53 protein-coding genes and 3 pseudogenes (2 of these 56 running past the window's edge) are annotated in these 57671 nt (G+C 36.9%); 22 read left to right on the plus strand and 34 right to left on the minus strand.

Annotated elements, in window-relative coordinates; genetic code table 11:
• Together B7E07_RS20410 and B7E07_RS20415 are read right to left on the minus strand one after the other, a co-directional pair.
• Positions 1-114, minus strand: the 5' end (the start) of a protein-coding gene (locus B7E07_RS20410; RefSeq protein WP_080848642.1) for an anti-sigma factor. It extends 369 nt beyond the left edge of the window; only the first 114 of its 483 coding nucleotides appear in the window; it begins with the start codon at positions 112-114; its stop codon lies beyond the left edge, outside the window.
• Positions 111-710, minus strand: coding sequence for an RNA polymerase sigma factor (locus B7E07_RS20415; protein ID WP_080848643.1), 600 nt, complete (start codon positions 708-710; stop codon positions 111-113). Before B7E07_RS20415 ends, B7E07_RS20410 begins: the two co-directional genes overlap by 4 nt.
• Before the next feature lie 90 nt (positions 711-800).
• Here B7E07_RS20415 and B7E07_RS20420 point away from each other — a divergent pair, with 90 nt between their 5' ends.
• Together B7E07_RS20420 and plsY are read left to right on the plus strand one after the other, a co-directional pair.
• Positions 801-1640 (plus strand): hypothetical protein, encoded by an 840-nt coding sequence (locus B7E07_RS20420; RefSeq protein WP_080848644.1) that lies wholly within the window; start codon positions 801-803, stop codon positions 1638-1640.
• Positions 1641-1701: 61 nt separating this feature from the next.
• Complete coding sequence (plsY, locus tag B7E07_RS20425) at positions 1702-2316, plus strand: glycerol-3-phosphate 1-O-acyltransferase PlsY (RefSeq protein ID WP_080848645.1); 615 nt, start codon at positions 1702-1704, stop codon at positions 2314-2316.
• 350 nt (positions 2317-2666) lie between these two features.
• Here the strand turns inward: plsY and B7E07_RS20430 are convergent, their stop codons facing one another.
• The 3 genes from B7E07_RS20430 to B7E07_RS20440 all read right to left on the minus strand — a co-directional run bounded on the left by B7E07_RS20430 (position 2667) and on the right by B7E07_RS20440 (position 4943).
• The gene (locus B7E07_RS20430) at positions 2667-3065 is read right to left on the minus strand and encodes a DUF2500 domain-containing protein (protein WP_080848646.1); all 399 of its coding nucleotides are present in this window, start codon (positions 3063-3065) and stop codon (positions 2667-2669) included.
• Between the two features lie 378 nt (positions 3066-3443).
• Positions 3444-4178: a class I SAM-dependent methyltransferase gene (locus B7E07_RS20435; RefSeq protein ID WP_080848647.1), complete on the minus strand. Its 735-nt coding sequence runs from the start codon at positions 4176-4178 to the stop codon at positions 3444-3446.
• A 12-nt stretch (positions 4179-4190) separates the two neighbouring features.
• A complete protein-coding gene (locus tag B7E07_RS20440) occupies positions 4191-4943 on the minus strand; it encodes a metallophosphoesterase family protein (protein ID WP_080848648.1) in 753 nt (250 codons plus the stop codon).
• A 148-nt stretch (positions 4944-5091) separates the two neighbouring features.
• Between B7E07_RS20440 and B7E07_RS20445 the strand changes: the two genes are divergently transcribed.
• Positions 5092-6024 (plus strand): manganese-dependent inorganic pyrophosphatase, encoded by a 933-nt coding sequence (locus tag B7E07_RS20445; protein ID WP_080848649.1) that lies wholly within the window; start codon positions 5092-5094, stop codon positions 6022-6024.
• Positions 6025-6106: 82 nt separating this feature from the next.
• Here B7E07_RS20445 and B7E07_RS20450 read toward each other — a convergent pair whose 3' ends face one another.
• The 8 genes from B7E07_RS20450 to gatC form a co-directional block, all read right to left on the minus strand.
• On the minus strand, positions 6107-7162 hold the full coding sequence (locus B7E07_RS20450) for an NAD(P)H-dependent flavin oxidoreductase (RefSeq protein WP_080848650.1): 1056 nt from the start codon (positions 7160-7162) through the stop codon (positions 6107-6109).
• Between the two features lie 74 nt (positions 7163-7236).
• The gene (locus B7E07_RS20455; protein ID WP_080848651.1) at positions 7237-7788 is read right to left on the minus strand and encodes a thioredoxin family protein; all 552 of its coding nucleotides are present in this window, start codon (positions 7786-7788) and stop codon (positions 7237-7239) included.
• Between the two features lie 78 nt (positions 7789-7866).
• A complete protein-coding gene (locus B7E07_RS20460) occupies positions 7867-8574 on the minus strand; it encodes an ABC transporter permease (RefSeq protein WP_080848652.1) in 708 nt (235 codons plus the stop codon).
• A complete protein-coding gene (locus tag B7E07_RS20465) occupies positions 8571-9419 on the minus strand; it encodes an ABC transporter ATP-binding protein (RefSeq protein ID WP_080848653.1) in 849 nt (282 codons plus the stop codon). Before B7E07_RS20465 ends, B7E07_RS20460 begins: the two co-directional genes overlap by 4 nt.
• A 124-nt stretch (positions 9420-9543) precedes the next feature.
• Complete coding sequence (locus tag B7E07_RS20470) at positions 9544-10575, minus strand: LytTR family transcriptional regulator DNA-binding domain-containing protein (RefSeq protein ID WP_080848654.1); 1032 nt, start codon at positions 10573-10575, stop codon at positions 9544-9546.
• A gap of 643 nt (positions 10576-11218) precedes the next feature.
• Complete coding sequence (gatB, locus tag B7E07_RS20475; protein ID WP_080848655.1) at positions 11219-12646, minus strand: Asp-tRNA(Asn)/Glu-tRNA(Gln) amidotransferase subunit GatB; 1428 nt, start codon at positions 12644-12646, stop codon at positions 11219-11221.
• Between the two features lie 13 nt (positions 12647-12659).
• Complete coding sequence (gene gatA, locus B7E07_RS20480; protein ID WP_080848656.1) at positions 12660-14120, minus strand: Asp-tRNA(Asn)/Glu-tRNA(Gln) amidotransferase subunit GatA; 1461 nt, start codon at positions 14118-14120, stop codon at positions 12660-12662.
• A 46-nt stretch (positions 14121-14166) separates the two neighbouring features.
• Positions 14167-14463: an Asp-tRNA(Asn)/Glu-tRNA(Gln) amidotransferase subunit GatC gene (gene gatC / locus B7E07_RS20485; protein ID WP_080848657.1), complete on the minus strand. Its 297-nt coding sequence runs from the start codon at positions 14461-14463 to the stop codon at positions 14167-14169.
• Between the two features lie 250 nt (positions 14464-14713).
• Here gatC and B7E07_RS20490 point away from each other — a divergent pair, with 250 nt between their 5' ends.
• The 3 genes from B7E07_RS20490 to fabF all read left to right on the plus strand — a co-directional run bounded on the left by B7E07_RS20490 (position 14714) and on the right by fabF (position 17057).
• Positions 14714-15292, plus strand: a complete 579-nt coding sequence (locus B7E07_RS20490) for a TetR/AcrR family transcriptional regulator (RefSeq protein ID WP_080848658.1) — start codon at positions 14714-14716, stop codon at positions 15290-15292.
• Positions 15293-15357: 65 nt separating this feature from the next.
• On the plus strand, positions 15358-15807 hold the full coding sequence (locus B7E07_RS20495) for a PaaI family thioesterase (protein ID WP_080848659.1): 450 nt from the start codon (positions 15358-15360) through the stop codon (positions 15805-15807).
• Positions 15808-15821: 14 nt separating this feature from the next.
• Positions 15822-17057 (plus strand): beta-ketoacyl-ACP synthase II, encoded by a 1236-nt coding sequence (fabF, locus tag B7E07_RS20500; protein ID WP_080848660.1) that lies wholly within the window; start codon positions 15822-15824, stop codon positions 17055-17057.
• 85 nt (positions 17058-17142) lie between these two features.
• Here the strand turns inward: fabF and B7E07_RS20505 are convergent, their stop codons facing one another.
• Together B7E07_RS20505 and B7E07_RS20510 are read right to left on the minus strand one after the other, a co-directional pair.
• On the minus strand, positions 17143-18489 hold the full coding sequence (locus tag B7E07_RS20505) for a sodium-dependent transporter (protein ID WP_080848661.1): 1347 nt from the start codon (positions 18487-18489) through the stop codon (positions 17143-17145).
• A 454-nt stretch (positions 18490-18943) separates the two neighbouring features.
• Positions 18944-19381: a YueI family protein gene (locus B7E07_RS20510; protein ID WP_080848662.1), complete on the minus strand. Its 438-nt coding sequence runs from the start codon at positions 19379-19381 to the stop codon at positions 18944-18946.
• Between the two features lie 611 nt (positions 19382-19992).
• On the opposite strand from B7E07_RS20510, the gene putP reads away from it, so the two are divergent.
• On the plus strand, positions 19993-21456 hold the full coding sequence (putP, locus tag B7E07_RS20515) for a sodium/proline symporter PutP (protein WP_080848663.1): 1464 nt from the start codon (positions 19993-19995) through the stop codon (positions 21454-21456).
• A gap of 177 nt (positions 21457-21633) precedes the next feature.
• Here the strand turns inward: putP and pruA are convergent, their stop codons facing one another.
• From pruA to ligA (B7E07_RS20530), 3 genes and pseudogenes are all read right to left on the minus strand, one after another.
• Positions 21634-23181 (minus strand): L-glutamate gamma-semialdehyde dehydrogenase, encoded by a 1548-nt coding sequence (gene pruA / locus B7E07_RS20520; RefSeq protein ID WP_080848664.1) that lies wholly within the window; start codon positions 23179-23181, stop codon positions 21634-21636.
• A 155-nt stretch (positions 23182-23336) separates the two neighbouring features.
• Positions 23337-24506 (minus strand): CamS family sex pheromone protein, encoded by a 1170-nt coding sequence (locus B7E07_RS20525; RefSeq protein ID WP_080848665.1) that lies wholly within the window; start codon positions 24504-24506, stop codon positions 23337-23339.
• A gap of 13 nt (positions 24507-24519) precedes the next feature.
• A pseudogene (gene ligA / locus B7E07_RS20530) lies at positions 24520-26112 on the minus strand (NAD-dependent DNA ligase LigA); the annotation flags it as partial.
• Positions 26113-26344: 232 nt separating this feature from the next.
• Here ligA (B7E07_RS20530) and B7E07_RS20535 point away from each other — a divergent pair.
• The 5 genes from B7E07_RS20535 to B7E07_RS20555 all read left to right on the plus strand — a co-directional run bounded on the left by B7E07_RS20535 (position 26345) and on the right by B7E07_RS20555 (position 32816).
• On the plus strand, positions 26345-27679 hold the full coding sequence (locus tag B7E07_RS20535; RefSeq protein ID WP_176215255.1) for a tyrosine-type recombinase/integrase: 1335 nt from the start codon (positions 26345-26347) through the stop codon (positions 27677-27679).
• Between the two features lie 20 nt (positions 27680-27699).
• Entirely contained in the window at positions 27700-29874 is a 2175-nt protein-coding gene (locus tag B7E07_RS20540; RefSeq protein ID WP_080848667.1) for a site-specific integrase, read from the plus strand.
• Positions 29871-31751, plus strand: a complete 1881-nt coding sequence (locus tag B7E07_RS20545) for a tyrosine-type recombinase/integrase (RefSeq protein WP_080848668.1) — start codon at positions 29871-29873, stop codon at positions 31749-31751. Before B7E07_RS20540 ends, B7E07_RS20545 begins: the two co-directional genes overlap by 4 nt.
• Positions 31739-32275: a hypothetical protein gene (locus tag B7E07_RS20550; RefSeq protein WP_139785677.1), complete on the plus strand. Its 537-nt coding sequence runs from the start codon at positions 31739-31741 to the stop codon at positions 32273-32275. Before B7E07_RS20545 ends, B7E07_RS20550 begins: the two co-directional genes overlap by 13 nt.
• A gap of 70 nt (positions 32276-32345) precedes the next feature.
• Entirely contained in the window at positions 32346-32816 is a 471-nt protein-coding gene (locus B7E07_RS20555; RefSeq protein ID WP_080848670.1) for a GNAT family N-acetyltransferase, read from the plus strand.
• Between the two features lie 130 nt (positions 32817-32946).
• On the opposite strand, the gene B7E07_RS20560 is transcribed toward B7E07_RS20555, so the two are convergent.
• The 4 genes from B7E07_RS20560 to B7E07_RS20575 form a co-directional block, all read right to left on the minus strand.
• Positions 32947-33750, minus strand: a complete 804-nt coding sequence (locus B7E07_RS20560) for a hypothetical protein (protein ID WP_080848671.1) — start codon at positions 33748-33750, stop codon at positions 32947-32949.
• Between the two features lie 115 nt (positions 33751-33865).
• Positions 33866-35263 (minus strand): SNIPE associated domain-containing protein, encoded by a 1398-nt coding sequence (locus tag B7E07_RS20565; RefSeq protein WP_218970442.1) that lies wholly within the window; start codon positions 35261-35263, stop codon positions 33866-33868.
• Between the two features lie 2 nt (positions 35264-35265).
• Positions 35266-35481: a hypothetical protein gene (locus tag B7E07_RS20570; protein ID WP_080848672.1), complete on the minus strand. Its 216-nt coding sequence runs from the start codon at positions 35479-35481 to the stop codon at positions 35266-35268.
• Positions 35482-35798: 317 nt separating this feature from the next.
• Positions 35799-36029 (minus strand): helix-turn-helix domain-containing protein, encoded by a 231-nt coding sequence (locus B7E07_RS20575; protein ID WP_176215256.1) that lies wholly within the window; start codon positions 36027-36029, stop codon positions 35799-35801.
• 256 nt (positions 36030-36285) lie between these two features.
• On the opposite strand from B7E07_RS20575, the gene B7E07_RS20580 reads away from it, so the two are divergent.
• The 3 genes from B7E07_RS20580 to B7E07_RS20590 are packed head-to-tail and all read left to right on the plus strand — an operon-like array spanning position 36286 to position 37552.
• Complete coding sequence (locus tag B7E07_RS20580; RefSeq protein ID WP_080848674.1) at positions 36286-36699, plus strand: hypothetical protein; 414 nt, start codon at positions 36286-36288, stop codon at positions 36697-36699.
• A 43-nt stretch (positions 36700-36742) separates the two neighbouring features.
• The gene (locus B7E07_RS20585) at positions 36743-37063 is read left to right on the plus strand and encodes a hypothetical protein (protein WP_080848675.1); all 321 of its coding nucleotides are present in this window, start codon (positions 36743-36745) and stop codon (positions 37061-37063) included.
• 12 nt (positions 37064-37075) lie between these two features.
• Positions 37076-37552 (plus strand): hypothetical protein, encoded by a 477-nt coding sequence (locus B7E07_RS20590; RefSeq protein WP_080848676.1) that lies wholly within the window; start codon positions 37076-37078, stop codon positions 37550-37552.
• A 449-nt stretch (positions 37553-38001) separates the two neighbouring features.
• Here B7E07_RS20590 and B7E07_RS20600 read toward each other — a convergent pair whose 3' ends face one another.
• The gene (locus B7E07_RS20600; protein WP_080848678.1) at positions 38002-39936 is read right to left on the minus strand and encodes an AAA family ATPase; all 1935 of its coding nucleotides are present in this window, start codon (positions 39934-39936) and stop codon (positions 38002-38004) included.
• A gap of 293 nt (positions 39937-40229) precedes the next feature.
• On the opposite strand from B7E07_RS20600, the gene B7E07_RS20605 reads away from it, so the two are divergent.
• From B7E07_RS20605 to B7E07_RS24565, 5 genes and pseudogenes are all read left to right on the plus strand, one after another.
• Entirely contained in the window at positions 40230-40646 is a 417-nt protein-coding gene (locus tag B7E07_RS20605; protein WP_080848679.1) for an NUDIX hydrolase, read from the plus strand.
• 159 nt (positions 40647-40805) lie between these two features.
• Positions 40806-41297, plus strand: a pseudogene (gene dfr, locus B7E07_RS24555) (DfrD/DfrG/DfrK family trimethoprim-resistant dihydrofolate reductase); the annotation flags it as partial.
• A gap of 15 nt (positions 41298-41312) precedes the next feature.
• Positions 41313-41666 (plus strand): nuclear transport factor 2 family protein, encoded by a 354-nt coding sequence (locus B7E07_RS24560; RefSeq protein WP_257391560.1) that lies wholly within the window; start codon positions 41313-41315, stop codon positions 41664-41666.
• 751 nt (positions 41667-42417) lie between these two features.
• Complete coding sequence (locus B7E07_RS20615) at positions 42418-42996, plus strand: lasso peptide biosynthesis protein (protein ID WP_218970443.1); 579 nt, start codon at positions 42418-42420, stop codon at positions 42994-42996.
• Positions 42996-43130: a hypothetical protein gene (locus tag B7E07_RS24565; RefSeq protein WP_257391511.1), complete on the plus strand. Its 135-nt coding sequence runs from the start codon at positions 42996-42998 to the stop codon at positions 43128-43130. Before B7E07_RS20615 ends, B7E07_RS24565 begins: the two co-directional genes overlap by 1 nt.
• Positions 43131-43211: 81 nt before the next feature.
• Here the strand turns inward: B7E07_RS24565 and ligA (B7E07_RS20620) are convergent, their stop codons facing one another.
• The 7 genes and pseudogenes from ligA (B7E07_RS20620) to B7E07_RS20655 all read right to left on the minus strand — a co-directional run bounded on the left by ligA (B7E07_RS20620) (position 43212) and on the right by B7E07_RS20655 (position 52791).
• Complete coding sequence (gene ligA / locus B7E07_RS20620) at positions 43212-45206, minus strand: NAD-dependent DNA ligase LigA (RefSeq protein WP_080848681.1); 1995 nt, start codon at positions 45204-45206, stop codon at positions 43212-43214.
• Positions 45207-45337: 131 nt separating this feature from the next.
• A pseudogene (ligA, locus tag B7E07_RS20625) lies at positions 45338-45814 on the minus strand (NAD-dependent DNA ligase LigA); the annotation flags it as partial.
• A 226-nt stretch (positions 45815-46040) separates the two neighbouring features.
• Positions 46041-48260, minus strand: coding sequence for a DNA helicase PcrA (pcrA, locus tag B7E07_RS20630; RefSeq protein ID WP_080848683.1), 2220 nt, complete (start codon positions 48258-48260; stop codon positions 46041-46043).
• A gap of 72 nt (positions 48261-48332) precedes the next feature.
• The gene (locus B7E07_RS20635; protein ID WP_080848684.1) at positions 48333-49016 is read right to left on the minus strand and encodes a heptaprenylglyceryl phosphate synthase; all 684 of its coding nucleotides are present in this window, start codon (positions 49014-49016) and stop codon (positions 48333-48335) included.
• A 460-nt stretch (positions 49017-49476) separates the two neighbouring features.
• Positions 49477-49788 (minus strand): YerC/YecD family TrpR-related protein, encoded by a 312-nt coding sequence (locus B7E07_RS20645; protein ID WP_080848686.1) that lies wholly within the window; start codon positions 49786-49788, stop codon positions 49477-49479.
• A gap of 30 nt (positions 49789-49818) precedes the next feature.
• Entirely contained in the window at positions 49819-50871 is a 1053-nt protein-coding gene (locus tag B7E07_RS20650) for a DUF3048 domain-containing protein (protein ID WP_080848687.1), read from the minus strand.
• Positions 50872-51048: 177 nt separating this feature from the next.
• Positions 51049-52791: an adenine deaminase C-terminal domain-containing protein gene (locus B7E07_RS20655; RefSeq protein WP_080848688.1), complete on the minus strand. Its 1743-nt coding sequence runs from the start codon at positions 52789-52791 to the stop codon at positions 51049-51051.
• A gap of 190 nt (positions 52792-52981) precedes the next feature.
• Between B7E07_RS20655 and B7E07_RS20660 the strand changes: the two genes are divergently transcribed.
• On the plus strand, positions 52982-53266 hold the full coding sequence (locus B7E07_RS20660) for a YgaP family membrane protein (RefSeq protein WP_080848689.1): 285 nt from the start codon (positions 52982-52984) through the stop codon (positions 53264-53266).
• A gap of 48 nt (positions 53267-53314) precedes the next feature.
• Positions 53315-53425, plus strand: a complete 111-nt coding sequence (locus B7E07_RS25285) for an EYxxD motif small membrane protein (RefSeq protein ID WP_373886062.1) — start codon at positions 53315-53317, stop codon at positions 53423-53425.
• On the opposite strand, the gene purD is transcribed toward B7E07_RS25285, so the two are convergent.
• The 4 genes in view from purD to purM are tightly spaced (at most 49 nt apart) and all read right to left on the minus strand, a layout consistent with a single transcriptional unit that may run on beyond the window.
• On the minus strand, positions 53406-54677 hold the full coding sequence (gene purD, locus B7E07_RS20665) for a phosphoribosylamine--glycine ligase (RefSeq protein WP_080848690.1): 1272 nt from the start codon (positions 54675-54677) through the stop codon (positions 53406-53408). The genes B7E07_RS25285 and purD overlap by 20 nt on opposite strands.
• Before the next feature lie 25 nt (positions 54678-54702).
• Positions 54703-56235: a bifunctional phosphoribosylaminoimidazolecarboxamide formyltransferase/IMP cyclohydrolase gene (gene purH, locus B7E07_RS20670; RefSeq protein WP_080848691.1), complete on the minus strand. Its 1533-nt coding sequence runs from the start codon at positions 56233-56235 to the stop codon at positions 54703-54705.
• 49 nt (positions 56236-56284) lie between these two features.
• A complete protein-coding gene (gene purN / locus B7E07_RS20675) occupies positions 56285-56866 on the minus strand; it encodes a phosphoribosylglycinamide formyltransferase (protein ID WP_080848692.1) in 582 nt (193 codons plus the stop codon).
• A 23-nt stretch (positions 56867-56889) separates the two neighbouring features.
• A protein-coding gene (gene purM / locus B7E07_RS20680) for a phosphoribosylformylglycinamidine cyclo-ligase (protein WP_080848693.1) crosses the window boundary here: on the minus strand, positions 56890-57671 show its 3' portion. Its footprint extends 244 nt past the window's final position; only the last 782 of its 1026 coding nucleotides appear in the window; the start codon falls outside the window, past its right edge — the gene reads right to left on this strand; its stop codon occupies positions 56890-56892.

The following is a 57671-nucleotide window of genomic DNA, read 5'->3' on the forward strand; positions in this document are numbered from 1 at the left end:
GAGATCGAGACATTGGTCGCAGCTGTATAGATGATCCTCAAACATCTCACGTGTGTCATCATCTACTTCGTTTTTCACATATTTCATCCATTCATCTAAAGAATAGTGCTTCATGAAAAATCGTCCTCCTTCCAATGCTTTTTCATCCAGATGCGGGCTCGGTAAAGCTTTGTTTCAATCGTTTTCACCTGTACATTTTGCTCCTTGGCCATTTGCTGATATGTTTTTTCCCGAATATAAAAATCATATATAACATGACGGTAATTGTCAGGAAGCTCGTCAAGCCTTTGAATGACTAACTTGCGCCGGGCTCGATTCATCACTTCTGTTTCCACTTGCTCCCTTTGACCTCCGTATAAATCATAGCCTGCAGATTCAATTGAATCCTCCTGCCTTTTGTCCTTCTTTCTTTTTACATCAATTGCATGGTTGACTGCAATTCTTTTCATCCATGTTTTAAAGCCTTGATCCTCATATTGGGAGAGAGAGGTATAAATCTTCATAAACACTTCTTGTGCAGCATCCTCCGCCTCTTTCTCATCTCTTAATACCGCATAGATAGTCCGGAACACGTCTTGGCGATATTTTTCAACAAGAAGACGAAACGCATGATCATTGCCGCTTTTTACTTTTTGGATAAGAACTTGGTCGCTAATCTCTCTCTCCCCCCTTCTGTCAGCTTCCACCTTAATAGACGAAGCTACACACATGTATCCCTACAAAAAAATGAAAACTTTTTTAACATTTAATCGTAATACTATGATAAAATGATTCATCCAATTTTATCCAAGGGGGTTCTTATGTATAAAAAGCTTACGACTCTAGGTTTACTTCTTCTTTTTTCAAGCAGCTGTTCACCGAAAGAAATAACCATACAAGAAGAAGAAACAGTTCCTGAGATTGTTTTTAACATCGAAAATGAAGCTAATTTGCCAGACAGTGATATAAAGATTGTTGAGACTCGTTTACAAAATGCATATAAAAAGATTACTTCTTCTATTAAAATTGATTATAAACATCCAACTGAGATTCATGTCATTTTAAAAGAAGGGAATCTTGCTTCTTCTGGATTTAAAGACACTATAAAATTATATGGAGATATGGATACCTACCCAATTGTACATGAACTAAGCCATATACTTCTTGGCTATGGGAAAAATTTTGATGCTAGTTCAGGGTTTATTACACAAGAAGGGATCGCGGAATATTTCCAGCAAAAATACGGCACAAATAACTTCTATCCTCACCATTCCCATATGAGATTTTTAAAACAGTTTAATAAAGTCTATCCTCTCAGCTTGCTCGCAAGTACGGAGAATAGCTTTGAACTCTTTCGTCCAAATATGTCGTCAGATGATGGTTATAAGATTCAGCAAATTGCCTATGTACAAGCAGGTTCCTTTATCAGCTATTTAATTGAAACCTATGGAATGGAAAAATTCGAGAGCATCTACAACGAACAGAATTTAACTGATACAATAGAAACTGTCTATGGAAAAAACTTACTGGAACTAGAAGAAGACTGGCTTTTGTTTCTCGAGAACCAACTGACACTATCAGAGCATGCACAAGATTATTTACAGAAAATGTATGGATCCTTTTTGGATAGTGATGGTCATATCTTCTTTCAAAAAAACTAGGCAATAAATGGGGACAAAGGCGAATATAATGAAGTCAATGGAAATCTAAAAGGAGGCGTCTATGAGTTTACTATTCACATTAGCAGCTTACTTAATTGGCTCTATTCCAACCGCTTTACTTGTAGGAAAGTATTTTTTCCAAATCGATATACGGGAGCATGGCAGTAATAACCCTGGTGCTACGAATTCAATCAGAGTGCTCGGCAAGAAGGCAGGCATCGCTGTGCTGCTGATTGATATCGCAAAAGGGGCTCTTGCAGCAGCATTGCCGATCCTTTTTAATGCCGATATTGAACCGCTTTATACAGGTCTTATTGCGGTTGTTGGACATTGCTTTCCTGTTTTTGCGGGATTTCGCGGAGGCAAGGCAATTGCCACTACAGCCGGCACCTTGCTAGTAGCTGATATTGAAATGTTCTTTATTGCCTATATTTCATTTATTGCAGTCATTTATTTTACTAAATATGTTTATTATGGTTCTCTTTCTGTGGGTCTATCACTATTAATCTATTCTTTCTTCACACCTGACAGAGAGCATGAACTTGTTTTCTCTATTTTCTTTTTACTTCTTATCTTTCTGCACCGCTCAAATATTCGGAATCACTTAAACAAGCGAGAGCCAAAAATCAATGACAAAAGCTTGAAAAACGATCGAATCCCGCCTAGAAAAATTTAGGCGGGTTTTTACAAAGATATGGGCCTGCGACAGTGCTTTAACTTCTATTTCTAAATACGAGAATCATAGGATCGGGTAACTGAAAAATAAGCCCGTTCCATTACGCTGCAGACAATCGCTTTCCGCGGGGAGGAAGCTGAGCCTCCTCGTCGCTAGCGCTCCTGCGGGGTCTCACCCTTTCCTCTATTGCCCGCAGGAGTCGATTGTCCTCCGCTCCATTTCACTCAATTTTAAAAAGTAAATTTTAAATTAATAATAAAAAACCAAATGATTAGAAAAGTTAATGCAGAATTAATGAAGTCCAAATATGGTCACTAAGACATTCCTTAGTGACCACGCTGTAAGATGATTTAAGTATTCTGTTCTAATCTATTTCTCTCAAATCCTAAATATCTTGTGCCTTGGAAGTCTAACACGCCACTATCTCCTTCAGACAACAATCCATATTCTTTTCCGGAAAGATGGAGTTCAGAACGATCTCCGCTCTCAAACTCAAATGTCACATAATATCTAGTCGATGAGCTGACATGGTGATGATGATCATGATGATTTGCATGTCTGGACACATCAGTACGTTTTGATTTCACGACCGCCGGCACACTCAGCCTTGGTGACTGTTCATTTTTTCGCCACTGCCCTATCCCGTTAAATATGTTAAATAATATACCGCCAATGACAATAACAAAAATAATCCCAATAATGATAGGAACTATTTGAAAAACAAGATCTCCTCCATAGAATGGGTCCATCAAATGATCACTCCTTTACATTCATATTCATTTATATACGTTTAAGAATTCAGAATGTTTCAAACACTAAAAAGATGTTATCTTTAATCAAGACAACACCTTTTGTTTGTATCTTTAATTAGTGACTTCAAAGCTAGCCAGTTATGACATAATAAGCAATGAATCCTGCTATTCCTCCAATACTGAGACCAAATATTCCGCCGATGATCGCCCATGTAACCTTTGCCATCGGTTGATTTTTATTCAATAGAATCCCCACCCGCTTAAGAATGTGTTACCGCTTAATACGCCAAAAAAGATCTAAAATAATCCACCTTATTAATCAGAGAACCTCTTGAAATAGTACAAAAAGGAGAATAACAGCAAAGTTTTATTTGATTATTTTACACAAGAAAACAGCAAAAACAGCGGAATCCTCATTCGTCTTTCATATTCAGCTTCTTCATCAAAATTCTCTTTAAGCGGACGTGCTTCACTCATTCCGTCGATCTTAAACCCAGCCTGCTGAAGAATAGAAAAATAGTCTTCTATAGTTCGATGATATTTGACCACATGTTCCCCGATCCAAGGTTCAACTCTTTTCCCAGTGTGATAGTAATCGTCAACAATCCAATCCGAACGCCGGCCACCGTCTTGCACACTTTTAGATGAGCTCGTTAGTAGCGGATGCTGCACACTAAAGATAAAGCGGCCGCCCTCCTTCAAACATGAAAAGATTTCGTTAACTGCACTCTGCAAATCTTCAATATAGTGAAGAGCAAGCTGTGATACAACAAGATCATAGACTTCCGTTTCAAAATCAAAGTCTTCTATGGACGATTGCAAAATGGTGCAGCCAGGATGATCCTCAAGTAACTCTCTTGCTTTCTGGCACATGCTTTCAGATCCATCCATACCTGTATATGTATTCCCCTTATTTTGAAGAAGCATTTCGCCAAGCGATGCATCCCCACAGCCTACATCTAAAATTTTTTGATTTTCGATGTTCCCCATCATGCTTAGAAGAGCAGGCAGTTCAATCACAATATTCGGACTCTCTTTACGATGGCGGCGTTTCATATAATTCTCAAAAAAACTCTTTTGATCATATACCGATGATCCTTTGAATTCCATATCGCTTCCCCCTTACTCTGATTTTGGTCTCCCTCGATATTTGCATTCACGCAGTTCAAGTTCGTATGCCTCTAACCCTGGCAGTCCCATCTCTTTTGCAATCAGCAATTCCTTTTCAATATCATATGGCAGCCGGACAAGCTCTATGGAAAATGGTGAGGCTTCTTTTGATTGATATACACCGTGCAGGATGCAATAGGTTGCTCCTTTCATATCAAGTGAGTTTCCAACACTTCCGGCATTGAAAAGCATTCGCTGCGGATAGATCGGCTGTATAAGTGCAGCATGAATATCTCCATAGCCGACAACATCAGGAACTGCACCGTCTTCCAGCGGAGCAATCCATTCTGTATTAGCAAACATATCCTGCAGTTCCTCGATTGATGCTCCCATTGGAAATACCCGATGGTAGACACTCTTAGCGGAGGCGTGAAACAGTCTTACATATTTCCCGCTCATATAAAAATCATAATGAAACGGCAAACTCCCTAAATACGCCATATCCCCTTCATCAAGCTGGTTCTGCTGCCAGACAATCTCCGAGGAGTCAATCGGCTTTCGAATAAAATCATCCCAGTTGCCAAGCACCACAACCTCACATTTTTCACGAATCAGCTCCAATACTTTTTTTGAATTCGGCCCTTTTCCAACTAGATCACCTAAGCATAGGACCCTCTGAATATCTCTTCTTTCAATATCCTCTAAAACTGCTTCAAGCGCCGTAAGATTACCGTGGATATCTGATATTACTGCAATTTTATCCATCGTGATCCCCCTTTTATCCATTTCATTCTCTATACAGGAAAGCTTTTCCTTTAATTTTAGCATGCTGATTTTGATTATAAAAAATATATGTTAAAATAACGGGTAGGGCAAGTGATGCCTGATTCTTTTAATATTAAGGAGAAGAGTTATGTCAAAAGTTCTTGTATTCGGACACAAAAACCCTGACACAGACACAATTTGTTCAGCGCTTGTATATGCAGAATTAAAAAACAAATTAGGCGTTAATGCCGAAGCAATCCGTTTAGGCGAAGTAAACGCAGAAACACAGTATGCCCTAAACTACTTCAACGTAGATGCTCCTAGACTAGTAACAGCTGTAGCATCTGAGGCAGAGGAAGTTATCCTTGTTGACCATAATGAGTTTCAGCAAAGTGCCAACGATATTAAAGATGTGAAAATCCTTGAGGTAATTGATCATCACCGTATCGCAAACTTTGAGACAAGCGATCCTCTATACTATCGTGCTGAGCCTGTTGGCTGTACTGCAACGATTTTGAAGAAAATCTACAAAGAAAACAGCATTGAAATCACAAAGGAAATGGCCGGTTTAATGCTATCAGCTATTATCTCAGATTCCCTGCTGTTTAAATCTCCAACATGCACAGACCAAGATGTGGCAGCAGCAAAAGAACTTGCTGAAATTGCTGGAGTTGATGCGGAAGCATATGGTCTTGAAATGTTAAAAGCTGGTGCAGACCTAAGCGATAAAACAATTGAAGACCTGCTGACAATTGATGCGAAAGAATTCCAAATGGGCAGCTATAAAACAGAAGTGGCGCAAGTAAACGCTGTTGATGTAAACGACGTCATCAGCCGCCAAGCTGAACTTGAAGAGGCCATTTCACTCATTGTAGAGTCTAAAAACCTGGACTTATTCCTTCTTGTTGTAACAGACATCTTAAACAATGATTCTGTTGCACTTGCACTCGGAAACCAAAGCCCTGCCGTTGCAGAAGCATTTGGCGTAAGTCTTGAGAACAATAAAGCTGTGTTAAAAGGTGTTGTTTCCCGTAAGAAGCAGATTGTACCACCTTTGACGAATGTATTGGCAGCGAAATAATAGTAGAAAAACATCCCGTTACATATTACGGGATGTTTTTTATGGACAACTATCCATTTTTCTATCACAGCTGTGGCTATATTCACTTTCCATCTATTTGATATACCAGCCTTTCCATTAACTCACTCACCGTCTGCCTCACAGCCATTCCATAGTTACTTCCGGCCCATAGTGACATAAACTGGGCATTCCCTTGCGCAGCCGCCTTTTTTCTTAACCCTCCGGTGAGTGTGTTCTGATAAGGAAATGGTAAGGTCGGCTTTTCATTCATTTCAGTGATAAATTGATTATGAATGCCCCGTGCCAGCTTACCTGAAAAAGCTCTCGTTAAAACAGTTTCTTCCTCTCCATTTATTAAAATCTCTTTATAAGCAGATGCTGCTCCACTTTCTTCGCATGTTAAAAATGCTGTTCCAAGCTGGACTCCCTGAGCACCTAAGTCCAATACTTCTTGAATGGATTCCCCATTCATCATTCCTCCAGCTGCAATGACTGGAATCCGAAGCTTCGGAACAACCTGTGCCACTAAATCATGAACTGGGATTAATTCATCTTGTTCTCCATGGAATGTTCCGCGGTGTCCTCCCGCTTCTTCTCCTTGAATAACGATTGCATCCATTCCACTAGCTTCTAGCCTTAATGCATCTTTTACAGTAGTTGCGGTCCCAATTAATACAGCAGCATTTTTCTTAAGCTCCCGAACGATCTCCTCCCCGGGTATCCCAAATGTAAAGCTAACGATCGGAACTTTTTCCTTAAGAACTTCTTCAACTTGATTTTCAAACACCCACTTGCTGTTCACTTCCATCTTTCTTAGTAACTGCTCCACATTTAGTTCCGACTCAATGGTTTCCAGTGCTTTCGCTGCCAATTCCATCTCTTCAAGGGAAGGCATTGGGAAATTCTCCATTACAAATAAATTCACAGCAAATGGTTTGGCTGTCCGTTCTCTAACCCTATTAATCATTAGAGTGATCTCTTCCGGCTGCATATACCCTGCACCGATTTGACCAAGACCGCCAAATTCAGAAACAGCGCCTACAAGGTGATCTGTCGTCACCCCTCCTGCCATTCCAGCCTGAAAAATGGGATAACGAATTTGGAGAAGTTCTGTCAATTGATTTCTATTCCAGCACATTTGAACAGCTCCTTTTTATCTAAACATTCAGTTAATTACAGCAAAAGAAAGACCGGGGGAATTCTCCCGCCAGTCTAGACTAACTTTTCTATAATACTGTCAGCCACTGTGTGCCAATGGTTCTCATCCTCTTGGTATGAAGCAGTTAAACGCTTATACATAGCCGCTTGCTCGTCCTTAAAGTGATCAGCATCAGCATCTGGCAGCTTGCTTCTTTCAGATATAACAAGCTCTTGAAGTTTGGGAGCTCGCGGTCCCCAAACAGCCACTTCTTCTCCTTCACTGTTAAGGAAAACGAAGATTGGAATGGCTCTTGATGTTCCGTTTGTTAAGTATTGATCCATTAATTCCAAGTTAGAATCTCGCAATAGGAAGCGAACTTCCATGCCGATTTCCTCTGCAATCTTTAGAAGGACTGGATTGTTGAGCATCGCATCTCCACACCAGTCCTCTGTTAGCACGATTACTTTAAGCCCTTTATCTTTAACAGGCTGCAGCTTTTCTTTTTCCTCTGAAGACAAAGTATATTTGCTGTAGATCCCCAGCATTTCATCTTTGTTCACAGTCATTCCGGCAATGTATTCTTCTTTTGTAAGTCCTTTATCAAACCACTCTTGTAAATTCATTTCCCTATCGCCCCTTTGTTTATTTCATACCTATATTTTATAAGCGACAGGGAAGAATTACAAATTGCACGATTTTTATCAATCCATCATTCGTTTCTTAAAAGTAACGTAGGATAAGATAAATACGGCAGCAATCCACACAGCAATAACAGCCAAATTGCTCCAAACATCTCCAAAACCTGCTCCTGCCTGAACCTCTTTTGCTAATTCAATCAATTGGCTGTTCGGCATATATTCAGCAGCCTTCAAAATTGGAAAACGCTCTGCAAAAAGAGCTGCATATGAACCAAAAGTGAAGATAAAGAAAAATGGCATAATCACAACAGATGCTTCCATAACAGATTTCGTTATTAAGCCTAAAATAGTTCCAAGACCGATGTAAAAAAGAGTAGATAAGGCGATAGCTGCACCAACAATAACTATATTTTCAGGCTGATAATCCATGAGCATAGCAGAAAATACTATAACAAGAAGAGTTGTTACAAATGTAAGCAAGCTTTTACCTGCCATAATTTCGAGTGTACTGGCAGGAGAAAGCATAAGCCCGCGCAAAGTATTTTTCTCTTTTTCTTCGGCAATCAATGAACATTGGATATACGCTCCAACTAGAGATAACGACATATTCATGACAGTATAAATAATGTCAATGCCCACTCCACCTTCCATATTATACAAAAACGCCATTACAAGCGGTACGATAACTGTAAATGAAACATACATATTTTTACTAACATCTTTATAATCTTTTTGAAAAATAGCTAAAGTGCGTTTTAATGAAAATGTCATGATAGCTTCCTCCCTGTAATTTCTACAAATATATCTCCAAGTGTTGGCTCGTTCGAGTTAACAGAAACAACTTTATTTTCAGACATTAGCTGGTACATGCGCTGTGCTCCCTTATCACCTTTCTCAAGCACCTCAATCTGCCCATTATCCAGTTCAACAGATATCGTATTATCTGCATACTGTTTGCGGAGCTGCTTAGGCGGTCCGATTAGCTGGATTTTTCCTTTATTTAAAAAAGCAACGCGATCACAAAGCAATTCTGCTTCATTCATATCATGAGTTGTTAAGAAAATTGTTGTACCATTTTCTTTCAATTGATCTAGCCCACGATAAATATGACGTGAATTGACTGGGTCAAGTGCAGATGTCGGTTCATCCAGAAAGAGCAGATCAGGTTTGTGTAAAAAAGCTCTTGCCAATGTGACACGCTGCGTCATTCCTTTTGAAAGCTTTGAAACAGGCTTCTTTCTCTCATCCTTTAAATTAACCATTTCTAATACTTCTTCAATTCTGGAATGCGGGACATCATATAATCCACAGTATAATTTTAAATTATCGTAGATTGATAACCTTTCATATAATCCGCTGTTATCCGTTAATACTCCTATTTTCCCCCGCTGCGCTGGATCCTTTAGAAGATGAGCTGGACGCCCAAAAACATATGCTTCACCATCTGTCTGAGCCATTTGTGCAGTCAATATTTTAATAGTAGTTGTTTTACCTGAACCACTTGGACCAAGGAAACCAAATGTTTCACCTTTCTTAATTTCGAATGAAACATCCTCAAGTGCTGTTTGATTCGCAAATAATTTTGCTAACGATTTTACCTCAATGATATTTTCCATTTTCATCCTCCTGCATTTGTTTTGCTGACCTCATCATATGACAGTCCACAGGTTCATGCAGTATATATATCATGAAAAGAGCAATATTGAGGTTGAATAGACCATATAATCGGTGAATGGAGCATTATTTAAGGCCAAGCATTTCCTTTAATTCAGCCATTTTCGTTTTCGAAAGCGGTATAGATGACTGATCATGCAGAACAAGGGAATAACTATTCCTTGTCCAGGTAATAACCTCCCGAACTTTCTGGAGATTAACAATGTACGAACGATGACAGCGGTAGAAACCGTATGGAAGAAGTCTTTGTTCAAGTTCATTTAATGTAAACATACTTTGATACATGTCGCCTTTTATGTATAACTGTGAGCTTCCCTCACTGCTTTCAATATAATCGATTTCAGGAGGGTCAAATAAAATGATTTTATCATTCACTTTAGTTGGAATTTTTTCAAAGCGAACCGGCTGTATAATCGGCTCTAGCTCTTCTTCGGCTGCTGCCTCCTTTTCAGTTTCCTGCTGCATTACGTCCAGCTTATGTAATCCAAGTTCATCCAGCCTATATATATTGTCTGTTACCGCTAGAGCACTTTCCATATTGCTCGTTAGCACAAGGACTGTTTTATTATTCTTCTGCAATTCTTGTATCATTTTCATTAATACACGCTTTGTTTCCAGATCAACATTTTGATCTGGTTCTTCCAATATATATATATCAGTTTTTTTTAAGAGCAGGTGCCCATAATGGACTCTTCTTTTCTCTGATGTGGTCAGTTTGCCAATTCTGATGTTCTTTTTGGTCTCTAGCTGTGTTTGCTGCAGAATTTGTTCCAGTGAGAAATCTGAATTAAATAGCTTTTGATAAAATAAGAAAGTTTCTTTCACCGTTAAGCGTTCATAAAGGCCATCTTCTAAAGAAAAAAAGCTGACTCTCTGAAAATACTCCCTTTTCATTAGATGTATACTTACTCCATCTATAGAAATAGCCTGTTCAGGAACAGGCAGCTTCCTGCTCATCATTTCTAAAAGAACTGTTCTGACATTAATGCTTGTAAGTAATCCAATAATTTCCCTGGATTCAATTGAAAGCTGAAAAGAGGGAAATACAATAGTATGGCCATCATGTTTCTCAATATTGTTAAATGATAAAATTGTCACGTTCCTACCGCCTTTTTCTGCTATATATCTAGTATCTTTGATCATTATACATGAATTTACCATGGGAAAACTTGTCTAATTTTGAGAATAATCATCTTTTCCTGGGAAATAAAAAGAAAACATGTCGAAATATACAGACAAGCTTGCGAAAAACAAAACTGCTACAAAACTAAAATATTCATATTATAATATGAAAAATCCTAGCATGAAATATGGTAATAAAAAAAACAAGCCCCCGTTACATTGCGCTGCGGACTCTCGCTTTCCACGGGGAGGAAGCTGAGCCTCCTCGTCGCTGCCGCTCCTGCGGGGTCTCAGCCTTTCCTCTATTTCCCGCCGGAGTCGAGTGTCCTCCGCTCCATTTCACTCAAGTGTTTGTATTTCAAAAGCAAAAAATCCGAATAATTAGAAAGGAATAATTTCTAATCATTCGGATGTATCACTGGTCTGAACACTTAAATCCAAACCCTATTTTCAACAAATAGCAGCTAGAAGGCAAGCCGCCTCCGCTTTTCTATTGTCTAGTTCCAGCGGCTAGCCGCTCGAGGTCATAAGTCAATCCGTTCAGAAGGTTAAAGAACAACCTTCCGCCCGGCTCGCCTTATGCTTGTCGCGGCTGGGCAAGCCGCCTCCACTTTTCTGTTTACCTTTTTTGTATTTCCTGCATTAATAGCTTGTTCAAAAGCTGTGGGTTTGCTTGTCCCTTTGTTGCCTTCATCATTTGGCCAACAAGGAAGCCTACTGCTTTTTGTTTTCCATTTTTAAAGTCCTCAATAGACTGCGGGTTATTGTCCAAAGTATCGGAAATAATCTTCAGCAGCGCAGATTCATCCGAAATTTGTACAAGACCTTTGTCTTTAACGATTTGCTGAGCCGTTCCGCCATTCTCGACCAATTCCTTAAATACAGTTTTTGCCATTTTAGAAGAAATTGTTCCATCTTCGATCAGCTTAATCATTCCAGCAAGACCTTCTGGTGAAAGCTTTGTCTCATGAAGTTCTTTCTGCTCTGCATTCAGATAAGCAGATAGTTCCCCCATCACCCAGTTAGATGCTTGTTTTGCCTCTGCACCCGCTTCTACAGCGCCTTCAAAGAAGTCTGCCGTTTCTTTCGTAACCGTTAAAACAGCTGCATCGTAAGCTGGTAAGCCAAATTGCTCCACATAACGCTTTTGTCTAGCATCCGGAAGTTCTGGAATTTCAGCTTTTATTCTTTCCTTCCACTCATCATCGATATGAATGTCTAAAAGATCAGGCTCTGGGAAATAGCGATAATCATCAGATCCTTCTTTTACACGCATCAGCAGTGTTGCACCTGTTGATTCATCGAACCTTCTTGTTTCCTGTTCAATTATACCGCCGCCGTTCAAAACCTCTGCCTGGCGTTTCTCTTCAAATTCAAGACCTTTACGAACAAAGTTAAACGAGTTTAAGTTCTTCAATTCAGTCTTTGTTCCAAACTCCTCCTGCCCGACTGGACGCAAGGAAATATTGGCATCACAGCGCAGAGATCCTTCTTCCATCTTACAATCAGATACGCCTGTGTATTGAATGATAGATTTTAATTTCTCTAAATACGCATATGCTTCGTTTGGCGTACGGATATCTGGTTCTGATACAATCTCAATTAGCGGTGTGCCTTGACGGTTATAGTCAACAAGCGAATATCCTTTTCCATGGGTGAGCTTCCCCGCATCTTCTTCTAAGTGAATCCGGGTAATTCCAATCTTCTTTTTATAGCCATCCACTTCAATTTCAATCCATCCATGCTCACCGATCGGTTTATCAAACTGAGAAATTTGATAGGCCTTCGGGTTATCTGGATAAAAATAGTTTTTGCGGTCAAATTTCGTGACAGGTGCAATCTCACAATTCAATGCCATTGCAGCCTTCATTCCATAATCGATAACCTTTTTGTTTACAACTGGCAGCACGCCAGGATATCCAAGGTCAATAACAGTCGTATTCGTGTTTGGGTCAGCTCCAAAGTGGTTCGGGCTTGATGAAAAAATCTTTGAGTCTGTTTTTAGTTCAACGTGTACCTCTAGTCCAATAACCGTTTCAAAGTTCATGTCTTTCCCCCCCTTACAATACCGGTTTTTGTTTATGATGATCTGTTTCCTGCTCAAACGCGTGAGCAACACGATAAATGGTACTCTCATCAAAATGTTTTCCAATAATCTGCAGACCCAGCGGCAGACCTTCGCTTGACATTCCGCATGGAACTGAAATACCTGGCACACCTGCAAGATTCACTGGAATTGTTAAAATATCATTTGCGTACATCGTTAACGGATCGTCCACTTTTTCACCAAGCTTAAAGGCTGGAGTTGGTGTTGTTGGTCCAATAATGACATCATAGTTTTCAAACACTTGTTCAAAATCTTGTTTAATTAATGTGCGCACCTTTTGTGCCTTTTTATAATAAGCATCATAATAGCCTGAGCTTAATGCAAATGTACCTAACATAATTCTGCGTTTTACTTCGTCTCCAAATCCTTCAGCTCGTGTCTTTTTGTATAGTTCTAACAGATTTTCAGGATTTTCAGTACGATAGCCATACCGTACGCCATCAAAACGCGCTAAGTTGGCAGATGCCTCAGATGACGATAATAGGTAGTAAGCAGCCAAGGCATATTTTGAATGAGGCAATGAAACCTCTTCCCATGTTGCTCCTAATTTTTCAAGAACACTTAGCGATTTCAAAACAGAAGCTCGCACTTCTTCTGTTACACCTTCTCCTAAGTATTCCTTTGGCACTGCAATTCTCAGCCCCTTTACATCGCCTGTTAGAGCCTCCGTAAAGTTTGGCACATCCACATTTGCTGAAGTGGAATCCATTGGATCAAGGCCAGCAATTGCCTGCAGCAAGAAGGCATTGTCCTCGACATTTCTTGTAATAGGACCAATTTGATCAAGTGAAGAGGCGAACGCAACAAGCCCAAAACGAGAAACACGTCCATATGTAGGCTTTAGACCGACTACTCCACAAAAAGATGCCGGCTGTCTAATCGAACCGCCTGTATCAGATCCTAATGAAAAAAGAACCTCCCCAGCAGCAACTGATGCAGCAGATCCACCTGAAGAACCGCCGGGAACATGTTCGATATTCCATGGGTTGCGTACTGGTTTGAAGCCAGAATTCTCGTTAGAAGAACCCATTGCAAATTCATCCATATTCAGTTTTCCAACTGTAATGGTTTCCGCACTATGTAATTTATTGACTACGGTAGCATCGTAAATCGGATCAAAGTTGTCCAATATTTTACTTGCACAAGTGGTTCTCAAGCCTTGAGTGACAATGTTATCTTTCACACCAATCGGCATCCCAAACAGTATGCCTTTTGTTTCACCAGCTGTAAGCTTGGCATCTAAGTCCTTTGCTTTTTGAAGCGCCTTTTCCTCATCTAATGTTAAAAAGGCCTGAACTTTATCGTCTACCTCCGAAATTCTTTTAAAAGAATATGAAACGAGGTCAGAGACGGAAATTTCTTTACTATGAAGCTTTGCATGCAATGCTTTTACTCCATCATCAAATAAGCTCATATGTTTCCCTCCAGTTCTCTCTATCTTTTATGATACTAATTCCGATTTACTCTTCCGTCATAATAGGCGGTACTTTAATATAGCCATCCTGATGATTTGGAGCATTTTTTACAACTTCAGATTGCGGCAGCCCTTGCTTTGCCACGTCTTCCCGCAATACATTTTTCATATCAAGAACATGTGAAGTTGGTTCGACTCCATCTGTATCAAGCTCATTCAGCTGCTCAGCAAACGTAATCATCCTATCCAACTGGTTGCGGAACGATTCGGTTTCTTCTTCTGATAACTGCAGTCTCGCCAAATTTGCTACATGTTTTACTTGATCTGATGAAATTCTTGTCATTATGTGCACCTCCAAAAACATTGTTATTCCTATGTACATTACTATTGATCATATCAAACTTTCACGCGTTAAAGCAATGTTCGTCCTATTTGTACCCTACTCATTTTATCATGAAATTCCTGTTTGTTATGGACTTTTCCCTTTAACCGATTGCTTGGCAAGTATTTTATTCTGTTAGGTTTGACAAAACAAGTTTTAATGGGTTTTAATAAAAAAGACCGATCGTTCTTTTATCGAAGGGAGATATACTATGAATAAAGGCGAAAGAACCAAAAATTATATCATTGAGCAATCATCCTCTTTATTTAACACAATTGGTTATAAAGCCACATCCATTTCAGATATTATGAGTGCTACTGGACTTAAAAAAGGGGGCATTTATAATCACTTCGAAAGTAAAGAAGCCATTGCCAGAGCTTCCCTTCAGCATTTAATCAATACACTAAAATGTAAATATAAAGAGGAGATTTCTCTAAGTTCTACTGCTCATGGCAAATTAAATGCCTTTTTTGCTACATTTAGCACGTTAGCTACTGATCAAATTGTTATTGGCGGGTGTCCATTAATGAATGCAGCCATTGAAGCAGATGACACAAATTTTGAATTTGATGGAGAAGTCAAAGATGGATTTAATGGTCTTTCCGGCTTCGTGCAAAAGATATTGGAATTCGGCATAGATAGTGGTGAAATAAATAAAAAAGTAAATCCCGAACAAATGTCAATATTTATATTAGCTTCATTAGAAGGCGGTCTTGCTCTTAGCAGATTATATAAAGAAAAGAAATATCTTGATACCGTAATTATGCAATTGAACAGCCAATTATTTTAGCGTCAATTGCTTTTTTTACCACCTAAAACAGACCGATTGGTTTCTTAAATAATAAAAGAGGTGATATGATGGAGCCTTACATTCAATTAAATGCCAATAAAAAAATCCCTGTTCCGCCCATCGCTAAGCTTATCGGCTTTTTTCCTACAGAAATTAAAAGTGGTGAAACGACTTTTGAATTAGAGACAAAAGAGGTACATTTTAACCCAATGGGAACTGTTCATGGAGGAGTTTTATCTGATTTGGCTGATGCAGCAATGGGATTAGCTTATTCCACACTGTTAAAAGAAAATGAGACCTTTACTACAATCGAGTTAAAAATTAACTTTCTTAAACCCATTTGGCTAACAACCTTAAAAGCACACGCCAAAGTAATAAAAAAAGGAAAAACAATTGGCTATATAGACTGCTCAATTTATGACGGCGATGGTGCCATTGTTGCCATGGCAAGCTCGACATGTATGACATTAACCGGAGAAAATGCAAAAAATAGAAAACTGGAAAATAATACTTGAGCGGAGGTATTACTATGAATCGGAGAGTGGTTGTTACAGGATATGGATCCATTTCACCATTGGGAAATGACACAGAGACGTTATGGAATCATGTAATTGGAGCCAAATCAGGAATTTCAAAAATTGAATTTGAGGGTTATGAGGATATCCGCACAAAAGTAGCTGGCCTTATTAAAGATTTTTCCCCAAACCTATATTTTGAAAAAAAAGAAATGAACAAGTATGACAAGTTTGTACAATATGCCTATGCTGCTGCAGCACAAGCATTAAATCAATCAAGATTAATAATAGAAAACGAAGATCCATATAGACTAGGAGTCTTCATTGGTTCTGGTATAGGAGGTATGGACACCTTTTTAAGCAATCATAAGAACTTAATAGATAATGGCACAAAGAAAGTTTCTCCCTTCATGGCACCTATGATGATCAGCAACATGGCAGCCGGAATTGTCTCAATCAAAACTGGATTTAAAGGGACTAGTTTTTCACCTGTTTCTGCCTGTGCAACTAGCAATCATGCAATTGGAGAAGCTTTCCTAAATATACGTCATGGTTATTCTGATGCCATTTTAGCAGGCGGCACAGAAGCTTCTATTAATGCTTTATCATTTGCAGGCTTCTCAAGAATGAAAGCCATGAGTGCACATAATGACAATCCTGCAAAGGCGAGCAGACCTTTTGATAAACAGCGGGATGGGTTTGTTATGGCGGAAGGAGCAGGCATTTTGCTCCTTGAAGAATATAAACACGCGTTAAAACGAGGTGCACATATCTTAGGAGAGATTATTGGTTATGGATCAACGACTGACGCTTTTCACATTACATCTCCTGATTTTCGCGGTGCAGCACAGGCAATGAAACTGGCCATTCAATCAGCAGAGATTACCCCTGCAGATATTGAATACATCAATGCTCATGGAACAAGCACGCCAGAAGGTGATAAATCTGAAACGAAAGCAATAAAGGCTGTATTTGGTGAGCATGCATATAAACTCAAAGTTAGCTCGACAAAATCCATGACCGGTCATCTATTCGGAGCTGCTGGCGGAATTGAATCTATTATAACTATGAACAGTTTATCTGCTGGCATATTGCCGCCAACCATTAATTATGAAAATCCTGATGAGGAATGTGACCTTGATTATGTTCCAAATACACCCATAAACAGCAGCATCCATTATGCTCTTTCAAATGGATTTGGATTTGGCGGCCATAATGCCGTGCTGGTATTCAAAAAGTTTGCAGAATAACTGTATGGTTTTAATAAACCAGTCAGGAAGCTGGAACATACGTATTTAATCCAATTATAAATATGAATAATTCTCAGAAGATCTTTTAAAAAAGCACACCAAGAACATCTAAGAAAACAACCACGATTGCAGCAGGTGCAGCATATTTTACCAGAAAGTACCATGTATGAAATAATGGAAGTGAAACGTCTGCACCCTGCTTCATTTCCCTCAACAAGTCACTTTTCTTTATTTTTAACGAAATAAAGAAAGAGGTAAAAAAAGCTCCAAGCGGCATTAAGACATTGCTTGCTGCATAATCGACTAAATCAAAAAAGGTTTTATCCCAAAGCTTTACATCCTCCATGATGCCGTAAGAGAGGGCAGAAGGAATTCCAATGAGAAAAATAAGCAGCCCAAACATCCAAGTATACTTCTGCCTTTTTACAGGATCTTGCTTTGCCGTTACCGATACAGCAATCTCTATCATAGAAAAGGCTGATGTTAAGGCAGCAAATAGAAACAGGATTAAGAACGAGCTAAAAAAGAATACACCAAATTCCATCTGAGCAAACACCGCAGCAAGGGCGATGAATACGAGAGGCGGTCCTGCATTTGGCTCAATCCCGAAGGAAAAAACTCCAGGGAAAATTGCGAGACCAGCAAGCAAACACACAAATAAATTCATTGCGATAATTAAGAAGGCTGAGCGCGGCAGGTTTTGTGACCTTGGTAAATAGGATGCATATGTAACCATTACAGAAGAACCTAAACTAATTGTAAAAAAAGCCTGTCCGAGCGCAAATAAAATAGACTCTGAAGTTAATTGCCCAAAATCAGGTACAAGTAAAAATTTTACCCCCTCTGCTGCACCATCGAGTGTCAGCGATCGGATAACGACGATAATAAATAATCCAAACAAAACAGGCATTAGTATTTTACTGACCTTTTCTATGCCTTTTTGCACACCTTTTGCCACTACCATCACCGTAAGTGTAATAAAAACAAACTGCCCAACCAATGTCGCTAGCGGGTCAGAAATAATTTCTTCAAATAGTACCCCGTATTCATGTATTGAGAGTCCATTCAAACCGCCTGTTAACGCTTCACACAAGTAAAGGATGATCCATCCGCCAATGACACTGTAAAAAGATAGCACTAAGATTCCAATCAGTACTCCAGCTCGTCCTAAAAGCGGCCACATCGAATTCGGCGCCATTTTTTTATAGATGGAAACAGCATTATCCTGTCCCTTCCTGCCTACAATAAATTCACCGACAAGCAATGGATAGCCAATTAATAAAGCAAATACAAGAAAAACTAGAAAAAAAGCTCCACCCCCGCCTGTTCCTGCAATATAAGGAAATTTCCATATTGCCCCTAACCCTATTGCAGAACCTGCTGCGGCTAAAATAAAGCCTATTTTAGATGACCATTGTTCATTTTGCTTCATTCTGCCTTCTTCCTTCCATTACTTGAATTCATATCTATTATATTATTGTTATGACTTCTTTCATTACTAATTTCTGATGTAAGAAGCTGTTAGAAGGTAGGAGAATTCTAGAATCCTGTATATAAAAGTACAAAAAGAGGCTAGGGCAAAACGAAATTAATATTTTTTAGACACGAATATTTATAATCCTGGTTTGGTATTTAAACAAGCCCGTTCCACCTGCGCTGCGGACCCTCGCTTTCCGCGGGGAGCAAGCTAAGCCTCCTCGTCACTCCGTTCCTGCGGGGTATCACCCTTGCTCTTCAGCCCGCAGGAGTCGAGGGCCTCCGCTCCATTTCACTCATGTTTAGAAATATTAAATGTTAAAAACAAATAAAAACCGGATGATTAGAAAGATTAACCTCCTACTCATTCGCTTCTGTGGTTACGCTGAATACTTATGTCTTAGTATGTTTTAGTTGCCCTTAAATAATTTCGCAAAAAAACCTTTCTTAGGTTTCTTTATTTCAGGTGTCAATTGTGGCTGCCCCTCATCCACAAAGATGTTTTCTTTATCGATCGCATAATCATAAGCCAGTACAAGCCCAATATCAGTATTATGGTCTTTATTCGTGACCATTGTGTATTCAATATGATACTTTGATGCTGCTTTCATGTACTTTGATAAATACTCATAATTCATGTTTCCGTTTAAGTAGAGATGTGCCTCACGGTTTTCCTGCATTGCTTTCTCTGCTTCTTTGTTCACTCCGCTTTTTCGAACTTGAGGCTGTGTTAAAGCGATTACGATTCTTTCTCTTAACGTCCCCAGGAACTTCCTGCGCTCATCTGGTTTTGTCTGTTTTTCGCCGTACATTCCTTTTTGCAAATATTCGTCCACATGATCAGCCATCTTGCACCTCCAGCTTGAATTTATTCAACCCCTTACCATTCAATCAAACGTTTGATTAATATGTATGTTCGCATATGTTATGTGAATTATAACATTGGTCAGTGTTGGTACTCCAGGCTTACTCTTACACCTTTAATACTTCTTGAAACACTTGCTATATATGATTTAACCTAATTGTGATGTATCTATTCAACACTATGCGCACTTATTCAAGTTATTCCTAAGAATGGTTGTCAAAATCTATCGGCAACTCTAGACATATTAGATGTTACAGATTTAATTTTATTAATTTGATTGTATAGATATGTCTTTACATCCGTATGATTGCGTAAATAAGTCATTATAGTGAATTTTTATACATTTCGACATAAACAGCAGTTGGACTAAAAAGACATAGTGATCTACCTATGTTATGATGGATAGTGCATTTTCCCAGGTGGAAACAAATTGGATTTTTTCATGAAATGTATACACCTGAATATAACTATACAAAGGAGGTGAAAAAATGGGGTTAGCTGCAGCAACCTGGTTTTGGCTGCTTGTGCCAATGCCTTTATTAGTGATTCTATCCGCATTTACTTATTACACTGAGAAGAGGAGAGAATAATACAATGGACATAAATATTCCTACACTCATTTCTATCATCATCTATTTAATTGGAATGATTGTTATTGGCTATTTGGCCGCACGAAAAACTAAGGATTTATCTGATTATGTGCTTGGCGGAAGGGGACTTGGCCCTGGTGTTGCCGCATTGAGTGCTGGTGCTTCTGATATGAGCAGCTGGCTCATGCTCGGATTGCCAGGAGCCATGTATGTTGGGGGAATGAGCGAGATATGGCTTCCAATCGGTTTGGCTATTGGCGCCTACCTTAATTGGCAATTTATCGCAAAGCCTTTGCGTGTTTATACAGAAGTTGCCGATAACTCTATTACAATCCCTGATTTCTTTGAAAATCGATTTAAGGATGACTCTAAAATTCTTCGGGTGATTTCTGCTATTGTCATTCTAGTATTCTTTACTTTTTATACTTCCTCTAGTTTGGTTGGAGGAGCTATATTACTAGAAAACTCTTTTGGAATGGATTATATTGCAGCTTTATGGATCGGAGCTTTGGTGATTGTCACGTACACCTTTTTTGGCGGTTTTCTGGCAGCGAGCTGGACAGACTTCATTCAAGGAATTCTCATGTTCCTTGCCCTGATTATTATTCCAGTAGTTGTTATCTTTGAGCTTGGTGGCTGGAATGAGACCATTAATACAATTGGCAGCATAGATCCTTCATTCTTAAATGTGTATTCCGGCACAACCGTAATTGGCGTTGTCTCTTTGCTTGCATGGGGATTAGGATACTTTGGACAGCCTCATATACTTGTTCGATTTATGGGTATACGTTCGACTAAGGATATTCCGAAAGCAAGATTTATTGGAATGGGCTGGATGGTATTATCTTTGTTTGGAGCTATTTTTATTGGCTTTACCGGAATTGCTTATTTTGCGGAGACTCCGCTCGAAAATTCGGAAACTGTTTTTATCTTATTAACACAGGTATTATTTAATCCGGTTGTTGCCGGCTTTTTACTCGCAGCCATTCTCTCAGCAATCATGAGTACTGTTGATTCACAATTGCTCGTTTCTTCCAGTGCACTTGCAAACGATTTTTATAAATCAATTTTCAGAAGAAATGCTTCGAAAAAAGAAGAGATGATTGTTGGCAGAATCGCTGTAATCGGCATTGCAATTATTGCTATATTGCTAGGATATAATCCTGATAGTAAGGTACTGGAACTCGTCAGTTATGCTTGGGCAGGATTCGGGGCAGCGTTTGGTCCTGTCATTGTGCTGAGCCTATTCTGGAAACGAATGAATCGAAATGGTGCCATAGCTGGAATTATTACAGGAGCAGCAACCGTTATAATCTGGTCGCAGATTGAAGGCGGAATCTTTGATCTATATGAACTTGCACCAGGATTTCTATTTGGTGTGATCGCTATTATGATCTTCAGCCTAATGGGCAGCAGTCCCAGCAAGCAGGTACAGGAAGAATACAACTTATATAAATCTAAGCTCTAGGAATTAGACCTATCATGGTCAAGAGAGTGTCATCTTCTTTTCTGCTAGTAAAGCAAACTTATGACTGGCGGGCCTGCAAGGAGAACTTTTTTATATGTTAAATTTTCTTCTATACTGCTTATTTACGGTTTTAGAAATGAAAAACTCCCTCTGCGTAAGAGGGAGTTTTCGTCTATTTTAGTACATTTCAGATGTAGTCTTAGCTTGCATATGAAGCTGGATATAGTCTGGACCGCCAGCTTTAGAGTCTGTACCTGACATGTTGAATCCGCCAAATGGCTGGTAACCAACGATTGCGCCAGTACAGCCGCGGTTGAAATAAAGGTTTCCAACGTGGAAATCTTCGCGTGCTTTTTGGATATGTTCACGATTTTTCGTGATGACTGCTCCTGTTAAGCCGTATTCCGTGTTGTTAGCAATCTCAATAGCATGATCGAAATCCTTCGCTTTTGTAAAACCAACAACTGGTCCGAAGATTTCTTCTTGCATGAGACGAGCATCAGCTGCCAGATCAGCAAAAATAGTTGGTTTGATGAAGAATCCTTTTGAGCTGTCTCCTTCTCCACCAGTCATAAGCTTGCCTTCTTGTTTTCCAATTTCAACATAGCTCATAATTTTATCAAATGCTGCCTGGTCGATCACTGGTCCCATAAAGTGAGTTTGATCTTCAGGGTTGCCTGCTGTTAATTCATTTGTTAATTCAACCGCACGATTTAACACTTGATCGTAAACATCTTCTACGATAACTGCACGTGAACATGCAGAACATTTTTGACCAGAGAAGCCAAATGCAGACGCAACGATTGATTGAGCAGCTAACTCTAAATCAGCTTCTTTATCAACTACGATTGTATCTTTACCGCCCATTTCAGCGATTACGCGCTTTAGCCAGATTTGTCCATCGTTTAGCTTAGATGCACGCTCATTAATGCGTAAACCTACATCGCGAGATCCAGTGAATGAAATGAAGCGAGTGTCCTTGTGGTCAACTAAGTAGTCGCCAACCTCAGCTCCGCTGCCTGGTACAAAGTTTAATACGCCAGCAGGAAGACCAGCTTCTTCCATTACTTCAACAAATTTTGCAGCAACTACTGGTGTTGTAGAAGCAGGCTTTAATAATACGGTATTTCCAGCTACAATAGCTGCTACCGTTGTACCAGCCATAATGGCAAGCGGGAAGTTCCAAGGAGAAATAATAATTCCAACTCCTAATGGAATGTAATCATAACGGTTATATTCATTTGGACGGCTGTTAACAGGTACACCATCTTTAATCGTTAAGATTTGACGAGCATAATACTCAAGGAAGTCGATTGCTTCAGCTGTATCAGCATCTGCTTCATTCCAAGGCTTTCCAGCTTCTTTTGTAAGCAATGCGGAAAACTCATGCTTGCGGCGGCGAATGATCGCAGCTGCTTTGAATAATACATCTGCACGTGTTTCAGGCTTTACTTTTCTCCAAGATTTAAACGCCTCCACTGCACCCTGCATTGCTTTTTCTGCAAGATCACGATTAGCCTTGGAAATGCGGCCAATTACTTCCTCTTTATTAGACGGATTAATCGATACAATTTTATCTTCAGTTGATACACGTTCTCCTGCAATTAAAAGATCGTAATCTTGACCTAAATAGCTTTCAACTGTTTTTAACCCTTGTAAATATGCTTCACGATTTTCTTCATTTTTAAAATCCGTGAAAGGCTCATGCTTGTAAGGTTGTACCATCGTTAACGCCTCCTATGTACTATTGCACTGTATATGTATGGAAGGGATGATGCATGTAATATTTTACAGTTCATCCCTAATACAGCAGCTGTTTTTATAGAATTTTCCCAATGTTTATTTTAACATGTTTAGTTAAATTTCTTCAATCATTGCCTTTAATCATAAATATGAACAAAAGGTTCTGTATCGTCTGGTTTTCTCACAATAAGCGCTTCAGGGCCATTCACTGACGTAATATTTACCTGAACAGATATATACTCTGGAAAATGCTTCATGATTAAACTTGCCGTATACTGCGCAAATCCAACTGATTCTGCTTTTCCATAAAATTGAATTGGAATATCAATAGTAAGATCCCGCAGCTGGTCACCCGCATAAAAGGCCTTGCCAATGACTCCGTTGAAATTAGGGAAGTATGCTTCTACATCCTGCTTAAAGTTTTTAAAAGCGGTATTGTCATCACGGTGATTTTTTTCAGCATCATCAGAAGGAAACAGTACATATTTTTCCGCTACATTCTTCCATTCTCCCAGCTTGCCGCTTCCTTTTCCAGCCTCCGCATAGGCAATAAAATTCCCTGGTACAACAGAGGTTCTGCTGGCTTGTTTAAAGAGAGCAATAGTAATAGGAACGTCTTTAAGCTCATCCATATTCCGAAGACGAGTCAGCACTTCTGCAGCCATCTTTTTACCCTCTGCTTCTAGAACACTGTGTTCAATCTTCGTTTCATATGTTGCACCATACTGCTCTTTTTGATAGTAGTGAACCGAGTTTAATGCAAGACCAATCACCACACCACCAAGCTTGACTGTGTCGCCCTCACTTTTAATCCGGTAATTATGCTCTAAAATATGAGCGAGATAGATCGGACTTTTAGTGTTGCGTTCATCAATATCCCCTTTTTCATCATCAAGCGGATTTAAACCAACATTGTCAGCTTCCTCTAAGTTTCGCTCAGCCAGCTGCGCTGGAGTAAACTTGCGGTTAAGCCATGAACGGACTGTGGCACCTTTTAGAAACTGTCCTTCCTGAAAAAAGTAATTGTCCGTGTCGAAGCTATTCTGCGCAACCCTCATTAAACCAGTTTCAAATTCAGTCAGGTCATACTTTGTATTTATATTATTGACGACTAGCCCCCTTGCCTCACTTGGTTCAAAAGGAAGAAGCGTTTTATAATAGTCATCTGAAATTTTGTAGTTTGGTATGATCGCTGTTTCTTTTGAGTTCTCGTCTTCTTGAATGACTTCCTCCTGTTTGCTGAAGTTAGGAGCACATCCTGTCAGCACGAGCAAAAGAGAAACAGTCGCCATTAATGTTTTTTTCACGATTCTTCACCTCTTACTTGTTTAGTTCCTCAGCAAGTCTCTCCTCGTCCCATACCGTGATGCCCAGTTCCTCAGCTTTTTTCAGCTTTGAACCTGCATCTGCACCAGCAATAACAATATCCGTTTTTTTGCTTACACTCCCTGATACATTTCCACCAAGTGCTTCAATTTTCTCTTTTGCCTCGTTCCTTGAGAAAAGCTCCAGTTTACCTGTTAACACAATCGTTTTTCCTGCAAAAATAGAATCGATATCTTCTGCTGAAATTCGTTTTGGACCTAGGTATTCCAAATTCAATCCAGCATCCCTTAGTTCTTGGATCAATTCTGCAGCTTCTTCCTGCTCAAAATAAGAGACAATGGCATCAGCCATTTTGTCACCAATCTCATTAATTTCGATCAGCTGCTCACGAGTGGCGGTGCTTAACTGTTCCATTGAGTGGAAAGTCATGGCTAATGTTTTTGCCGCTTTCGCTCCAACATGCCGAATTCCCAGTCCAAATAAAAGCTTCTCTAGCGAATTCTTTTTAGAAGCTTCAATTGCACTTAAGAGATTTTGTACTGATTTTTCGCCCATTCTTTCCAGTTGAATAAGCTGCTCAAACGTTAGCTTATATAAATCAGCCACATCCTCAATTAATTGCTCTGAGAACAATTGGCTGACTACCTTTTCCCCTAATCCATCAATATTCATGGCATTTCTCGAAACAAAGTGGATTAGTCCTTCACGTATTTGAGCTGGACATTTCGGGTTAATGCAGCGCAGAGCTACTTCTCCTTCTAGTCTGACAAGCTCACTTCCGCATTCTGGACAAACAGAAGGCATTTGGAAATCGACTTCATCTCCTGTCCTGCGCTCTGGCAGAACATTAACGACTTCTGGAATGATATCGCCCGCTTTCTTGACTACCACATGGTCACCGATTTTAATATCTTTTTCGCGGATCAAGTCTTCGTTGTGCAGGGACGCTCGCTGGACGGTTGTACCTGCTACTCTTACTGGTTCTAATATAGCTGTCGGCGTTAAAACACCAGTGCGTCCAATACTGAGTTCAATGTCTTTTAAAATTGTTACAACTTCTTCAGCTGGAAATTTATAAGCAATTGCCCATCTTGGACTCTTAGCCGTGGTTCCCAGCTGCTCCTGCTGTTCATACCCATCTACTTTTATTACAATTCCATCAATATCGTATGATAATTGAGGTCTTTTTTCTGTCCAGTCAGTTACATATTCAATGACTTCTTCTATAGAAGCACATTTTTTTCGTTCTTTATTTGTTTTAAAGCCAAGCTGATCGAGATAATCCAAGCCTTCACTATGAGCAGATATTCCAAGCTCATCAGCGTTTGCCAGTCCATAGACAAAAATATCGAGATTTCTGGAAGCAGCAATTTTCGGATCAAGCTGTCTTAATGAGCCAGCAGCAGCATTCCGCGGATTCGCAAACGCTTCTTCCCCTCTTTCTTCTTTTGCTTGGTTTAAGGCTTCAAATGACTTTCTAGGCATAAATGCCTCGCCGCGCACTTCAATCGAAACGTCTTTCTTTAAACGAAGGGGAATGGAGCGGATTGTGCGTAAATTGGCTGTAATATTCTCGCCAATGTATCCTTATCAGTAAAACACTTTTTGTACAATTATATCAAAAGCCTTTAAATACTACAATTTACTAAACCATTTTACATTATAACGATTTAGACAACCAAATAAAATACACTTTCTACTATTTCCCATTAAAAAGTGATTACTCTCCACCAAAAAACTTTATCGGTAAAATACAAATTGTCAAATTATATTGTGAATGCTAATATATTTACAAAATGTTCTTCAAGGGGATAATTCTATGTATTTGATAACTGAATGCACTTCTCATGATGGTATATATTTTGAAAAAAAATTCATTACAGAAGATGGAGAAGTTACTTTAAAAGAAAAAGTACATTTTCAAAATGCAAAAGTTGTTTATGAGGGTATCGAATATGTCTTTCTATACGACATGAAAATGAATCCAATACCTGAAGTTTTTGATTACTTAAATTTTGAACTTCAAGGTGCTTCTCCCAACCATCGTTATACCGTATTAAATGCCTTAAAATTATTATATTCGTTTTTAGAACTATATGATTTAAAAATTGATTCGCTTTTAAAAAATGATGTCCAAAACTTATTTTCATTTCTTGAAGGAATCTCAAAAAAGGGAACTTTATATCAGTTAGACTTAGTTACCTTACGAAGCCCCTCAACTATCAATACTTATATCGCTCTTTATAGGAGTTACATTTTGTATTTAGGTTATGATAAGTCACCTCTTCTTAAAAAAAGTACAGATTATAAACTTATATATAATGACGAGACGGATTCTCCTATGAAAATATATAAATATGATGTTAGCTTCAAAGATTACAAACCTGAGTTAAGCACTCCCAGATATATAAGTGTTGAGGACTTTAAGCAAATTCTTGATGTTATTAGAAAGGAATACACACTCCGAGAGGAATGTTTAGTCCGTTTAATGTTTGAGAATGGTTTACGTCTTGGTGAGGCACTTGGAATTACAAATGAAGATATTGCTATAAATGATAAGGGCAACTTTATATATATACGTAATCGCTGTTCGGATTCATCTGACCAATTAGCTAAATGGCGTATGATTCCTAAAGATAAAAAAGAATATAAAACAAAAAGGTATCAAACAAAGGATATAGGTTATCAAGTTGTTTATTTGAGCGATGCCTTATTAGACAAAATTAATGACTACGTAAACGAATTTCATTTAAACGACAGCCTTAAATTTCAAAGCAATTATCAAAAATACACATATGCCGACTCGGTTGAAGATGATAATACTGAAAATTTCTATGTATTTATTAACAGTATTGGCAGACCTTTAAGCCAAAATTTATGGGGTAAAACATTAAGAGATATTTTCAAAAAAGCTGGATTGAATGTCGATAAAGAACAGCGAGAGCATAATTTAAGTCATCGATTCAGACATGGATACGCAATGTTCATGGTTAAATACAAAAATGTTGATGCACTCACTTTAAAAAATCTTCTAAGACATAATAACATTAATTCTGTAAAACATTATTATCGCCCAACCGATGAAGAGATTATAGAGCAGAAAACGAGTTTAGTTGAATCTATTTATGAAGTTATTCCAGAACTGACTATTTAAAATTTAAAGGTGGAAATGAAATGACATCGAGTATCCCAAGCATATTTACTTTTAAAGATGAAAAAATTCAAGAAATCATAGATATATTTTTTAATAAAACAAAATCTAAGGGATATACAAAATACTCCAGTTTCGATGTTCATATTGTGAATAAGATTATAGACCTTATACCTCAAAATATAGATACCTCTTCAATAACTTGGGAGTTTTTTCAAGAACTATTTAATAAGAGCCTGACTCAAGAGATGCAAGAATGTACATGTAGGTTAATATCGGAATTTATAAAAAACGATTGCTACAATGGAGTTTATTCAGAGATAGTTGAAACATTTAAAGCTGTTCATACCAAAAATTTAGTCGAGGCACTTTTCCAGCTTTTCTATAAATCACTTTTGCCACACAATTTAATTGTTTTTAAAAACAAACAACGTACCTCATGTTATATAAATGATTGCACAAATCCCTATCTTTCATATTTGCTTAGAGATTTTGTTGTTCATAATACCACAGCACGTAGTTTTGATTTTTACGAAAACTTTCAAAAAAGCCTTAACGGTGTAGTAATTAATCAGATAACTGATTTTAATGCAAAAACTTTTAAACAACAATACTATTTTTTCAAAGATTTTAAATATAGAATCACTCTACTAACCTTATTAAAAAAGTTCTATTTGAAGCTCTTAAGTCTTCCCGAAGGGAAGGACATACTACATTGGAGAGACGGTATAGATGGAAATATGCTTCAAACAGTCAGTTTTAACAGGAATTACGAAGAGGGATATCTCCCTATCCCTCTAAACCCATTTGACCCCGTTCCAGAATTTGATAAATGGTTAGTTATGCCAAACGGTGCTGAAAATAAAACAACTAAAATTAATAGCTTTTCATATAAACCCATAGACTTCTCTTTATGTAAAGATGAAACTTTAAAATATTGTGTCAAACACTGGTTTTGGAATTCTAAAGTTAGTTTGGCCGCAAGAATTGACCAAGCATATATAATCATTAAATTCCTAAACTTCATATATGACCTGAAGAATAAATTCAGTATAAAAGAAATGACAAAATCAATTGATAAACAAGATTCCATTAGTGTAGAGGAAATATTCTCTTACGCACAATTCATAAAAACAAATAACAAAAGTGTTCAGTACATTTCAAATGTAAAAACTTTTCTCAATTATGTTCTCGAAAACAATCTTTATAATGTTGAAATAAGTGGATTAAAATATTTAGTAACTAAATCTAAGGAAGTAAGAAATTCCGCCAAAGATATATCAAATGAAAATCTATTAAAAATAGAAGCTAAATTAAAAGAAAAATCACAAGACAATTATTTAAACACCCTATACTATATTGTCTTCCATATTGCCATAGCTACAGAATTTAGGATTTCTCAGATTATAAATCTAAAAGTGAATTGTTTAAAAAAGGGCGTAAAAAAGGAGTATTACTTAGAATCGAATACAAAAGTCACAGATGGAAAAATCGTAGAAATACCAATTACCCCTTTTACTCGAAGGTATATTGAAACCGCTATACAATTCACTCAAGTAGTAAGAGATAAATGTAATGATAACGCCATTAAGGAACATATTTTTATTCATGAATATTCAAATTTGTACTTTAATGTAATAAGTGTCCGAACTTTTTCGGATTACCTAAAACGAGTTTGTTTAGAATTAGGTATTGACCCTTTTACAGCACAAAATTTAAGAGATACCTACATGACTAAATCATTAGAATATGCCATTAGGAATAACCTGTCAGATTTGGAGCTAAAGGCTTTAACTAATCACAAAAATATTAGTACAACCACCAATCACTATGTTGCTGAAAAAATTAATGATTACCTTGAAGCAACCCATATGGTCGTCATAGGAAATCCTACTATCAGGGGAAATATAGTCGCTAAAACAGACCATAAAAACGAGGACCTTGTAAATGACCAATGCGGATACTGTCCATACGAATCTTGTATCAGAAAAGATGATAATTTAGATTGTTTAATGTGTTCGGGTTTCATAGCGACTATTGATAGGATACCCTTTTACGAAGAAAAGATTAGAAGTATTGATAATGAAATCAAATCAGCTAAATTACCTACAGATAAAGAGCGTTTAGTCACTATAAAACGTCTTTATCTTGCTTATCTAAGGAAGTTATTAGAGCTTAAGGAGAAGACTGTAAGATGAATGGCACTTTAAAAGAAATTAACAATATTCAGTGGCTATTTCCAAATGAATATGATGATTCTGTCTTAAAAGGTGTAACCACGAATAGAATCTTCAATCATATAAAAAGAATAGATAAACTACCAATAGTTTCTGGTGAAATTTTCTTTTCAGACGATGTATGGGATTTTAATTCAGTCACTCTTGAACGTGTTCCCAAAAGAAAGTCTACTTTTGATTTTACAAAGATAGATATTGCATTTAAAGAACAGTTAAAGTTTTTTGCTCTGACAAAAGTGTGGGAAGATAAGGATAAGATTCAAACTATCTACAAAACTCTTGGGAATATAAAGGATTTCGTAAAGTACCTATCAAACTCCGACATAAATTCTCTTGAATATGTCAGCCCTCAAACAGTAAAAAAATACATTGATTTAAAAAGTCATCTTGCACCTAATACTATTCGGAGTTATAAAAATTGCATTAACGACTTTTTTCAATTCTATTCAAATAACTACAATAAAATTGATTGGGTTGAAATAAATAAATACCTAAATCTTACGAAAAAGGAAAGCCAAGAGCTAAAAGCACAAAGAGAATCTAACAAATGGGATACGATACCAGATGAATACTTGGACAACTTATTATCTTGCCTAAGTAATATTATGGATAACCAAAATGCCTCAATTGATGACAGAGGGATTTCAGCAATGGTCATTTTATTATCCCAAACTGGACTAAGAAACGGAGAGATTTGTGATATTCCGATAAATAGTTTAGAAAGCGTAAAAATACTTAATGGTACGAAAACAGCCTATTACATGCGTTATAAAACATCAAAAGGCGTAAAAGGAAATGGAAACTTTAAGGAAGTAAATACCACCATGACAGATATAGCATGTAGAGCTTATCAAACTTTAGAAAAAATTTATAAGGACAGAAGAAAAGAAATAAATAGCAGTCTGCTATTTGTACCTTTAAAGGCAAAAACACTGCCTGTTACTGAAAATGCTTTATCCAGAATGTTAGTAAACATCTCCTTAAAACATGGAAAAGAAATCGGTTGTATTAACGTAAAAGAAAAGTATCCAAATTTTCATCATCAAAATATCGGAATATTGATGGAGCGTAATGCAGTAAGCATTGAATATCTTAAAAATTACAAACCAACAGATACTATAAGTACCCCTCGCCCACATCAATTTAGGGTGAGATTGTGCAATGATTTAATCAATCAAGGTGTTCCAATATTTTACGTTCAAAGACATATGAACCATTTAACAAAAGAAATTACCTATGGTTATTATAGACGGGAACAGGATTTAGCCAAAGAAAAAGAATTAGCAGAATCTGTAATGAAGATGCTTGTTACAGGCGAATCACAAGTTATGGGTGATGGTAAAGATACCTTAATGCTACGTATTAACGAGTATATTAAAAAGTCGAATCTAAATGTTGCTACGGATTTAGATGAAATCATTAGTGGACTGACAAAGAAAATGCCCATTAGAGCTAAGAATGGGGGTATCTGCATAAAGAGTGGTCCTATTAGAGAGTGCAGTAAAAGCGATGGAACGGATAACTTGTATTGTGCATACGGTATGTGTACGAATCTATTTCACTCCTTTTTTATGGTAGATATAAATTATGAAAAATATACCACTTTATTAAAAACAATTAAATACAATCAAGAAAAGGGATTCAAGAAGGCTGTTGAGAAAGAAACCAACAAGTTACGATATATTGTAGAGAAGTTTTTAATCCCAGAACTTGAAGAATTGGAAAAAGAAACAAAGTTAAAAGGTGAAATCCACATCAAAGAAAAGTACCCACAAATATCCTATTTTGTTGATAACTATGAAACTATCTATAAGGAGGTCAAGGCGTGGCTGAATTAGTTGATACTATCACTCTTACCTTAGAAAAAATGGATATACAAACTGATTTAATTGAACCGAAAAATTGGGAACATCTAAAAAAAATAGAGAGGGTTTTAAGTGAGGCATTCACAGTACAGGAAGAATTTAAGAATGCTATCAAAAACACCAGACCATCCATTAACAATACAGCTACAAAATCAAAAATTGCAAGACAAACTATTTATAATAATGAGCTTTTAAAGAAGTATATTGAATTCAGGATAAGCGAGTACAATGACTCTGACCCTATTAGGAAAATTGAAAAACATTTAGAGAGAATAGCAGAACTCGAAAATAAAGTCAAAGTCATGTCAGAAAGAGATGTTGGCCTGGAACTCATGCGGAGGAAAATCACGTTGTTAGAAAATAATTTAAAAAGTGTAAAGAAAGAAAACAAAGAACTGCATGAGAAATATAACCACTTAAAAAACAAGAATACAAAGGACAATAATGACTTAAGTGTAAATACCTCCAAAGTTACAGTAATGCCTAATTTAAAATAAATTAATAGTTAATTTGAGCTTGTTACTGAATTTCTCATTTTTGAAAAAAGTCAAACAATGGGGCGAGGTTATGGAGGTTAGGTTAGAAAAAGCAATAGAGAATGATGCCCAAGTTATTTTTGATATTCAAGTTAAGGCTTTTATGCCTTTGTTGGATACGTACAAAGATTTTGAAACCAACCCAGCAAATAAAACTATCGAAAAAGTAATAACAAGAATAAATAATCGCAATGGTGGTTTTTATAAGATATTAGCTGACAATAAACTTGTAGGTGCTATCTGCGTTTTTTGGAAAGAAGACGTACAGTTTTGGATAAGCCCAATGTTTATTCTACCTTCTTATCAAGGAAAAGGGATAGCTTATAAGGCTATAACTTTAATTGAAGAAATGTTCCCTCAAGCGACCACTTGGGAATTAGCTACAATATTAGAGGAAGAAGGAAATTGTTATTTATATGAAAAAATAGGCTATAACAAAACAGGAGTTAGCAAGAAGTTAAACGATAACGCAACCCTTATTTTTTATAAAAAGGATTGTTAAGAAAAAGTAATACTAAAGGGTAGCTTTTGTTTAAATTCCAAAATTATCAATAAGCCGAAAACATGCAAGTTTTTATTTATTTCTTGCATGTTTTCGGCTTTTTTATGAGGCTCTTCTCTATTTTATATGATTATTTGTAATGTTCTTTCTTTAATCTTAAAACAGCATGGACAGTAGATAAATAATAGTGAAACATCCATTCGTACCATACAGGTTTATCATAATCATCTACTTGCTCAATGTCATTATGTCGAATTCCATAATTATTTACTATATCGAATATTATTTTGTCATGCTTCTTAGTAGTGTATTCTTTTAAATCTTTTCTATATGGCTCTAAAATGTCAGCTAATATTGCTATTGCTTTTCTTTTTTCTTCTATATTGGAATCATATTTAAAAAACATTTTAATAGCAGTCTCTACTTGTTCAGTAACAGTATCACTTGTATGTTCAGGTAGGTTACGTGTTATCAGATTTCCAAGTCCGTCATCGGGTAAATCTATAATATAACCTTTTTCTGATAATAAATAACCATCTTCTAAATGAATAAGGTATTTATTTATTTCGTTTCTAAATTCTGCTTGAGCTGTATTTTGTGCATCATCAAATATGTCAAATACATCAAAGTCCTCAATGTTCCAAATATATTGATGAAGTATTTCAATTAGGGTAAAAACAGTAGTCTTATCAAACCTATGATAATACTGTTCAATCGGGAAAACATCTTGATTTCCTACATGTTTAAAGAGAAATGCTTCTGGGCTTGGGGCCATTAATTTTGGTCGAGAATGATGACCATTAAAAGCTAACTTAAAATATTTTTTTTCCTCGAAATACAAGTATGTATCAAAAAAAAATTCCCTGAATTTTTTAAATGAAATTTTTAAGTCTGATAAATTAATTTTTCCATTTCTTACTCCATAAAAGTCCATGCAATACACTCCTATTTTAAATAAAATTAATTTGCAGAGCCAATTTTGTCAAATGGTTCGATTTTCTGTATTTACCAATTTGGAACTTGCCGTCATAATGTATTCTTTCATAAAATTATATGATGTGCTGTTTAGCCACATTTTTCTCTAATTCTTGTGTTTCTCGGAATTCTTTTGCTTCTGCTATCATTTTAAATTTAACAGATTTATTATGTGATTGATTTATAACCTTTTTTATATCTGCTATATCAACCTTAAAAAATTCCTTGCGTTGATTTATTTTGTTTACTCTCCTATGATGAAATGCTCTATGAAGATTTGCTTCTAAAGCTGGAGCATCTTCTGAAAATATTACAGCATGAATATCGAAATGAAAAGGAACGGATGCTCCTCCAAGTTCTCTCACTCGGTCTAATGGGTCTAATCTTCTGGTCATACCAATTTTGTAAACATTCTCACCGAAGCAACCAATGTTGGATATGACATATACATAACCCGCTTTGGTATTTTTTACTCTGTAATCTACTTGTTCGATTTGTTCTCTTATTTCAATTAATCTATTATTATATTGAAACTTTTCATGTTCACTAATTTGTGATGAAAGTTGGGATAATACGTTTAATAAGTGTTGTTCTTCTTTCTTTATTTTCTTTAACTCTTCTTCTAATTCTTTTTGGGCCCTTCGTTCCTCTCTTAATAGTTCCCTAATTCTTCGTTGCTCTTCAATTTCCTCTTGTTTTTTTTGAGCATACTCATAAGCCAAAAAAAGCTCCTCTATTTTTAAATTAAGATACTCTTCCGTAATCTCTATTGAATTATACCTACTCAGTCTATTAATATTATAAAACTCAGTTCTAATCTTTTTCTCAGCAACCTCTACATTATTAAATCTAACTTTACTTATGATAGAATCACATACATGATTAAAAGACCTAATTGCTATCTTTATATTTTGATTATTTTGTGCAGTTCCTTTTCTTGAGCTTCCATTTAATGTCCAAGAACTATGATGATTTGTAGCAAGTTTATCCCTTACCAAATCTTTTTGTTTTTGTCTAACTAACCCTAAAAATTTTGAATACTCTTCTGAACTATCAAAATCAAATTTATTATCATAGAACCCAAACGATAGATATAATGCTTCATCTTCTAAATTGATTAATTCCTGTTTAAGAGTCCGAATTTTCATGTTTAACTTTTCTATATCCTGGTGTTTTCTTTTAAAAACTTCCTTCAGTCTTTGTTTCCTATCAATGATAGATGTTTCTATATTCTCTAATTCTTTTTGTTTAGCTTTCATCATTGAGATTATTCTTAATTGTTGGGTAAGTGTTATAATCGCTGTTTCTTTTTGTTTTTGAATCATTTGCATTTCTAAATTTTTTTCTCTTTGTTTAACTGTTTCTTTATAGGTTCTCAACTCCTCCTTATTCGCTTTTATCATTGATATCATTTTTAGTTGTTTCGTAAAGGTTAATATCCCTAACTCTTTTTGTTTTTGAATCATTTGCATTTCTAATTTTTTTCTCTTTGAGCAAGTTTTTCCTTACGTTTTAGTAACTCCTCTTCTTTTCCTTGTATGTATGCTTTTACTTTAAGACTATTTTCTAAATAATCTTTCTTTTGACGATATAATAAAACCAAACCCATTATTAAAGGGATAATCAGAAACCAAAGAGAAAATAAAATGCAAATAAACCAGGTTGATAGATACCATCTGTTATTATTCATGGTAGTCCCCCTAAACTCTGTGTACTCATTCTATAAAAAAACTTCTTGAACCTCACAATGTATAATAATCATACCACTTTATAGGTAAATATAACCACATTTGTTATATTCTTTAAGGAAATATGGACTTGGTTTATATCCTGACCTTTTACCAAAAGGGGTTACAAATGTACACTGATACAGCAAGACAAATTGTGTATAAAAATAAGACGAGATACATTTTCGATTTTAGATTAGAGGATATCAGTTATACTTATCCGTATTTATTTTAAACGCAAAATAAAAAACGCCCTTCAAAAGACGTTTTAATTTTGAATCTATATTTCTTTTTCTATTTCAAGAAAAAGTTCAGAGGTCTTAATTTCTAAGCCTTCTGCTATTTTGACGATATTTATTAAAGAAACATTCCTTGTTCCACGCTCCACCTCGCTTATATAAGTTCTATGAAGGCCTACTATTTCAGCGAACTTTTCTTGAGAAATGTTTTTCGATACTCTGAATTTTTTTACAGCAAGTCCAAATTGAATTTTAATATATTTATCTTCCATAGATTCAATTTAGAAAAATGCATACTATATATCTACAGACTATAAGTGACATTTAACAATAAATTGATTATAATAAACAAGTCATTATAAAAGTCTTTTTGCAAGGTAAGAGGTAAGTTATATGAATTTTCCAGGATTAAATTTAACAAATAGTATAAACTCAAAACACTTTATTCTCTAAAAGGGGATAAAGTGTTTTTTATTATTCTATTTTAGTTGAAGAAAAAAAGTAATTATTTTTTACAGGAGGTACAATATGAATGTGGAATATTGGTCATTGAAAGATGTAGATAAAAACACAGCATATATACATTTTTCCATGACTGGACAGGGAGAATTTGATTCATTTATGGAGAGTATCAGTAAAATAAGACTAAAGAAGATTAAAGAAGAGGTAATTTCCTGTACTGTAGAAGGGAAGTTAGAGATGTACAATAATCGAATATATACTGATAAAAAACATAAAATCACTTTTTCTATTACAAATGGAGTTTTACAGATTAATATAGGAGGATTCACCTTTTATTTTCAAGATTTTGATATAAGAAGTAAAATTGAAAATTTAAAGAAATTATCAATTGGAATTACTTATGAAGTTATTAGTCCTTTAATGTGTACAAATCCCTGGGAATTACTCCATTTTATCGTTATTAAAGGCATTGAAAAATGAATTATAAAGGATGTAATATATTGGTTCTGATGGAGGGTGACAAATGAGTAAAATGGATGAATTAATTTATTCGTGGGAATTAAATAGAGCCTTTGGTGAGTTTTGTGAAGAAAACGGAAATTCAATCAATGATTTATATAACAATTTCCATAATCAACTAAAAGATACTTTCTTTACTGCTTATGCTCAAGGACATAAAAACGGCTATGACAGTGGAATAATAGATGCAAAAATAAAATTGATGGTTAAATTGGCGGTGCATACGAACCTGAATGATGACATGATACTAAAAGTCTTAGAAAACGAAGAACATTTTGTAAAAGCATTAAGTGAGATTCGGGAAAAGCAAAAGAATCAAAGTTAAGGAGAGTTGAAAATGGAAGTTATTCCTCGCAGAGAACCACAAAAAATAACCTATCAACAATACGAAGAAAACACCCCAGAAAAAATAGAGATGTACCAGAACGATATCTTCTTTGACGAAACAGAAAGAATAAAAATGCTTAATCTCCTCTTGACTAATGTTGGGATGGAAACAATGGTTAAAAACCTGTCCAAAGAAACCCGAAGGGAGTTGATAGGAATTTTGGAAGAAAAAGAAATGGAACGAAAATGTGTGGAAATGGTTGAACAAGAAGTATTAAAATTTGGACCTCAAATGAAAAAAGACTATGAGTACAAATTCGATAAGCAAAACAACATTTTATATATCTTTTTTCGTGTGCTTGATACTAATTCCATTTGGTCTATTAAATACACTTTTAACAAAGAAGCAGATGAATTTAAAGAAGAACAGCGTTTTCAGGCATTTGCGTGTGCGGATACTCTACGTAGATTATTAGATAGAAAATAAAAGAAATAAATCATGGCATAAAATTCGTGTTTTAGAAGTTTAATTGATTGAGAAATCACATCGAAATGAGCACGAAAAAAGGTAGTGGATTAGTATCCGCTACCTTTAGTTATTTAATGACTTTTCTCTGCGTATTGCTCAACAATTATTATCTATTCCATTCACCTCCGCAATCAGGACATTTCCATATAACTGTCTGGTCCTTCCAAAGGTCGTATATGCCAATTTTTCTTGTGAAATGAGTCGCTCCATAGGATTTCTGTTGCTCTTTTGGTATTAGTTCCCCTTGGAGATTAGCATTACAGAATGGGCAATTTTCCTTACTATCCTTCATTATAATTACTCCTTAACTAATTCGTACAGGACAGAAAAAATAATAAACACTCCGCCAATTTCAGGATATCCCGCAATAATTAATAGAAATATCGTATTTATATTCAATAATTGACTCATTTACCTACTATAGATTCAATTATTTCGTCTAAATGAGTTATCACTTCATTCATTTTAGAATTAACAAGAACTGAATAATCTGATTGGTCGATAAAGTATCCTATCGGGTCACTTTGATTATTCCATTCTTCTATAAGTTTATTTCTTAATTCCTTGAATTCAACATCTGCACTATAGTATTTATCTAAAATAAGCTCGATAATCTCTTCTGGCTTATCTATATTAGAGAACATTATTTTAGGCTTATAGTTACTTCTAAAGGTTTTCTTATTTATAATTCCTTTTCCTTGCCTTAGACTACATAATGCCTCTTCATATTTTTGAAAATAAGTATCATGTAAAAGAGTGGATTCCTTCTCATTAAACGCAAATACATGTTCCAATAATATTGGAGCTAAAAAATAGGATTCTATTGCATATTCTGATAAGATTTTAAACTGTTCTTCTCTTATATTCAGACCATTTGCTTTTCCTTTTTCCATTAAATCTTTTTTTCTGTCTTCGATATACTCTCCATCCGAATCGGTAATTACCCAATAAGGGGCCTTCACAGCATCCTTATGCAATATTTGAGCATTAGCGTAAAAACTCATTTTATCAAATCCATCTGTCTGAATCATATCAATATACTTTTCAGCAAAGTTCGTCTCCAAACCTTTTTGTTTCGCAATTTTATTGATAAGGAGACTAAACAATCGAGCATCATCTTTACCCTCTACAAATATAACAGCCTGTTTATTTAATATGTCGGATATTTGCACTCCTAACTCTTGAACGATATTTTCTACAGATGCTTCTACCAATAATGTGACTCCCTTATCTTTATTGACGCAATGTATGTTCCCCTTATCAATCTTACTTATGATTATTGGGGAATGTGTGGTTAAAATGATTTGATTTCTTTCACTGATTTTTAGCAATGTACTAATCATTTTTCTTTGTAATGATGGATGCAAATAAACTTCGGGTTCTTCTATCAATAAAATAAAGTCGTCATCTTTCTTAAGTTTTATATAAGTCTGTAAAATGGACAGTATCATCATACTTTGTAAACCTGTTCCGCAAGAGAGTATATCTATCTCTCTACCTGGTATATCCTTATCCTCTAAAACTGTCTTATATTTAAAATCAAATTTGAAAGAGTTATCAATCTTAACTTTCACAGATAAGGAATCAGTATTAATAGCGTTTTGAAAATTTTTCGTTAAATCTTCCGATAGATATTTACATTTTTCTTCTTCTTTTTTAGATATCAGTGTCTTTATTTCCCCATATGATAGCTTACCATCAATTTTAGGCATTTCTATGTAATCCTCAGAATCATTTTCGCTTTGAAGTAAAGATATTAGTTCTTTTAAATTGGATTTTGTACCTGCTGTAGTTTCTTTGTCGGGTGTTCTTATTGCAGAAATGACTTTAATAGGTGGTAAAAATTTGAATAAATCAGATTTCGTGATGTTAGTATTATCATCTATCTTATAAGTTGCCTTTCCTTTTTTTGAGTATGAAAAAGTAACTGTAATTGTGCATTTATTCGGGTAATTGATGTTATACTTTTCATTTACTTCTTTAAACTTCTTATCTCTATCACTCTTTAATTTTTCTAATTGTTTATTTGCAAATTCATCATCATCAATACGCTCTTTTATTTTTAAATTTGTTTTTGCAACCATTGTGTTATATCCAAAGCATCTTTCAATATCGTAATCAGTAATGTCATCAAAGATAATTTTAACTTCAATGTCTTCATCTGTTCCTAAATGGAAGTTATCTGCCTCAATAGCCTTTTCTCCATAAAAGCATTGAATAGCATCTAAAATTGTTGATTTCCCAAAGTTATTTTTTCCAACGATTGCTGTCAATGAGTCTATATGAATCCTTAAATAATCAACCGATTTATAATTCTTTATTTCTAAATGGCCCAGCCTCATTTAAAACACTCCTTCAAACTCACTATATAAGTAGTATTGTAACATATTTCCTAATATTTCAACTTTTCCTCCAAACTCCTTATCACTATAAAAGGAAACGAGTGTTTCTGGCATTTAATCGATGTATGTTATGGTAGAATGTTTATTAAGCATTATGAATCAATTCTCAAAAAGAAACTGTATAGATACTAATATATTAATAAATTGAAACTGTGCTATTGCTAACGGACAGGTTTATTGAAAGAGAACTTTCTATTATAACCATAAATTTGGTTTACAAAGGGGATAAAGAAATGGCTTTTCAGCGAGTTGATGTTGTGTATGCACTATTATTTGATGAAAACACAAACAAAATCTTAATGGTATTCAACAAAAATGGTACATGGTCTTTACCAGGAGGTGCAGTTGAAGCAGGTGAAACCTTACGAGAAGCGACCGTAAGAGAAGTTAAGGAAGAAACAGGATATGATATTAAGGTTGGCAATATTATTGCTTTGAACGAGGCTTTTTTAGACAAAAATCATGTTTATTTTATTACTTATCATGGACAAATCACAAAACGACCTGAAGAAATTCCAGAAGAAGAAAATATCATAAAAGTTGAATGGGTGAGTTTAGAAGAAGCAGACCGATTAATGCCATATCATCCAGAAGGAATTTCAAAAATGCTTAACGAATCGGGTGCAAAATATACTTTACAAACAGAATAATACTCTTTTGGTTATTTCGCTAACGGGAGCGTTAATCCAAGAGGATTGATGCTCTTTTTTGTTGAAGTTATTTAACTAACGAGCAGGGTAATTGAACAAGGATTTTTAATAAGAATAAAAAAACACATGATAAAATAGTTAAAAAAGGCTGTGTTTCATATGAAAATTTCTTTAATTGTTGCGATGGATAAGAATAGAGTAATTGGTTATGAGAATGACATTCCTTGGAGAATACCGAGAGATTGGGAATATGTTAAAAATACAACAAAGGGGCATCCAATCGTATTAGGTAGAAAGAACCTTGAATCAATTGGAAAGGCTTTACCTCATAGAAGGAATATTATCTTAACCAGGGATAAAGATTTTAAATTTGATGGCTGTGAAATTGTATATTCAATCCAAAATGTTTTTGAGTTGTGTAAAAACGAAGAAGAGATTTTTATTTTCGGGGGAGAACAAATTTACAAATTGTTCTTACCTTATGTTGAAAAAATGTACGTTACAAGAATCCACCATGAATTTGAAGGAGATACGTTTTTTCCTGAAGTTAATTTTGATGAATGGAAAGAAGTCTCTGTTGAAAAAGGCGTTATGGATGACAAAAACCCTTACAACTACTTTTTTCATATTTATGAAAGAAAAGGCTTTATACAGGGAGAGAGTTTGATGGAACATTCATCACTTGAAGAACATATTCTTAATCTTGAAAAGCGATTAATGAATTACGATTATAAAGAATTAGACGAGTATCTTGCAGATGATTTTTTTGAATTTGGAAGTTCAGGAAACACCTATGATAAAAAAGCACAGCTTGATGCAGTTAGAAATAGAAATACTACTAATTTGATACAATTCACAGTAACAGATTTTAATATTAAATTATTAGCATCAAATGTTCTACTTGTAACGTATCGAACATTTAGACATAACGATAGTAAACTTGCATTACGAAGTTCCATTTGGAAATTAACCAATGGTAAATGGAAAATGGTATTCCATCAAGGAACTCCAGCTCAATAATAATAAACTTATCAAGTTATTGCTAACCATTCCAAATGAAAATGGAGAATGTAGCAAGAATATTACACATGGTTGCATCGGACATCCAACGCAAAAACAAAAGCCTCTATCCTTTAAAAATAATGAAAATAATAAAAGTAACTAATCCCCAATAAAGGAACAAGAGGGTTATTATACTGGAAACCTTATTCTTTTTATTGTAATCTTAAAGGGACAACGATACTGGACATTTATTGTTGTCCCTTTAACCGAGCTTTAATGGTTTGGTTCATCAAAAAATATGATTATTTACGAGAACGACCAAAAAGACCATCCTTTTTGCTTTTGCGGAGCTTCTGGATGGTTTTTTTCCCTTTCTTAATTCCAACCTTTATACTCATGTAAATGTAATTTTAGAAAGAAATAAGGAGTTCAAGGAAGCCCCATATGGATATCCTTTAACATGTAGAGAAAGATGTATGACACCAAAAGTCGACCTTATTGGAACTGAATTAAATGGTAATGTTGTATTATTTGACCAAACTATGGTTATTTTCAAGAACTACACGAAGGTGTTTTTGATTCAGAAGAGTGGATTAAATTTGACTCAAAATTTGACTATATGTTCGGGATAACAAAAGTTAAGTAAGGTGTTTGAACTATCCAAGAATCATTAAATAAATATATCAATTACGAGGAGAAAAAGATGATTCCACATTTTAATAGCAAATTAGAATTTCTAACATTCTTATCCACTGAATGTATTCGTAATATGAAAAAAATTGAACTTAATCATCCTCAAGCAGTAGGGATACAGAAGGCATATGAATCCACTTTAAATTATTTAGCGAAAACAGAAGAAGCATCAGGGGGCTGTCATCTGATTTCTGCAATGTTACATATTTTATTAACGGAGCAGGGAATTGAAAATGAACTCGTGATAGGGGAAGTAGAAGACTATGAAGCCAATACCCAATTTAGTCATTCTTGGGTTGAAATAAATGGAGAAATCTTTGACCCAGCCATTATGCACACTTTGGATGGCAATGTACACTCACCAGTTTATAACGGGGTAAAATTAACACTCGAACCACTAACTATGGAGTATGGTGTATCTAAGGATAAAGATGCACTGGATAGGGATGCTAAACAACTGTTAGATAAGAGTGTAACTGCTTATCTTGATGCGATTAAAGATTACGGATATCCTAAGAATTATTTATGGGATGAAATTTTAAAAGCAGGAATCGGCATCATGGGGTTTACCAATATATCGAGGCTTCGCAAAAAATACGATACCCATTATAGAGTATTAAAAACGAAAGGCATAGAAAGTGAAGGTGATTTGTGATGACACTAAAATGTAAGAAAGCGACTAATCCAACCAAAAGACCCATGATTGTTCCAGAAGTATTGTTTTTATCTGATAAAGTTAGGAAAATGAATCAAAAAGCTCTTCGGATTCTTGCCAAAAGAGGTATTTAAAATATAGTATAAAAGTTATACTCAGGTATTAAAGGTATAAAAATAGAGAACGACAATAGTACGTTCTCTATTTTATTTACTTTATTTCAACATATCCATAAATTCTTCTTCATTAATTATCTTAATCCCTAAATCTTGAGCCTTTGTTAATTTACTTCCTGCCTCTTCTCCTGCCAGAACATATGATGTTTTTTTAGAAACACTACCAGATACTTTACCTCCATAAGATTGAACAATTTTAGTTGCTTCATCTCTTTTTAAGGTCGGAAGTGTCCCTGTAATTACAAATGTTTTACCCGAAAATCTATCGTCACTACTAATTTCTGAGGTTTTCGATTTTACATTTACACCTGCACTTTTTAATTTAGTGATAAGTTGTTGATTCTTTTCTTGATTAAAAAAGTTTAAAATACTATTCGCTACTATATCCCCAAAATCAGGCAACGCTATTAATTGTTCATAAGTAGCATTACTTATTGCATCAATATCAGGAAAATTCATAGCCAACACTCTTGCAGTTTGTTTCCCAACATTTTTTATTCCGAGTCCTGTTATTAACTTTTCTAAATCATTATCTTTTGACTTTTCAATAGCTTTTAAAAGATTATCGGTTGATTTTTTTCTTCCAACTACACCTTTTTCTATAAGTTCATCACGATACTGTTCAAGGTAATAGATGTCTCCAATATTTTTGATATAGCCTTCTAATACAAGTGATTCAACAGAGCTTGGTCCAAGTCCCTCTATATCCATTGCACCTTTTGATGCAAAATATACTATACCACCAAGTTGTTGTGCAGGACACCCCTCTGTATTGATACAACGTGTATCAGCTCCATTTTCATCTTTTACAGTAGGTGAATTACATATAGGGCAAGTTGCTGGTATGATATACTTCATGGCATTAGCTGGTCTCTTCTCAGGTATGCTTTTTATTACTTCTGGTATAATATCACCAGCTTTTTGAATGACTACTGTATCACCAATTTGAATATCTTTTAAATTAATAAAATCTTGATTGTGAAGGGTTGCTTTTGAAACGTCTGTTCCAGCTAATTTAACTGGCTCTAAAATTGCTAAAGGAGTTAATCTCCCTGTACGACCTACCTGTATCTTAATATCTTTGATAACTGTTTCCTTTTGTTCTGGAGGATACTTATAGGCAATAGCCCACCTTGGAACTTTACTTGTACTTCCTAATACTCTTCTATCGCTTAAATTATCAACTTTAATAACTGCACCATCTATTCCAAAAGGTAAGTTGTTTCTCTCTTCACCAATTGATGATACTGCTTCCCATACTTCATCTGCAGTAGTGCAAATTTTATAATTAGGTACAACCGTAAAACCTTGTGTTTTCAACCACTCTAAACTTTCACTGTGAGAAGTAAAGACTTTCCCCTCTGAAATTTCAAGATTAAAGACAAAAATATCAAGATTACGCTCCCTAACTATACGTGAATCTAACTGTCTTAATGTTCCTGACGCTAAATTTCTTGCAGTTTTATACTTCTTACCGCCTTTATTCTTTTCTCTTTCCAATACCATTTCAAAAGACTTATTGGACATGTAAACTTCCCCACGAACCTCTAAATATGGTAGTTCTGTTGGGATACTTTTAGGAACAGTCTGTATTTCTAATACGTTCTCGTAAACCGATTCCCCGACCTCACCATTACCTCTCGTTATTCCTTCAGTTAATTTTCCATTATAGTATCTAAGCATGACAGTTAAGCCATCAATTTTCTTTTCTACTACAAATTTAGGATTTATAATTTGAGACTTTACCTTATTTACAAAGTTGTATATATCCTCTTTTGAAAATGCATCTTGAAGACTTATTACTGGCACATCATGCGGTACTTTTCTTAGTTCACGTTTAACTGTTCCTCCTACTTCTTGAGTAGGGGAATCTGGACTAATAAATTCTGGATGTTCATTTTCTAAAGTTTTTAGTTCTTGAACAAGTTGGTCATATTCATAATCTGTTATTTCAGGTTGTTCTTTATCAAAATACAATTCATTATGGTACTTAATAAGGTTACGTAGCTCCTCAATTCTTTCTTTTATATTCATGCTACTACACCCCCAACTTGTTTAAAATCTTTAGAATTTATACTATTCCTGTTTAAAGTAAATTTATAGTTACCGCTACCCGCTACGGGACTACATCCTCCTACTTGTATAATTATTAATGGTTGTATTTCAATCCTATTGTCTATAGATTCACATATCATATTAGACAAGTTGTGTTTTACTGATAATGTACCATCTCCTCGTGTTGCCCCAATTGAAAATAAGCCATTTTCATAACGCAAGGAAACTGCTAAACCATCTATTTTAAGTTCACACACATAAGTGACATCATCACCAGCATTTTGACGGACACGGCGATCAAAATCTCTTAAATCTTGCTCGTTAAAAGCATTTCCCAAGCTAAGCATCGATGTTTCATGCTCAACTTTTTCGAACATATCAAGAATTTCACCGCCGACGCGCTGTGTTGGTGAATCTTCAGTTTTCAGCTCAGGAAACTGTTCCTCAAGAGCAGTTAATTCATTCATTAGTCTATCGTATTCTGAATCTGGTACAGAAGGCGTATCAAGCACATGATACTCGTAGTTATATTGATTGAGGATGTTTTGCAGGTCCTTTATTTTTCTTTCAGCTGATTGAATGTCCATTAACCCAGCCCTTTCATAGAAAAGCGTAAGCGCCTTGCTCAGCCCCGACAAGAAACCTGGAGGGGCTAGGCGCTGGAGCTAGACACTGTTCTTTATTATTGCTATTTTATTATTCTTATCACCAAAGCCCCTTATGGAGCCTCTATCCTAATCGGACTGTGCCGACGCTAAAAACTTTTTATTACTTAATCCGTACAATTTTATGATCTGCCCTTTTACAATAATGCTACCCTTTTTGAATTGGCGCGAATTTCGCAAGCAGCCTTTTAATGCCCACAGGACTTGGAAAAGCGATGTCAAGCTCTGTTCCTTCACCAGATCCTTTTACGCTGACAACTGTTCCGGTACCCCATTTGCCATGAACGGCTTTATCACCCACACTCCATGAGAGGCTGTCTCCGCCTGTTGAAGCAGCGGCCGGACGTACAACCGCATTTCTGCGCATTGTCTGTCTCGGTGAATCCTGAAACGGAGAAGTCCCTCGTTTTCCTTGCATAGGCGGCTGAATACCATCTAATAAATCCTCTGGTATTTCCTTAATAAAACGGGAAGGCGGATTCATATTGGTTCGGCCAAATAATGTTCTCATTTGGGCATTAGTTATATAGAGCTCTTGCTCTGCCCGGGTGATCCCTACGTAAGCTAATCTTCTTTCTTCTTCCATTTCTGTATCATCCATTAACGAACGGTTATGCGGGAATACTCCTTCTTCCATTCCAATTAAGAAGACAACCGGAAATTCCAGCCCTTTCGCTGAGTGCAATGTCATCAGTACAACTGCATCGCTCTTTTGACCATCATCATCAAGCTTATCGATATCCGCTACAAGAGCCAAATCTGTCAGAAACGCAATTAGTGATTTATCTTCCGATGCGTTCTCAAAGTTTTTCGTAACAGACAGGAACTCATCGATGTTCTCAAGTCTGCTTTGTGACTCAATCGATTTCTCTGCCTTCAGCATCTCACGATAGCCTGATTTCTCGAGAAGTTCTTCAACTAGCTCAGTTACCGATAAATATTCTTGCATTTGGTAATAGTTTCTCACAAGATCTCTAAATTCCGCCGCCGCTTTTGTAATTTTAGGACTTAGTCCAATCAATTCGATTGATTCCAAGGCTTCGAACATAGACATATCATGCATCGAAGCGAAATTAGCAATTTTATCGACCGAGCCTGAGCCTATCCCTCGCTTTGGCACATTGATGACACGCTGCAGACTAATATCATCATCAAGATTGGCTATCAGACGCAGATATGCAAGAATGTCTTTAATTTCTTTACGGTCATAGAACTTGATGCCGCCTACAATGGAGTATTCAATATTTGACTTAAGCAGCACTTCCTCCATTACACGTGACTGAGCATTTGTTCGATAAAGAATGGCGAAATCTGTAAGCTTTCGATTGCTGGCTTTCATTAGCTCTTTAATTTTCCCTACAACAAATTGGGCTTCACCTTGTTCACTATCCGCTCGATAGTGGAAAAGTTTATTGCCTTCATCATTTTCGGTCCATAAATTTTTAGGCTTGCGATTCATATTTTTAGCAATTACTTCGTTCGCGGCCGCCAAAATCCGCTTTGTTGAACGGTAATTTTGCTCAAGAAGAATGACGCTCGCATTTGGATAGTCTTTTTCAAAAGATAGGATATTGGCAATATCCGCTCCTCTCCATCTATAAATAGATTGGTCAGAATCACCTACAACACACAAGTTTTTAAAGCGATTAGCCAAAAACTTTACAAGCATATATTGCGCTCTGTTCGTATCCTGGTATTCATCTACATGAATATATTGAAATTTACGCTGATAATATTCAAGTACTTCTGGCACACGCTGAAATAGCTGAATCGTGATCATAATGAGATCATCAAAGTCTAATGCCTGGTTTCTGCGGAGACGTTTTTGATAATCTGTGTAAACGTCACTAGTTACTTGCTGGATATAGTCTCCGGTTGTTTTTGCGAATTCCTCAGGAGTAATCAGTTCATTTTTTGCTGAGCTAATGGAGCCTAAAAGTGCTCTGGGATCAAACTTTTTCGGATCAATATTGCGCTCTTTTAGTATTGATTTAATGACCGATTGCTGATCAGTTGTGTCTAAAATGGTGAAATTGCGGTTATATCCGATCCGGTCAATATCTCTTCGCAAGATCCTTACACACATAGAGTGAAAGGTTGAAATCCAGATATCGTCCGCTGCTCCGCCCATCATTTTCTGTATTCTCTCACGCATCTCCCGTGCTGCCTTGTTCGTAAAGGTAATGGCCAGAATATTATAAGGAGAAACACGTTTTTCAACCATAAGATAGGCAATTCGATGTGTTAATACTCTTGTTTTTCCACTGCCTGCACCTGCCATGATCAGAAGCGGGCCATCCGTCGACTTAACAGCGTTTTGCTGTTCCGTATTTAATCCATTTAACAATTTATCCGTTAAATATTGCATTTCTTATTCACCACCACAAACGTATGTTCTATTTTCTATATCGTACCTGTTTTTTTTCAGATAAACAAGCTTTTATCTCACTGCTTCAACCGTCTCCAAAGCCGATTTTAAATCTGTATATATCACATTGCCAACGACCACAACATCTGCGTAAGCTGCCATTTCTTTTGCCTGAATTGCTGAATCAATACCGCCTCCATAAAAAAGAGCCGTATGCTCAAGCGTTTCTTTTACTTCTTTAACAATCGCAGGATCGCCATATTTGCCGCTATACTCGAGATAAAAGATAGGCAGATGAAGCATCTTCTCAGCCATCATCGCATAGGCCCTGACATCATCAGCCGTCAAATCCGTATTAGCTGCTGTAACACTGGCAGCCTTACATTCTTCATTTAATATGCAGTAACCTTGTACGAGAATTTCTTCCCAATTCATAATTTCTCCGTATTCCTTTACAGCTTCATGGTGAAGCCCTGTAATCCACTTCACTTCAGTACTGTTTAATACAGATGGAATAAAGTATAAATCAAAGCCTGGTGTGACGGATTCAATCGTTGAGATCTCTAAGATACATGGAACCGTATATCGGCGAACACGAGCCATTAGGTCCAGTACATTTTCAAGGGTAATCCCGTCGGTTCCGCCAATGATTATAGCATCCGTTCCAGATTCACAAATTTTCTCCAAGTCTTCATCAGAAATATATTTATTAGGATCGAGCTTAAAGGCATGCCGCCACTCGTTAATATCATACATACACACTGCCTCCATTCTATCATTCCATCCAACATTATATCATTTGTACATAAGATCAAAAAGCAAAGACCTGTTGATTAACCAGATGTGCTGCAGTTGGCCTTACCAAGGCAAAAAGGGGGCGGGATCATTATTTTCCATAACTTTCTTCTTCATAAGTTTAAAAAGCAGGTACAAAACTAACATCGACATATTTGGAGTATTCAAACAAACCCGTTCCACCTGGGCTGCGGACACTCGATTTTTTTTCCTTGGTGAGAAGCCGAGCCTCCACGCAGCAGAGCTCCTGCGGGTCTCACCCTTGCCTCTATTGCCCAAAAGAGTCAATCCACTCCTTCTCACTCATGTTTAAAATGAATTTTAAAATAACAAATAAAAAACGAATGATTAGAAAGATTCACTCCCTAACCATTCGCTTCTATGATCGTGTTAAATTTTCTTGTACCTGCCTAGTCCCATTTTACTCCTGCTCTGCTGGACTGTCTTCCTTAATCCGTTCGAGCGCCATCTCATAGGCATCATTTCCATAATTTAAGCAGCGCTTTACACGGGAAATGGTAGCCGTACTTGCACCAGTTTCTGTTTCAATTTTATGATAGGTTTTTCCTTCACGAAGCATGCGTGCAACTTCAAGTCGCTGTGCTAGAGACTGAATCTCATTCACAGTGCACAAATCATCAAAAAAACGATAGCATTCATCTAAATCTTTTAAAGATAAGACCGAATTAAAAAGCTGATCGAGTTCTTTTCCTTTTAATTTATTTATTTGCATATATTTAAGCTCCTTTATTATAGATACAATCTACGAATCATAAGATACAGACTCTTCTAAACCTACACTTGCGGGGATGACATTGATCCACGTTTTTCCTGGCACAAGCCCAATCTGTTCCCCATCAGCTACTGGCAGTATTTTTCCGTCGATATTTTCCCAGTTCACTTCACGGAGTGTTCCCTTTTGAAGCAAATAAGCTCTTCCGCCTGACAATAGATCAATATCACGTCTGCCAGCATTATCCACAATTTCATGCTCTGTTTCCACAATAAATATGTTATCTAAAAGAACCGGTGTATTTGTTTCATAATCCGCCGTCAGTTCTCCATTTGAATATCGCTTATACTTTTCTTGGGCAGTATCATATTCGTAGACAGAATTGAATGTCTCTCTCGAAAAATAAGATACCTTCACATTAGCAGCTGTGTCTCCTTCAAGCTGGCCTATTTCTTCTTTATTCAAGTACTCCAACGGAGACGGTGCGTCTTCCATCGAATAGCCTTTTTCTTCTGCACCTTTTTCTATATTTGCAAACGAGATATAGGAATTGTGCGGTGCTTTTCTGAAGCTTGCCCTTTTAAATAGAGTTCCGTCATAATAGAGCCCATTCAGACTATCAATGTACCCGCTATCCATTAGTTTTTTTGCTTCAGGACTGTTGCCATGAGCAACATATAGACTGTCGTATCCCTTTGCAAGTTCAATATAATAGTCTCGAGCGCTTCGTATAGGACCAATTTGAGCAGGCTTGTGACTTTGGTAGATCGCCAAAAACCTTGTAACTTCTCCTTCAGCAAGCAATTCATACACAATATCCGCTTCGTGCAAACCAGACTGCTGCCGGGCCAGCGGATGGTTGTTAATCATTACAGCTACTGCCCGCCCATTTACTTCTGCTTCAGCTGCTGTCCCTGTAAGCGGGAAAGTGTACTCGGGCTCACTTTCTTCCTGAGCTACTTCTTCTTCTGGCTGCTGTTCATTGTTTGTATGGTCTGTTTCATTACTTTCCGCCTGATCCTCGCTGCATCCTGACAGTAAAATAATCGCCGCAGCAAAAACTGCTATCCATATTTTTGACATCATGCACTCCTAACAAGAAAAGAACTAGCACCTCTGGTCCTGTTATTTTTTCCAATGAGGAAAAGAAATCCCATTCAGCTGCGGTTTTCACCTATCCTCATTCATTCTGGCAGACCGAGTTTTCAAAGCTAGACCCTAATCATAATATTATATTTATATCATACACTCTTTTATATTTTAACGCATTATCGTTGGAAAGAGTACAGTTTTATTCATAACATCATATATGCCTCTTTGGGTGACCCTAATATAAGGAAGGTGAGTAGATGAGAAAAATAATAGCGTATAAATCGGATCAGCAAATTGATAGCCTTTAGCTTTTAAATATGCTAATAGTTTTTTCTCATCCTCGATAAGATCCTCCACTTTTTTATGTGACATTAATCCTTTTAGCTTTAATTGTATTTCAAGCACAATGTTCCCTTGCTCAGAAATAACAATTCCTCCGCCCATTTCCTTCATTCTTAGAAACGCATTCAGCATATCTTGTTTATTTTTCCCTATCACAATGATATCGCCAGTATTGGAAAACGAGCTTGCCAATCCATCCAGTTCTGTCGCAAATCCTTTAAGTACTGTATTGACACGCCATTTGCCATTTCGGTCCACCAGCATAAAGAAACATTCATCATGTGAGTAATCAAGATCATTATACGACACATCGATTGCGACAGAATATGGCTTGGTAATAACCGAATTCTCCATTTTAATGCCAAATGGCATAGAGAATTGCATGTCATCCATAGATAACTCCCAATCAAGCTCCAATGGCTCTAGTCCAAACTCATTCCAGTCAATTTCTTCATACATATTCTGATCTTTTCCATTCAGTTTAACCCACTTCCCTTTAGCGAGAACTGAAACGGGTGTTGGATCTTTTTCGTCCTTGAGGAAGTTGATATTAGCTACCCGCCCTGTTGCAATATTTCCATGCAAGTATTGAATATTATAATATTTGGCAACATTAATGGAGCCCATGTTATAAGCATCAACAACAGGAACTCCTTTTTCTATGGCGATCCGAATCATTTCGTCAATAACGCCGCTTTCTGAAAAAGTAGACGATGAGCCATCGGTTGTAAAGAAAAATTGATCATAATGCTGTATCCCAAGCTCATGAATCTCATCGAGAAGCTTAGGCAAATCCGGCCGAATAGATGAATATCTTAAGGAAACGGTATAACCTTGCATTAACCGATCATATACTTCAGTGCCTGTCATTGCCTCATGATCGCAATCCGCACCAAGAAGCATGAGCTTAGCCAATGTATTTTCAGAAGCGCCTGGAAAATGTCCTTCAATTTGTTTTCTCATGCGTTTCGTTTCCTGCATCCAGTGGAGCATCATATCGTCGCCGTCCAGAAGCTTTGGCCATCCTGTCAATTCACCGCCTTGCAGGACTGCATCATGTTCAAGCCATGCCTTTACATTACTGTGCGAAAAAAGATATTCCTCATTTTGCAGCTCAGTTTGCGGATCAAAGCGGCACCACCAATACATCGTTGATGGAATGTTACGCATTTCACGAAGAAATGAAAACGCTTCCTTTTTATTTAACTGCAATGCCAGCATCATGTTGTCATTGATCAATGTAGTTGTTCCAAATTGCGATGCATAACTCGCAAACGAATGGGGATTATATAACTGAAACGGATGTGCATGTGGTTCTATATAGCCTGGAACAAGTAAATATTCCGAGCAGTCAACCACTTGGCAGCCATCTGTTTTTTCTGGCAGTTTGTCGCCAACATAAACAATACGATCTCCATAAATCCATATATTAGCATTCACCCATTTTCTCAAAACCTGATTCAAGTAACGGGCATTCTTTAGCAGTATAGTTGGTGCAGTTTTTCCATCTAAAATGGAAACATGTTGTCGCAGATGCTTGTTTTTCCAGCGGTATCTCTGTTCCAGCACGTTACTCCCTCCCTTTGTTTTGTATAAATTTTACAGACTATGTGAAATAGTGAATATTTATAATGACACTTAAAGTTATGATTACAGAAGAAAACCCTTACATGTTTAATTTATCATAACATATTTGCCTTTTTAACGCATTAAAGAATTAGGTTAAAAATGTAAAAATTTTATGAAGGAGCTGTTAAATTTGAAAATAACACCGAATATCGGTCTTCTAAGCGCATTGCTCCGCATCACTTGCGGACTTACCATTTTATCTTGGAGTACTGCAAAGCTTGTAAAGTTTCCATGGCGTGATTCCTATTTAGTTGCTTCCATTCTTGGTGCCATGAAGGTTGCAGAAGGAATTGTCCGCTACTGTCCAATCGTAGCATTATATGATAAGGGCCAGGAAATGATGCATGAACGAAAAGGAAATACAAATGAAGACACGATTCAGCAAATGCTTCCGCATAACCCAATTAACGATTAAATAATAAATGCCCCCTGTAAAAGGGGGCAGATTTAAGGAGGGGACGAAATGTTTTGGGAATACCTAACGGATATGTCTTTTGTGCTGGTTGCAGTAATCGGCAGCATTATTGCCCTGTTGTTTGTATTCGTAAGAAAAATCAGGAAAAAGCGTGTTTGATTGCTTTATCTCCAATGTCATTGCGATAGAATATATTTTCCGACTTTATATTTTCTAACTGGCTATATACCTTTTTTTGTGCTTCTGCCAATGTTTCTGCCTTAGCAGCTGCAAGCAGGATTCGACCGCCATTTGCCGTAAACTCTCCTTGCTCATTACGGTCTGTTCCGGCATGAAATACAGTGACAGAATGGTCTATAGAACCCAGCCCCATCAAAACTGCTCCCTTTTCGTATTGCTCCGGATATCCTTTTGCCGCTGCAACAACACCAAGCATCACCTGTTGATCCCACTCAATCTTAGGACTTTCACCATTTATAACAGCAAGCATAACCTCTGCCAAATCTGATTTCATTCTTGGCAGCACAACTTGTGTTTCCGGATCTCCAAAACGAGCATTAAATTCAATGACCTTTGGACCCTGTTCTGTTTTGATTAATCCTGCGTATAGGATTCCGCAGAAACTTCGTCCTTCTTTTACAAGCGCGGCAGCTGCCGGCTTCAATATCGCTTCAACACCGATCGATACCGTTTCGTCTCCAATATGAGCAACAGGTGAATACGCACCCATCCCACCTGTATTAGGACCTTGATCCCCATCAAATGCACGTTTATGATCCTGAGCGATTTCGAGCGGGATGATATTCTCTCCATTTACGAATGCCATAAGTGAAAATTCTTCACCCTCAAGGAATTCTTCAATCACAACCGTAGAGGACGCTTCTCCAAATTTGGCACCTAACAGCATATCTTCTATTGCTGTAAAGGCTTCTTCCTGTGTCATAGCGACGGTGACACCTTTGCCGGCAGCTAATCCATCCGCTTTAATAACAATTGGAGTACCCTTTTTTTCAATATATTCTTTTGCAGCTGAATAATCAGAGAACACCTCATATTCTGCCGTTGGAATATGGTATTTTTTCATTAGCTCTTTCGCAAAAGACTTACTGCCTTCAATTTCTGCTGCTGCTTTTTCTGGTCCAAAAACAGCCAGCCCTTCTTTATTAAAGAGATCAGCCAAACCTGCCAAAAGAGGCACCTCAGGTCCGATTACCGTTAATCCGATTTGGTTTTCCCTCGCAAATTGAAGAAGCTGCTCATGATCTTGCTCGTCTATATTGACGAGCTGTGCAACATCCTCCATGCCTTTATTGCCAGGTGCAGCAAAAACGGTTTCCACACTTTCACTTTCATTCATTTTATAGCAAATGGCGTGTTCTCTTCCACCTCTGCCAATGACTAAAACATTCATCTTCCCATTCCCTCTTTCACAGTGATTAATGTTTGAAATGTCTTACTCCTGTGAATACCATCGCAATGCCATATTCGTCTGCTTTCTTAATGGAATCTGCATCCTTGATCGAGCCGCCCGGCTGAATGATTGCTGTAATCCCAGCTTTTGCAGCCGCCTCAACGGTATCATCCATTGGGAAGAATGCGTCTGATGCAAGCGCAGCTCCCTCTGCCCGCTCACCTGCTTGTTCAAGAGCAATTTTAGCTGCACCAACACGGTTCATCTGACCTGCTCCAACACCAAGAGTCATCTCATCACTGCTTACTACGATTGCATTGGACTTAACGTGCTTAACGACTTTCCAGCCAAGTTTCAGAGCATTCCATTCTTCCTCTGATGGCTCACGCTTAGTAGGTATAGAGATTTCCGCATTCTCCAGACTATAGCCATCAAAATCCTGAACAAGCAATCCGCCTTCAATGGATGTGTACTTTTGCTCGTTGTTTCCATTAGCAAAAGGTATGGTCAATAAACGAATGTTTTTCTTTCCTTGTAAAATCGCCAGTGCTTCTTCTGAAAAGGCAGGAGCAATGACAATCTCTAAGAAAATCTCATGCAATTTTTGTGCCGTCTCACCGTCAACCTCTCGATTCAAGGCTATGATTCCACCAAAAATGGAAATCGGATCCGCTTCAAATGCTTTTGAAAAGGCAGCATATACTGAATCGCCTGTACCAACTCCACACGGATTCATATGCTTAACCGCCACTGCAGCAGGTTCAGCAAATTCCTTAATGATTTGAATGGCTGCTTCTGCATCATTGATATTGTTATACGAAAGCTCCTTGCCGTGTAATTGCTTTGCATTGGCAATGGAAAATTCAGAGCCAAGCGGCTTTCGATAAAATGCCGCTTTCTGATGCGGATTTTCTCCATAACGGAGCCCCTGATTCAATTCATACGTTACCGTTAATTTTTCAGGTGCTGTTTCACCTGTTAAATCTGTCATATACTGTGCAATCATGCTGTCATACGCTGCTGTATGGCGGAAAACTTTTGCTGCAAGTGTTCGTTTTGTTTCACTTGTGACCGAACCATCTTGTTTTAGCTGTGTTAAAACTGTTTCATAATCAGAAGGATCCACAACGACTGTTACATACTCATGATTTTTTGCTGATGCCCGCAGCATCGCTGGTCCGCCAATATCAATATTTTCAATTGCATCCTCTACCGTTACATCCGGCTTAGCAATCGTCTGCTGAAAAGGATACAAATTCACACAAACAACTTCAATAGGGCTGATTCCATGCTCATCCAGCTGTGCTTTATGCAATGGCTCGCCAAATTTAGCTAACAGACCGCCATGTATCATTGGATTTAGTGTTTTTACACGTCCTTCCAGAATTTCCGGAAAACCAGTGACTTCACTGACACTAATGACAGGAATTCCTTGCTCCTCCAACGCCTTTTTTGTTCCGCCTGTTGATAAAATTTCAAAACCAAGTTCATGCAGGCTTTTCGCAAATTCCGCAATCCCGCTTTTATCTGATACACTAATAAGCGCTCGTTTGTTCATTCGTCTTCCCCCTAAGTCTATTTGCCGTCTGTAGGACCGTTTCATTCGATTATTTCACTGACAGTTCATCTTTACATAATGTTTGCAATACTTCTGGATAAAGAATATGTTCGACTTTATGGATTTTTTTTTGAAGAGTTGCTATTGTGTCGGTTTTATCGACGGGTACTTTTCTTTGTTCAATGATCGGCCCGGTGTCCATTCCTGCATCAACATAATGAACAGTCACACCAGTAACTTCCGCTCCTGCTCTCAATGCCTGGCCAATCGCATCTTTTCCCGGAAAAGCCGGCAGCAAAGAAGGATGAATATTAATAATTTTCCCTTCAAATTCACGGAGAAGGACGTTTCCAATCAATCTCATATACCCTGCTAAAACAATAAGGTCAATGTTTTTTGCTTTCAATTCATGAAGAATTTCTGTTTCATATTCTTCCTTACTGCCATAGTTTTTTGCTTGAAAAACAAAGGCTGGAATTTCATTATGGGCCGCTCTCTCAATGCTGTATGCGTTTGGCTTGTCAGAGACAAACAAATTAATCTGAGCTTCCAGAGAACCTGTCTGAACGGCGTCTATAATCGCTTGAAAGTTCGTTCCGCTGCCGGAAGCAAACACTGCAATATTTTTCATTTTTTTCCTCCACGGATTGTTCATTACGTGATGCCGATTCCTTCTTGCTCTGTGACAACACCAATGACAGCTGCCTTTTCTCCCATTTCATTGAAATACTGAACGACCTCCACTGCTAAGTCTTTGTTAACAGCAGCAACCATTCCAATTCCCATATTAAAAATATTATACATTTCCTTCAGCTCAAGACTGCCAATCTCCTGCATAAGCTTAAAGACAGCAGGAAGCTCAATTGAATCTTTCCTAATTTCAGCACCTAAGCCTGCTGGGAGCATTCGCGGAATATTTTCGATAAATCCGCCTCCGGTAATATGCGAGAGACCTTTTAGTTCAAACTTTTTCATAGCAGCTAAAAGCGGTTTTACATAAATTTTTGTTGGGCGCAGCAGTTCTTCCCCTAAAGTACAGCCCAATTCTTCAACATAATCCTCGAGCTTCATATTGGCTTGTTCAAAAAACAGCTTTCTTACAAGAGAATAGCCGTTGCTGTGAATTCCACTTGAAGCTAATCCTATTAATACATCGCCCGCCTGAATATTCTTTCCTGTAATCAAGTTCGATTTTTCAGCAGCACCTACAGAAAATCCGGCAAGATCATATTCTTCTTCACTGTACATTCCAGGCATTTCAGCTGTTTCTCCGCCAATAAGAGCACATCCTGCCTGTTCACAGCCTTCAGAAATCCCTTTTACAATCGCTTCGATCTTCTCAGGCTCTGCCTTGCCGCATGCAATATAGTCTAAGAAATAAAGCGGCTCTGCTCCTTGAACGACAATATCGTTCACACACATGGCCACAGCATCAA

Source organism: Cytobacillus gottheilii (genome assembly GCF_900166665.1).
In the GTDB taxonomy this organism is placed as follows: Bacteria; Bacillota; Bacilli; order Bacillales; family Cytobacillaceae; genus Cytobacillus; species Cytobacillus gottheilii_A.

Bases quoted from the DNA above. Each gene is read 5' to 3' on its own strand.
- B7E07_RS20415 (WP_080848643.1), bottom strand. From the start codon at position 710: ATGTGTGTAGCTTCGTCTATTAAGGTGGAAGCTGACAGAAGGGGGGAG.
- B7E07_RS20420 (WP_080848644.1), top strand. From the start codon at position 801: ATGTATAAAAAGCTTACGACTCTAGGTTTACTTCTTCTTTTTTCAAGC.
- plsY (WP_080848645.1), top strand. From the start codon at position 1,702: ATGAGTTTACTATTCACATTAGCAGCTTACTTAATTGGCTCTATTCCA.
- B7E07_RS20430 (WP_080848646.1), bottom strand. From the start codon at position 3,065: ATGGACCCATTCTATGGAGGAGATCTTGTTTTTCAAATAGTTCCTATC.
- B7E07_RS20435 (WP_080848647.1), bottom strand. From the start codon at position 4,178: ATGGAATTCAAAGGATCATCGGTATATGATCAAAAGAGTTTTTTTGAG.
- B7E07_RS20440 (WP_080848648.1), bottom strand. From the start codon at position 4,943: ATGGATAAAATTGCAGTAATATCAGATATCCACGGTAATCTTACGGCG.
- B7E07_RS20445 (WP_080848649.1), top strand. From the start codon at position 5,092: ATGTCAAAAGTTCTTGTATTCGGACACAAAAACCCTGACACAGACACA.
- B7E07_RS20450 (WP_080848650.1), bottom strand. From the start codon at position 7,162: ATGTGCTGGAATAGAAATCAATTGACAGAACTTCTCCAAATTCGTTAT.
- B7E07_RS20455 (WP_080848651.1), bottom strand. From the start codon at position 7,788: ATGAATTTACAAGAGTGGTTTGATAAAGGACTTACAAAAGAAGAATAC.
- B7E07_RS20460 (WP_080848652.1), bottom strand. From the start codon at position 8,574: ATGACATTTTCATTAAAACGCACTTTAGCTATTTTTCAAAAAGATTAT.
- B7E07_RS20465 (WP_080848653.1), bottom strand. From the start codon at position 9,419: ATGGAAAATATCATTGAGGTAAAATCGTTAGCAAAATTATTTGCGAAT.
- gatB (WP_080848655.1), bottom strand. From the start codon at position 12,646: ATGAACTTTGAAACGGTTATTGGACTAGAGGTACACGTTGAACTAAAA.
- gatA (WP_080848656.1), bottom strand. From the start codon at position 14,120: ATGAGCTTATTTGATGATGGAGTAAAAGCATTGCATGCAAAGCTTCAT.
- gatC (WP_080848657.1), bottom strand. From the start codon at position 14,463: ATGACAAGAATTTCATCAGATCAAGTAAAACATGTAGCAAATTTGGCG.
- B7E07_RS20490 (WP_080848658.1), top strand. From the start codon at position 14,714: ATGAATAAAGGCGAAAGAACCAAAAATTATATCATTGAGCAATCATCC.
- B7E07_RS20495 (WP_080848659.1), top strand. From the start codon at position 15,358: ATGATGGAGCCTTACATTCAATTAAATGCCAATAAAAAAATCCCTGTT.
- fabF (WP_080848660.1), top strand. From the start codon at position 15,822: ATGAATCGGAGAGTGGTTGTTACAGGATATGGATCCATTTCACCATTG.
- B7E07_RS20505 (WP_080848661.1), bottom strand. From the start codon at position 18,489: ATGAAGCAAAATGAACAATGGTCATCTAAAATAGGCTTTATTTTAGCC.
- B7E07_RS20510 (WP_080848662.1), bottom strand. From the start codon at position 19,381: ATGGCTGATCATGTGGACGAATATTTGCAAAAAGGAATGTACGGCGAA.
- putP (WP_080848663.1), top strand. From the start codon at position 19,993: ATGGACATAAATATTCCTACACTCATTTCTATCATCATCTATTTAATT.
- pruA (WP_080848664.1), bottom strand. From the start codon at position 23,181: ATGGTACAACCTTACAAGCATGAGCCTTTCACGGATTTTAAAAATGAA.
- B7E07_RS20535 (WP_176215255.1), top strand. From the start codon at position 26,345: ATGTATTTGATAACTGAATGCACTTCTCATGATGGTATATATTTTGAA.
- B7E07_RS20540 (WP_080848667.1), top strand. From the start codon at position 27,700: ATGACATCGAGTATCCCAAGCATATTTACTTTTAAAGATGAAAAAATT.
- B7E07_RS20545 (WP_080848668.1), top strand. From the start codon at position 29,871: ATGAATGGCACTTTAAAAGAAATTAACAATATTCAGTGGCTATTTCCA.
- B7E07_RS20555 (WP_080848670.1), top strand. From the start codon at position 32,346: ATGGAGGTTAGGTTAGAAAAAGCAATAGAGAATGATGCCCAAGTTATT.
- B7E07_RS20560 (WP_080848671.1), bottom strand. From the start codon at position 33,750: ATGGACTTTTATGGAGTAAGAAATGGAAAAATTAATTTATCAGACTTA.
- B7E07_RS20565 (WP_218970442.1), bottom strand. From the start codon at position 35,263: ATGCAAATGATTCAAAAACAAAAAGAGTTAGGGATATTAACCTTTACG.
- B7E07_RS20570 (WP_080848672.1), bottom strand. From the start codon at position 35,481: ATGAATAATAACAGATGGTATCTATCAACCTGGTTTATTTGCATTTTA.
- B7E07_RS20575 (WP_176215256.1), bottom strand. From the start codon at position 36,029: ATGGAAGATAAATATATTAAAATTCAATTTGGACTTGCTGTAAAAAAA.
- B7E07_RS20580 (WP_080848674.1), top strand. From the start codon at position 36,286: ATGAATGTGGAATATTGGTCATTGAAAGATGTAGATAAAAACACAGCA.
- B7E07_RS20585 (WP_080848675.1), top strand. From the start codon at position 36,743: ATGAGTAAAATGGATGAATTAATTTATTCGTGGGAATTAAATAGAGCC.
- B7E07_RS20590 (WP_080848676.1), top strand. From the start codon at position 37,076: ATGGAAGTTATTCCTCGCAGAGAACCACAAAAAATAACCTATCAACAA.
- B7E07_RS20600 (WP_080848678.1), bottom strand. From the start codon at position 39,936: ATGAGGCTGGGCCATTTAGAAATAAAGAATTATAAATCGGTTGATTAT.
- B7E07_RS20605 (WP_080848679.1), top strand. From the start codon at position 40,230: ATGGCTTTTCAGCGAGTTGATGTTGTGTATGCACTATTATTTGATGAA.
- B7E07_RS24560 (WP_257391560.1), top strand. From the start codon at position 41,313: ATGGAACATTCATCACTTGAAGAACATATTCTTAATCTTGAAAAGCGA.
- B7E07_RS20615 (WP_218970443.1), top strand. From the start codon at position 42,418: ATGAAAAAAATTGAACTTAATCATCCTCAAGCAGTAGGGATACAGAAG.
- B7E07_RS24565 (WP_257391511.1), top strand. From the start codon at position 42,996: ATGACACTAAAATGTAAGAAAGCGACTAATCCAACCAAAAGACCCATG.
- ligA (WP_080848681.1), bottom strand. From the start codon at position 45,206: ATGAATATAAAAGAAAGAATTGAGGAGCTACGTAACCTTATTAAGTAC.
- pcrA (WP_080848683.1), bottom strand. From the start codon at position 48,260: ATGCAATATTTAACGGATAAATTGTTAAATGGATTAAATACGGAACAG.
- B7E07_RS20635 (WP_080848684.1), bottom strand. From the start codon at position 49,016: ATGTATGATATTAACGAGTGGCGGCATGCCTTTAAGCTCGATCCTAAT.
- B7E07_RS20645 (WP_080848686.1), bottom strand. From the start codon at position 49,788: ATGCAAATAAATAAATTAAAAGGAAAAGAACTCGATCAGCTTTTTAAT.
- B7E07_RS20650 (WP_080848687.1), bottom strand. From the start codon at position 50,871: ATGTCAAAAATATGGATAGCAGTTTTTGCTGCGGCGATTATTTTACTG.
- B7E07_RS25285 (WP_373886062.1), top strand. From the start codon at position 53,315: ATGTTTTGGGAATACCTAACGGATATGTCTTTTGTGCTGGTTGCAGTA.
- purD (WP_080848690.1), bottom strand. From the start codon at position 54,677: ATGAATGTTTTAGTCATTGGCAGAGGTGGAAGAGAACACGCCATTTGC.
- purH (WP_080848691.1), bottom strand. From the start codon at position 56,235: ATGAACAAACGAGCGCTTATTAGTGTATCAGATAAAAGCGGGATTGCG.
- purN (WP_080848692.1), bottom strand. From the start codon at position 56,866: ATGAAAAATATTGCAGTGTTTGCTTCCGGCAGCGGAACGAACTTTCAA.